General features: G+C 65.4%; 57 protein-coding genes and 1 tRNA gene (2 of these 58 running past the window's edge). 24 read left to right on the top strand and 34 right to left on the bottom strand.

From position 1 onward, the window contains the following. From fusA to OZN62_RS13635, 7 genes are all read right to left on the bottom strand, one after another. On the bottom strand, positions 1-1163 hold the 5' portion of the coding sequence (fusA, locus tag OZN62_RS13660) for an elongation factor G (protein WP_269100459.1). The gene continues 934 nt to the left of window position 1, outside the view; only the first 1163 of its 2097 coding nucleotides appear in the window; its start codon is at positions 1161-1163; the stop codon falls past the left edge of the window. A gap of 107 nt (positions 1164-1270) precedes the next feature. Further along, a complete protein-coding gene (rpsG, locus tag OZN62_RS13655) occupies positions 1271-1741 on the bottom strand; it encodes a 30S ribosomal protein S7 (RefSeq protein WP_269100458.1) in 471 nt (156 codons plus the stop codon). A 26-nt stretch (positions 1742-1767) separates the two neighbouring features. Then, positions 1768-2139 carry a 30S ribosomal protein S12 gene (rpsL, locus tag OZN62_RS13650; RefSeq protein WP_269100457.1) on the bottom strand — a complete coding sequence of 124 codons (372 nt, stop codon included), beginning with the start codon at positions 2137-2139 and terminating at the stop codon, positions 1768-1770. A 340-nt stretch (positions 2140-2479) separates the two neighbouring features. After that, positions 2480-2854 (bottom strand): hypothetical protein, encoded by a 375-nt coding sequence (locus OZN62_RS13645; RefSeq protein WP_269100456.1) that lies wholly within the window; start codon positions 2852-2854, stop codon positions 2480-2482. A 145-nt stretch (positions 2855-2999) separates the two neighbouring features. Continuing rightward, a complete protein-coding gene (locus OZN62_RS13990; protein WP_442864379.1) occupies positions 3000-3473 on the bottom strand; it encodes a toll/interleukin-1 receptor domain-containing protein in 474 nt (157 codons plus the stop codon). A gap of 41 nt (positions 3474-3514) precedes the next feature. Continuing rightward, positions 3515-4003, bottom strand: coding sequence for a TIR domain-containing protein (locus OZN62_RS13640; protein WP_269100455.1), 489 nt, complete (start codon positions 4001-4003; stop codon positions 3515-3517). 9 nt (positions 4004-4012) lie between these two features. Then, on the bottom strand, positions 4013-4414 hold the full coding sequence (locus OZN62_RS13635) for a hypothetical protein (RefSeq protein WP_269100454.1): 402 nt from the start codon (positions 4412-4414) through the stop codon (positions 4013-4015). Between the two features lie 140 nt (positions 4415-4554). Here OZN62_RS13635 and OZN62_RS13630 point away from each other — a divergent pair, with 140 nt between their 5' ends. The 8 genes from OZN62_RS13630 (at position 4555) to OZN62_RS13595 (ending at position 11885) form a co-directional block, all read left to right on the top strand. Then, the gene (locus tag OZN62_RS13630) at positions 4555-5298 is read left to right on the top strand and encodes a hypothetical protein (RefSeq protein ID WP_269100453.1); all 744 of its coding nucleotides are present in this window, start codon (positions 4555-4557) and stop codon (positions 5296-5298) included. Between the two features lie 176 nt (positions 5299-5474). Further along, entirely contained in the window at positions 5475-7985 is a 2511-nt protein-coding gene (locus OZN62_RS13625; protein ID WP_269100452.1) for a G8 domain-containing protein, read from the top strand. Positions 7986-8091: 106 nt separating this feature from the next. Further along, positions 8092-8628 (top strand): LuxR C-terminal-related transcriptional regulator, encoded by a 537-nt coding sequence (locus OZN62_RS13620; RefSeq protein WP_269100451.1) that lies wholly within the window; start codon positions 8092-8094, stop codon positions 8626-8628. A 77-nt stretch (positions 8629-8705) separates the two neighbouring features. After that, complete coding sequence (locus OZN62_RS13615) at positions 8706-9041, top strand: hypothetical protein (RefSeq protein ID WP_269100450.1); 336 nt, start codon at positions 8706-8708, stop codon at positions 9039-9041. A gap of 41 nt (positions 9042-9082) precedes the next feature. Next, on the top strand, positions 9083-9550 hold the full coding sequence (locus tag OZN62_RS13610; RefSeq protein WP_269100449.1) for a hypothetical protein: 468 nt from the start codon (positions 9083-9085) through the stop codon (positions 9548-9550). An 8-nt stretch (positions 9551-9558) separates the two neighbouring features. After that, positions 9559-10125 (top strand): JAB domain-containing protein, encoded by a 567-nt coding sequence (locus OZN62_RS13605; protein ID WP_269100448.1) that lies wholly within the window; start codon positions 9559-9561, stop codon positions 10123-10125. A 13-nt stretch (positions 10126-10138) separates the two neighbouring features. Next, on the top strand, positions 10139-10336 hold the full coding sequence (locus OZN62_RS13600; protein WP_269100447.1) for a hypothetical protein: 198 nt from the start codon (positions 10139-10141) through the stop codon (positions 10334-10336). Positions 10337-10637: 301 nt separating this feature from the next. Beyond that, positions 10638-11885, top strand: coding sequence for a hypothetical protein (locus OZN62_RS13595; protein WP_269100446.1), 1248 nt, complete (start codon positions 10638-10640; stop codon positions 11883-11885). A 55-nt stretch (positions 11886-11940) separates the two neighbouring features. Here the strand turns inward: OZN62_RS13595 and OZN62_RS13590 are convergent, their stop codons facing one another. The 3 genes from OZN62_RS13590 to OZN62_RS13580 all read right to left on the bottom strand — a co-directional run bounded on the left by OZN62_RS13590 (position 11941) and on the right by OZN62_RS13580 (position 14575). After that, positions 11941-13179, bottom strand: a complete 1239-nt coding sequence (locus OZN62_RS13590; RefSeq protein WP_269100444.1) for a hypothetical protein — start codon at positions 13177-13179, stop codon at positions 11941-11943. A gap of 84 nt (positions 13180-13263) precedes the next feature. Then, positions 13264-13788, bottom strand: a complete 525-nt coding sequence (locus OZN62_RS13585; RefSeq protein ID WP_269100443.1) for a GNAT family N-acetyltransferase — start codon at positions 13786-13788, stop codon at positions 13264-13266. Then, positions 13781-14575, bottom strand: coding sequence for a LysR substrate-binding domain-containing protein (locus OZN62_RS13580; RefSeq protein ID WP_269100442.1), 795 nt, complete (start codon positions 14573-14575; stop codon positions 13781-13783). Before OZN62_RS13580 ends, OZN62_RS13585 begins: the two co-directional genes overlap by 8 nt. A gap of 122 nt (positions 14576-14697) precedes the next feature. Here OZN62_RS13580 and OZN62_RS13575 point away from each other — a divergent pair, with 122 nt between their 5' ends. Continuing rightward, positions 14698-17301, top strand: coding sequence for a M14 family metallopeptidase (locus tag OZN62_RS13575; protein ID WP_269100441.1), 2604 nt, complete (start codon positions 14698-14700; stop codon positions 17299-17301). A 202-nt stretch (positions 17302-17503) separates the two neighbouring features. Here the strand turns inward: OZN62_RS13575 and apaG are convergent, their stop codons facing one another. Both apaG and OZN62_RS13565 read right to left on the bottom strand, forming a co-directional pair. Beyond that, positions 17504-17905 carry a Co2+/Mg2+ efflux protein ApaG gene (apaG, locus tag OZN62_RS13570; RefSeq protein WP_269102188.1) on the bottom strand — a complete coding sequence of 134 codons (402 nt, stop codon included), beginning with the start codon at positions 17903-17905 and terminating at the stop codon, positions 17504-17506. Between the two features lie 61 nt (positions 17906-17966). Beyond that, complete coding sequence (locus OZN62_RS13565; protein ID WP_269100440.1) at positions 17967-19175, bottom strand: trans-sulfuration enzyme family protein; 1209 nt, start codon at positions 19173-19175, stop codon at positions 17967-17969. Between the two features lie 77 nt (positions 19176-19252). Between OZN62_RS13565 and OZN62_RS13560 the strand changes: the two genes are divergently transcribed. Further along, on the top strand, positions 19253-20527 hold the full coding sequence (locus OZN62_RS13560) for a glycosyltransferase family 39 protein (RefSeq protein ID WP_269100439.1): 1275 nt from the start codon (positions 19253-19255) through the stop codon (positions 20525-20527). A gap of 38 nt (positions 20528-20565) precedes the next feature. On the opposite strand, the gene OZN62_RS13555 is transcribed toward OZN62_RS13560, so the two are convergent. The 4 genes from OZN62_RS13555 to recO form a co-directional block, all read right to left on the bottom strand. Further along, positions 20566-20970: a hypothetical protein gene (locus OZN62_RS13555; protein WP_269100438.1), complete on the bottom strand. Its 405-nt coding sequence runs from the start codon at positions 20968-20970 to the stop codon at positions 20566-20568. Positions 20971-21051: 81 nt separating this feature from the next. Next, positions 21052-22218 (bottom strand): glycosyltransferase family 2 protein, encoded by a 1167-nt coding sequence (locus OZN62_RS13550; RefSeq protein ID WP_442864378.1) that lies wholly within the window; start codon positions 22216-22218, stop codon positions 21052-21054. Positions 22219-22268: 50 nt separating this feature from the next. Beyond that, complete coding sequence (gene leuB / locus OZN62_RS13545) at positions 22269-23327, bottom strand: 3-isopropylmalate dehydrogenase (protein ID WP_269100436.1); 1059 nt, start codon at positions 23325-23327, stop codon at positions 22269-22271. Beyond that, positions 23327-23926: a DNA repair protein RecO gene (gene recO / locus OZN62_RS13540; RefSeq protein WP_269100435.1), complete on the bottom strand. Its 600-nt coding sequence runs from the start codon at positions 23924-23926 to the stop codon at positions 23327-23329. The genes leuB and recO overlap by 1 nt, the downstream gene beginning before the upstream one ends. Positions 23927-24063: 137 nt before the next feature. Here recO and OZN62_RS13535 point away from each other — a divergent pair, with 137 nt between their 5' ends. Continuing rightward, a complete protein-coding gene (locus tag OZN62_RS13535) occupies positions 24064-24441 on the top strand; it encodes a hypothetical protein (RefSeq protein WP_269100434.1) in 378 nt (125 codons plus the stop codon). A 9-nt stretch (positions 24442-24450) separates the two neighbouring features. Here OZN62_RS13535 and OZN62_RS13530 read toward each other — a convergent pair whose 3' ends face one another. The 4 genes from OZN62_RS13530 to OZN62_RS13515 all read right to left on the bottom strand — a co-directional run bounded on the left by OZN62_RS13530 (position 24451) and on the right by OZN62_RS13515 (position 28243). Beyond that, positions 24451-26421, bottom strand: a complete 1971-nt coding sequence (locus tag OZN62_RS13530) for a S9 family peptidase (RefSeq protein ID WP_269100433.1) — start codon at positions 26419-26421, stop codon at positions 24451-24453. Between the two features lie 66 nt (positions 26422-26487). Then, entirely contained in the window at positions 26488-26763 is a 276-nt protein-coding gene (locus OZN62_RS13525; RefSeq protein WP_269100432.1) for an accessory factor UbiK family protein, read from the bottom strand. Between the two features lie 65 nt (positions 26764-26828). After that, positions 26829-27380: a TspO/MBR family protein gene (locus OZN62_RS13520; RefSeq protein ID WP_269100431.1), complete on the bottom strand. Its 552-nt coding sequence runs from the start codon at positions 27378-27380 to the stop codon at positions 26829-26831. Between the two features lie 98 nt (positions 27381-27478). Next, complete coding sequence (locus OZN62_RS13515; RefSeq protein ID WP_269100430.1) at positions 27479-28243, bottom strand: TlyA family RNA methyltransferase; 765 nt, start codon at positions 28241-28243, stop codon at positions 27479-27481. A 52-nt stretch (positions 28244-28295) separates the two neighbouring features. Between OZN62_RS13515 and OZN62_RS13510 the strand changes: the two genes are divergently transcribed. The 8 genes from OZN62_RS13510 (at position 28296) to OZN62_RS13475 (ending at position 36748) form a co-directional block, all read left to right on the top strand. Further along, positions 28296-28823: a hypothetical protein gene (locus OZN62_RS13510; RefSeq protein WP_269100429.1), complete on the top strand. Its 528-nt coding sequence runs from the start codon at positions 28296-28298 to the stop codon at positions 28821-28823. Next, positions 28823-29434, top strand: a complete 612-nt coding sequence (locus OZN62_RS13505) for a hypothetical protein (RefSeq protein ID WP_269100428.1) — start codon at positions 28823-28825, stop codon at positions 29432-29434. Before OZN62_RS13510 ends, OZN62_RS13505 begins: the two co-directional genes overlap by 1 nt. Positions 29435-29908: 474 nt before the next feature. Further along, the gene (locus OZN62_RS13500) at positions 29909-31795 is read left to right on the top strand and encodes a DUF3604 domain-containing protein (protein ID WP_269100427.1); all 1887 of its coding nucleotides are present in this window, start codon (positions 29909-29911) and stop codon (positions 31793-31795) included. Beyond that, positions 31796-32698, top strand: a complete 903-nt coding sequence (locus tag OZN62_RS13495; protein WP_269100426.1) for a peptidylprolyl isomerase — start codon at positions 31796-31798, stop codon at positions 32696-32698. Then, positions 32698-33729: a HupE/UreJ family protein gene (locus tag OZN62_RS13490; protein WP_269100425.1), complete on the top strand. Its 1032-nt coding sequence runs from the start codon at positions 32698-32700 to the stop codon at positions 33727-33729. Before OZN62_RS13495 ends, OZN62_RS13490 begins: the two co-directional genes overlap by 1 nt. Before the next feature lie 274 nt (positions 33730-34003). Further along, complete coding sequence (locus tag OZN62_RS13485) at positions 34004-34420, top strand: hypothetical protein (protein WP_269100424.1); 417 nt, start codon at positions 34004-34006, stop codon at positions 34418-34420. Between the two features lie 205 nt (positions 34421-34625). After that, on the top strand, positions 34626-35702 hold the full coding sequence (locus tag OZN62_RS13480) for a branched-chain amino acid aminotransferase (RefSeq protein WP_269100423.1): 1077 nt from the start codon (positions 34626-34628) through the stop codon (positions 35700-35702). A gap of 11 nt (positions 35703-35713) precedes the next feature. Continuing rightward, on the top strand, positions 35714-36748 hold the full coding sequence (locus OZN62_RS13475; RefSeq protein ID WP_269100422.1) for a TIGR00341 family protein: 1035 nt from the start codon (positions 35714-35716) through the stop codon (positions 36746-36748). On the opposite strand, the gene OZN62_RS13470 is transcribed toward OZN62_RS13475, so the two are convergent. Together OZN62_RS13470 and trhO are read right to left on the bottom strand one after the other, a co-directional pair. Beyond that, positions 36745-37374 carry a glutathione S-transferase gene (locus tag OZN62_RS13470; protein ID WP_269100421.1) on the bottom strand — a complete coding sequence of 210 codons (630 nt, stop codon included), beginning with the start codon at positions 37372-37374 and terminating at the stop codon, positions 36745-36747. The two genes, OZN62_RS13475 and OZN62_RS13470, sit on opposite strands and share 4 nt — an antisense overlap. Continuing rightward, entirely contained in the window at positions 37367-38338 is a 972-nt protein-coding gene (gene trhO, locus OZN62_RS13465; RefSeq protein ID WP_269100419.1) for an oxygen-dependent tRNA uridine(34) hydroxylase TrhO, read from the bottom strand. Before trhO ends, OZN62_RS13470 begins: the two co-directional genes overlap by 8 nt. Positions 38339-38546: 208 nt before the next feature. Between trhO and OZN62_RS13460 the strand changes: the two genes are divergently transcribed. Next, a complete protein-coding gene (locus OZN62_RS13460; protein ID WP_269100417.1) occupies positions 38547-38996 on the top strand; it encodes an MEKHLA domain-containing protein in 450 nt (149 codons plus the stop codon). 9 nt (positions 38997-39005) lie between these two features. On the opposite strand, the gene OZN62_RS13455 is transcribed toward OZN62_RS13460, so the two are convergent. Together OZN62_RS13455 and OZN62_RS13450 are read right to left on the bottom strand one after the other, a co-directional pair. Next, positions 39006-39455: a carboxypeptidase-like regulatory domain-containing protein gene (locus OZN62_RS13455; protein ID WP_269100416.1), complete on the bottom strand. Its 450-nt coding sequence runs from the start codon at positions 39453-39455 to the stop codon at positions 39006-39008. Positions 39456-39645: 190 nt separating this feature from the next. Beyond that, positions 39646-40998 carry an MFS transporter gene (locus OZN62_RS13450; RefSeq protein WP_269100415.1) on the bottom strand — a complete coding sequence of 451 codons (1353 nt, stop codon included), beginning with the start codon at positions 40996-40998 and terminating at the stop codon, positions 39646-39648. Between the two features lie 193 nt (positions 40999-41191). On the opposite strand from OZN62_RS13450, the gene yghU reads away from it, so the two are divergent. Next, positions 41192-42061, top strand: coding sequence for a glutathione-dependent disulfide-bond oxidoreductase (gene yghU / locus OZN62_RS13445; protein WP_269100414.1), 870 nt, complete (start codon positions 41192-41194; stop codon positions 42059-42061). Between the two features lie 60 nt (positions 42062-42121). Beyond that, positions 42122-42196, top strand: a tRNA-Gln gene (locus OZN62_RS13440). 17 nt (positions 42197-42213) lie between these two features. Here OZN62_RS13440 and OZN62_RS13435 read toward each other — a convergent pair. Together OZN62_RS13435 and OZN62_RS13430 are read right to left on the bottom strand one after the other, a co-directional pair. Further along, positions 42214-43317, bottom strand: a complete 1104-nt coding sequence (locus OZN62_RS13435; protein ID WP_269100413.1) for a mechanosensitive ion channel family protein — start codon at positions 43315-43317, stop codon at positions 42214-42216. Positions 43318-43395: 78 nt separating this feature from the next. Next, complete coding sequence (locus OZN62_RS13430; protein WP_269100412.1) at positions 43396-44670, bottom strand: lipopolysaccharide biosynthesis protein; 1275 nt, start codon at positions 44668-44670, stop codon at positions 43396-43398. Positions 44671-44750: 80 nt separating this feature from the next. Between OZN62_RS13430 and OZN62_RS13425 the strand changes: the two genes are divergently transcribed. Continuing rightward, the gene (locus OZN62_RS13425; RefSeq protein ID WP_269100410.1) at positions 44751-45146 is read left to right on the top strand and encodes a VOC family protein; all 396 of its coding nucleotides are present in this window, start codon (positions 44751-44753) and stop codon (positions 45144-45146) included. Beyond that, the gene (locus OZN62_RS13420; RefSeq protein WP_269100408.1) at positions 45143-46468 is read left to right on the top strand and encodes a sulfatase-like hydrolase/transferase; all 1326 of its coding nucleotides are present in this window, start codon (positions 45143-45145) and stop codon (positions 46466-46468) included. Before OZN62_RS13425 ends, OZN62_RS13420 begins: the two co-directional genes overlap by 4 nt. On the opposite strand, the gene OZN62_RS13415 is transcribed toward OZN62_RS13420, so the two are convergent. The 8 genes from OZN62_RS13415 to OZN62_RS13380 form a co-directional block, all read right to left on the bottom strand. Continuing rightward, positions 46465-47832 (bottom strand): MFS transporter, encoded by a 1368-nt coding sequence (locus OZN62_RS13415; protein ID WP_269100407.1) that lies wholly within the window; start codon positions 47830-47832, stop codon positions 46465-46467. The two genes, OZN62_RS13420 and OZN62_RS13415, sit on opposite strands and share 4 nt — an antisense overlap. Positions 47833-47890: 58 nt before the next feature. Next, positions 47891-48565 carry a retropepsin-like aspartic protease family protein gene (locus OZN62_RS13410; RefSeq protein WP_269100404.1) on the bottom strand — a complete coding sequence of 225 codons (675 nt, stop codon included), beginning with the start codon at positions 48563-48565 and terminating at the stop codon, positions 47891-47893. Positions 48566-48602: 37 nt separating this feature from the next. Next, entirely contained in the window at positions 48603-49589 is a 987-nt protein-coding gene (gene egtD, locus OZN62_RS13405) for an L-histidine N(alpha)-methyltransferase (RefSeq protein WP_269100403.1), read from the bottom strand. Then, positions 49589-50800 carry an ergothioneine biosynthesis protein EgtB gene (gene egtB, locus OZN62_RS13400; protein WP_269100402.1) on the bottom strand — a complete coding sequence of 404 codons (1212 nt, stop codon included), beginning with the start codon at positions 50798-50800 and terminating at the stop codon, positions 49589-49591. The genes egtD and egtB overlap by 1 nt, the downstream gene beginning before the upstream one ends. A gap of 144 nt (positions 50801-50944) precedes the next feature. Next, the gene (locus OZN62_RS13395) at positions 50945-51913 is read right to left on the bottom strand and encodes a GGDEF domain-containing protein (RefSeq protein WP_269100401.1); all 969 of its coding nucleotides are present in this window, start codon (positions 51911-51913) and stop codon (positions 50945-50947) included. Continuing rightward, positions 51877-52743, bottom strand: a complete 867-nt coding sequence (locus tag OZN62_RS13390) for an MASE1 domain-containing protein (RefSeq protein WP_269100400.1) — start codon at positions 52741-52743, stop codon at positions 51877-51879. Before OZN62_RS13390 ends, OZN62_RS13395 begins: the two co-directional genes overlap by 37 nt. Positions 52744-52857: 114 nt before the next feature. Further along, the gene (locus OZN62_RS13385) at positions 52858-54237 is read right to left on the bottom strand and encodes a class II 3-deoxy-7-phosphoheptulonate synthase (protein ID WP_269100399.1); all 1380 of its coding nucleotides are present in this window, start codon (positions 54235-54237) and stop codon (positions 52858-52860) included. 118 nt (positions 54238-54355) lie between these two features. Continuing rightward, positions 54356-55093: the end of a M16 family metallopeptidase gene (locus tag OZN62_RS13380; RefSeq protein ID WP_269100397.1), read on the bottom strand. 2202 nt of this gene lie beyond the right edge of the window; only the last 738 of its 2940 coding nucleotides appear in the window; its start codon lies beyond the right edge, outside the window — the gene reads right to left on this strand; the stop codon is at positions 54356-54358.

Genomic DNA, 55093 nt, shown 5'->3' with positions numbered 1-55093 from the left:
TTGAGGCCCGCGATGGCGACGATGTCGCCGGCGAATGCTTCTTCGATGTCCTCACGGTTGTTGGAGTGCATCAGCAGCATGCGGCCGATCTTCTCGCGCTTGTCCTTCACCGAGTTGAGCACGGTGCCCTTGGACAGCTTGCCCGAGTAGATACGGGTGAAGGTCAGCGAGCCGACGAACGGGTCGTTCATGATCTTGAAGGCCAGCGCCGAGAACGGCTCGTCGTCGGACGACGGGCGCGTTTCTTCCTTGCCGTCTTCGCCGGGCAGCACGCCCTTGATGGCCGGAACGTCCAGCGGCGACGGCATGTAGTCGACCACGGCGTCGAGCAAAGGCTGGACGCCCTTGTTCTTGAACGCCGAGCCGCACAGCACGGGCACGAAAGCCTGTGCCATGGTGCCCTTGCGGATCAGCTGCTTCAGCGTGGCAGCGTCGGGCTCTTCGCCTTCCAGGTAGGCTTCCATCACGTCATCGTCCTGCTCAACGGCAGTCTCGACCAGCTTTTCGCGATATTCGGCAGCCTTGTCGGCGAGGTCGGCCGGGATGTCGACGTAGTTGAACTTCGCGCCCAGGCTTTCGTCTTCCCAGACGATGCCGCGCATGTTCACCAGGTCGACGACGCCCTTCAGGTCGCTTTCCGCGCCGATCGGCAGGTACAGCACCAGCGGGGTCGCGCCGAGACGATCGATGATCGACTGCACGCAGTAGTAGAAGTCGGCACCGGTACGGTCCAACTTGTTGATGAAGCACATCCGCGGAACCTTGTACTTGTCCGCCTGGCGCCACACGGTTTCGGACTGCGGCTCAACGCCGGCCACGCCGTCGAACACGGCGACCGCGCCGTCGAGCACGCGCAGCGAGCGTTCGACTTCGATGGTGAAGTCAACGTGGCCCGGGGTGTCGATGATGTTGATGCGGTGCTTCGGACCCTGGCCATCTTCGGCCGACCAGAAGGTGGTCGTCGCAGCCGAGGTGATGGTGATGCCGCGTTCCTGCTCCTGCTCCATCCAGTCCATCGTCGCGGCACCATCGTGCACTTCGCCGATCTTGTAGGACTTGCCGGTGTAGTAGAGAATACGCTCGGTCGTGGTGGTCTTGCCGGCATCGATGTGCGCCATGATGCCGATATTGCGATAGCGCTCCAGCGGATAGTCGCGGGCCATGTTCAATTCCTCAGGTTTCGGGGGACGATCGGGTCGCGCCCCATATAATATGCAATGTGACCGCTTGAAGACCGGGACCAAGGCCCCGGCCCTGCAAGCGGCACGCCTTACCAGCGGTAGTGGCTGAAGGCGCGGTTGGCGTCCGCCATGCGGTGCGTGTCTTCGCGCTTCTTGACGGCGTTGCCACGGTTGTTGGCGGCATCCATCAGCTCGGCCGAGAGGCGCGCGCTCATGGTGGTTTCCGCACGACCGCGCGCGGCACCGATCAGCCAGCGGATGGCCAGCGCCTGGGCACGCTCGGGGCGAACCTCGACCGGCACCTGGTAGGTGGCACCACCGACACGGCGGCTGCGCACTTCGACCTGCGGCTTCACATTGTTCAGCGCTTCGTGGAACAGCTGCACCGGATCGGTCTTGGCCTTGGCTTCGACAGTGTCCAGCGCGCTGTACACGATACCTTCCGCCACGGCCTTCTTGCCGTCCAGCATCAGGTTGTTCATGAACTTCGACAGCACCTGATCACCGAACTTCGGATCAGGCAGGATTTCCCGCTTCTCGGGACGACGACGACGACTCATCTCTTATACTCCTGGAGAGGGAAATCTTACTTCGGACGCTTCGCGCCGTACTTCGAACGGCTCTGCTTGCGGTCCTTCACACCCTGCGTGTCGAGCACGCCGCGCAGCACGTGGTAACGCACACCGGGAAGGTCGCGCACACGGCCGCCGCGGATCAGCACCACGGAGTGTTCCTGCAGGTTGTGGCCTTCGCCCGGGATATAGGCGATGACTTCGCGCTGGTTAGTCAGACGGATCTTGGCCACCTTGCGCAGCGCCGAGTTCGGCTTCTTCGGGGTCGTCGTGTAGACGCGGGTGCAGACGCCGCGCTTCTGCGGGGCGGATTCCATCGCCGCAGACTTGCTCTTCTTGACGATCGGCTTGCGCGGCTTGCGCACTAGCTGGTTAATAGTCGGCATTAGTTTTCACTTCACCTGTTTGGTGATGCTTCCGGCTTGCCGGGCGGAATGTATCGGGATCGTGCAAACGGGCCTCAGCCGCTCCGCCATCGGGAGGGCCTGGCGACCATTCGCGCGAGCCTGAAACGCTCCACCCGGAAACCTTGGCACCGGGTTACTTTGACGGCTGCCCCGAGCGTTTCCGCTCCAATAGAAAAGGGCTCACCGCGTGGGGAGCCCCGGGACATGACCGGCAATGTTCAGCTCTATCTGGCCGGGGACTCGCTACGGGAGCGGCCTCGGATGGGCGCGCACTTAGTGTGGAATCCTACACCGGTCAAGTGCGCGCCGCCGAGGGCGTTCAGTCCGATCCGCGCCCGCGGCCCCGGCGATCGTCGCCCGGCCCCGGATAGTTGGGCAGGCGCGTGCCCGGCGGAGGCTGCCGGACGCTGCCTTCGTAGAACCGGTACCGCTCGCGCTCGCGATTGGGCCGCTGGCGGAAGAAGTGTCCCGGCGGCGCCCGGCGGAAGGCGCTGTAGAAGTCGATCCGAAAATAGAAATAGCCGTCGGTGCCCCAGTAGCCGTCGTAGAGCGGGCCGTAATAGCCATCGTACCACACAGCATAGGGGTGGCTGTACCAGGTCATGCCCGCGCGATAGACCATGTGGTCCGCACAGGCGGTCAGTGTGAGAGGGGCGGCACAGGCCAGCCCGATCACCATCAGCGCACGCTTCATCTGCAATCTCCTTCGTGGCGTCCGACACCCGCTTCGGAGATTGCCTTTTGACGGAGTTTGAAGGGGATGGCTTTGCGCTGGGGCAAAGTTTGGTTGGGGGATGAATGGTTGAACTGGGTGCGGATCCAAGGACAAAAAAGGACTCTTACAAGTCTGACACTTTGATCCCACCGGTCGTAGTTCCGGGTCCCCAAACCCGCAATGTGCCTGCAGTGTCAAAACTCAACCTGCGGTACAGGCCCAAATACTCATTCCCATGATAGTTGCCAGCATCGTCTCGAGTCTCAGCAATCAAGATTGTATCAAGCGACCTTACGCCGTCAGCATAACCTATCTCCCAAGGGCACCATCTCGAAGCCATGGAATTGTGTGTCGCAAGGAATATGAAAAAATCTGTGGTCCGAATCTTCAACTGAATCTTCGAAGCAGTCGTACGATTTGGCTTGGAAGGCAGAGTTGTATCCATCCAATCAATGTAAATCCGCCATCCCTTATTCTGTACGTGCTTCACAAAACCCTCAACAAGAGTTTTGTCTCTATGGCTGTGACATAGAAAAGCAGTTTTTCGACCTAATATTTGCGCCTCATTGATCGATTTCGCCACGATCACTTCGCGCATTCCAGCGGCATTTCTGAGTGTTGAGTAATTAAATGCCACGTCTATCTACCCGCATTTCGAGCCGCTTGCTCTATCCACTGGGGCATATTTTGGTAGCCATTGTCCCGAACCCAGTCATAGTTAGCGTAAATTTCATTTAAGTAGGTTCTGCGTCCACCAGCCGTAATGTGCCAGTTTGAAAGGGGGTTAGGCCCAGCAACATCTGCTCCATGTTGTGGATCGCGAATGCTATGAATGTCGATGGCAAGCATGCCCTTCCCAAGTTCATGGCTGCGCTTGATTTCATAGCCAACCCACTCCCGTAAGTGAGTTTCAGCACCATAAAGCACGACCGTGACCGAGGTGCCCTTAAGCTGCTCTTCAATCCAAGCCTCGATACCACCAGCACGCCGCTTAGCTTGCTCAAATTCAGCCGCGTCATAAAAGGGCTGTGCCTCCCCACCCGGTCTAACGACCCAAGACTGGCGCACTTGTTGTATCCGCCGAACATCCCTTGCGTAGTGAAAACTGAAAAAGACTCGCCTCGCCACACTTACCCCCTATTGCACACCAATATACTTCACGATGATAATAGCTCCGGCAATTGCGCCATGAAACGGGATCAAAGTGATCGAGAAAACGGAACCGATCCAACTAGCTTTACCTTTGACTCTCTCTGTATTCATATCAAAATCCGTATCATTCTCATCCTTTATACGTATCTCATTAAATAGAGCGCGAAAGAGTCTTTCTTGCCATAGACAATAACCATCCAAACCCCAAAAGATGAGCGCAGGAATTAAAGCCAAATACAAGAATTCCGGCTTGGATTCGAAGGATGCCAACGCAAAAAGCGCCGAAGCCAGACCCACACTCCAGCCCTTAAGGAGGAAGGAATTCGTCGAGAGGCGATTGATCACACCTTGAACGAACTCCAAGTGCTTAAGCTTGTTCTCACGCATATCCTGCCCCCAGAATGTGACCATCGGATAACAGAGATATATCTGAAATTGAATAGTATTAACGGCTTTGTACACATATTGTTCTAGCACTGCGCTTCTAGCCTTCCCTACAACCTCCCACCTCTGCTCCACCCGCGACCATGTCGCACCAGAACCTCCCCTCCCGCCCCCGCGCCACGCCGCGGCTGTCTTCTGATGATGCGCCCGAGGACCCTCCCCCTGTAGACGAACCACCAGTTCCGACCCTCCCCGCTTGTGACGAGCTGCCAAAGTCGCGTGAGCGGGCGCGGGGCACCAGCTACGTCACCGCTCCGCCAGAGGCGCTGTCCGCTGACGATCCGCTGCTCGATTTCGCGCCGGTGCCGCATGTGGCTCCGCGCAGGAACTCCATCACGCCGGATCGGCAGCGCAGGTTCATCGCCCATCTCGCCGCCACCGGCATCGTCACCCACGCAGCGAAGCATATCGGGGCGAGCATGGAGGCGCTCTACAAGCTGCGGCAGAAGCCGGGGGCCGAGGAATTTCGCGCCGCCTGGGACATGGCGGTGGATCGCGGTATCGCCCGGCTGGAGGACTGCGCCCTCGCCCGCGCGATTGCAGGGGAGGAGCGCATGGTCGTCTCCGCCGGCAAGCTGGTCGGCACCGAGCGGCGGCATAACGAGGCGCTGGTGATGTTCTTCCTGCGCCACCGCCGCGCGGATCGCTATGGCTCCGACGTGCGGCCCGGCCACCCCCTCTACGAACGCATCCGCGCAGAGGTGCTGGCCGACATGCGCGCCGAGGCCGAGGCGGAGGAGGAGAGCGTGCTCGAAAGCCTCAACCTGAAGCTGGAAGCCATGCGCCTGCGCGAGGAGGAAACCCGCCGCATGCTGGAGGAAGAATGAGGCCCGGTTGGCGAACGCCGACCGCAAGGCCACGCGGCCACCCTGTGCCTTGCCTGTCCGCCGCAGTTACAAATCGCGACGCATAGCGTCTTGGCAAGTGGCCAAGTCGCTGCAAGGATATGCGCCAACGAGAGGGTGCGGGGATCGGGAGTCCCCGACGGAGGGGATTTACGAACATGCCTATTCACGCTCGCCTGCGGTCTGTCTGCCTGGCCTTGCCGGCCATGCTCCTGTTCGCCACCGGCGCGCAGGCCCAGGAGGGTCCGGCGCGCTGGTCCGATCCGGCGACCTGGCCATCGGGGGAAGTGCCGGGCGAAGGCGAGGCGGTGACCATCGCGCGCGGGACCGAGGTGGTGCTCGACGTCAGCCCGCCGGCCCTGCGCAGCCTCACCATCGACGGCAAGCTGACCTTCTCGAACGAGCACGACCTGGCGCTGGCGACCGAGTGGATCTACGTGCGCGGCGGCGCGCTGGAGATCGGCACGGCGGATGCTCCGCACACCTCCAATGCCACCATCACCCTCACCGACACCGTGCCGGGCGAGGACATCAACACCATGGGCGATCGCGGGATCATGCTGATGGGCGGCACGCTCAGCCTGCATGGCGACCGCGAGAACGCCTGGAGCAAGCTGGCGCGCACCGCCGAGGCGGGCGCCACGCAGATCGAGGTGCTCGATGCCTCGGGCTGGCGCCCGGGCGACGAGATCGTGCTCGCCTCGACCGACTTCGACCCGCGCCAGGCCGAGCGACGCCGCATCACCGCCATCGACGGCAACCTGGTCACGCTCGACGCGCCGCTGGAGTACATGCACTTCGGCGAGATCACCTTCGGCGTCGACGAGCGCGGCGAGGTCGGCCTGCTGACCCGCAACATCCTGATCCAGTCGTCGGAGGACTCACAAGAGAGCTATTTCGGCGGACACATCATGGCCATGGCCGGCTCGCGCATGTTCGTCTCGGGGGTCGAGCTCAACCGCATGGGCCAGCACCTGACGCTGGCTCGCTACCCGATCCACTGGCACCTGATCGGCGAGGGCCAGGGCCAGTACGTCCGCAACTCCGCCATCCACGACAGCTTCAACCGCTGCGTCACCGTGCACGGCACCAACAACGCGCGGATCGAGAACAACGTCACCTTCAACACGGTCGGCCACTGCTTCTTCCTCGAGGACGGGATCGAGACCGGCAACCAGTTCATCCGCAACCTCGGCATCCAGACCAAGTGCCATCCCACGCTGCCGTGCGAACCCACGAACCTGACACTGCCGCACCAGAACACGCTGGGCCAGCAGTCCGAGCATGTGCTGATCCCCTCGGACAACACCGTGTCCACCTTCTGGATCACCAACCCGGACAACATCTACCGCGACAACGTGGCGGCGGGTTCCGACCAGATCGGCTTCTGGATGGCCTTCCCGACCCATCCGACCGGGGCCTTCGAAGGAACCGAGATCAGCGCCAACACCTGGCCCGGCCGGATGACCCTGCGCGAATTCCGCGGCAATGTGGCGCATTCCAACTTCGACGGGCTGATGCTCGACCGCGGGCCCAATGCCGAGGGCACCTTCGGCATCGCCGGGCCGAACCTGACCAGCTACGCCGATCCCACGGACACCAGCAGCGAGCTGGTGATCGCCCATTTCGACGACTTCACCGGCTACAAGAACCGCAACGGCGCCATCTGGGGTCGCGGCGAGTACCATCTCTACACCAACCTGAAGCTGGCCGATAACGCCATCGGCTTCACCCATGCCTCGGGCATTCCCGGCATCGCGCCCTTCACCTCGCGCGTGGTCGATTCGCTGTTCGTCGGCGAGAGCGACAATGTCGGCAACCCGCGCACGCCGGAAGAGATCGCCTATGGCCGCAGCCTGCCGGCCGCCGCCGCCGATTTCCCGATCCGCGGTTACGAGTACTACGATTTCCACCATGAAGTGGTGAACACCACCTTCGTGAACTACCAGCCGAACGCGCAGCGCGACGCGGGGGCGCTGTCCTACCTGCTCTACACCAGCTTCGGGATGAGCACCGAGAACTCGGTCGAGGGCCTGACCTTCGTCAACGCCCAACCGGTCAGCTTCCCGCAGATCCAGCGCCGCTGGGCGTCCGACTACGGCCGCAGCGCCGCCTACAAGAGCGCCGCCTTCCGCGACCTCGACGGCTCGGTCAGCGGCATTCCCGGCGCCTATATCGTCATCGACAACGGCATTGCCTCCGACGAAGACGCCTGTGAAATCCGGGCAAGCTGGAACGCCGCCATCTGCGCCGGAGACATCGGGCGTTTCAGCATCGCCGGCGACTTCAACGGCTTCCAGACCGGCCCGATTGCCGAGCCGATCATCCTCCAGCGCAACGGCCGCCGGCTCGAATACATCGGCGAGACTACCATCGGCAGCGGGGCCGAGCTGCGGGTGGAAACCGGCCGCGAGACGCTGGCCCTGTCGCTGCGGGAGATGGACGAGGGATCGTTCGTGATCTTCGAGCTTCCCGGCTTCGCCGCCAGCGCCTCGGGTGCCGAGCAGGCCAGCCTCGACGCGCTGCGCGCCGCCGGAGAAACCGCCTTCTTCAAGGATGACGACAGCCTGTGGGTGAAACTGATGGTCGAAGATGCCGCCGGCGAGGGCACTGTCGTCGAACAGGTCGGCAACCTGCGCGCGCAGGCCACGATAGAAGTACGCCGGTAAGTCGTTCGAGGGCGCCGGCGGAGGCCCCGGCAGAATCTGCAAGCCAACGTTCGCAATTGTCTAGACTTTTGCTATATGCAGTACGCGAAAGAATCTGGAGGTCGCGATGGCCGAGACGCTCGATACCCCCCTGGGGGCGGTATTCGATAATCTCACGGAGAAGCAGCGCGAGACGCTGGAATTGCTGGCCGACGGTCGGACCAGCAAGGAAATCGCGCACCTGCTCGGCGTTTCCGAATCCGCCATTATCCAGCGCATCGAGTCGCTGCGCGCCAAGACCGGCGGCATGCTGCGCAAGGATCTCGCCCGCGAATATCGCCGCTTTCTGGACGAACGCCCGGAGGAAGCGGCAACCTATAACGAAATTACAGGTAACAATTTTCATCTCCATTTCGCTAACGCTGATGCAGATAAGCGCAGTCGGCATTTACCGGAATCGGAGATGCGGCTGTCCGACTCCCTGCAAATGAGCGGGGAGCATTTCTGGGCCGACGATCTCCAGCCCCGGGTGGTGCCAGAGGTGCTCGATGGCAAGCACGCCGGGCTCAACCGCTGGTTGGCGGCAGCCGGCCTGGCGGTAGCGATCAGCATAGCCATGCTAGTCCTGCTCTCCGTTGCAGGTGAACTCAGCCGGCTGTTCTGATCACCCCCTGACTTGCCATCCCTCTGATGTGAACTTCGCTTCCCGGTGCGAGCAACCGGGGCGCTGGAGAGCCATGGATGTTGACCGTCGAAGCCGCCGGTGCGCGTGTCGCCAGGGACCTGGAAGACGCTGAGCGCATGACCAATGAAACTCTTCGCGCTATGAGCCGTCTGCAAATGTCTATGCTGAATGTCCGGCTGGACACCGATCTGCCCCAATACCAGGGACAGATCGCCGTGATCCGCCTGCAGGAAGCGCAGAAGCAGATGGTCGACGCGATGACCAATCTCACCAAGGTCCACAAGGCCATGCGTGACGATTTCACCAAGATCACGGGACTGCCGGATGAACCCGGTCGTTGCCCGGTCACCGGTGAGCTGGAAATCGCCGGGAGAAACACAGCGCTGGGCTGAGCCATTGATTCAGCGGCGCGGGATTGAGGTGACATCACCGCATGGAAGCGCTGCTGATCGAGTATCGGGCCTATATCCAGTACCTGATAATCTTCTCCCTGACGGCATATGCCTTCTGGCGAGGGGACGGCCCCGAGAAGGAAGCGGGCGCCATATTATCAGGCATGGTCGCAATGGATGTGGGCTATCACCTGCTGCTTCCCGAGTCCGGCGTATACAGCGAGGTCGATCTCGGACATCTCGTGATCGACCTCCTGGTTCTCATCCTTCTGGGACGCCTCGCGGTTCGGGCCAATCGGATCTATCCGCTATGGATGCTTGCTGGTCAGATCATCTCGACCCTGATGCACTTCAACAGGGAGCTCAGCCCAACGCTGGACCCGATCGCCTACCTGGTCCTGACCCGGATGCCATCATACTTGCAGATTATGGCGCTGGGTGTGGGATTGGTGGCGCATCGGGTCCGAGTTCATCGCTACGGTACCTACCGGTCCTGGCGCAATTCCTGACGCCGCTGGTGGGCAACAAGGCCCACGAGACGTCGCAGTTGCTGTTCCGTCGGTTTGGAAACATTTCCAATATCCTCGACGCAACACCGCAGTCGCTCCGGGAAGCCCTGCCCGGGATGCCGCAGGTCGGCGATGCCATCACGGCCGCCAGCCAGCTTTCCCGGGCAGGCTTTTCCGAAGCGTTGTCAAACGGGCAGGTTTCGGTCGAGGACCAGAAGTTCCAGGACTTCCTGCTCGCCACCCTGCAGGCCGAAGTCAGCGAGAAGCTGCTGGCGATCTACCTGACCCAGGACGGTAACCAGCTGGCGCAGGACCTGGCTTCGGTGGGATCGCGGGATTCGCTGGCAATCCGGCTGCGCCCGCTGATGGAGCGGGTCTTCGAACTGAAGGCCGCGGGTTTCCTGCTGGTTCACAACCACCCTTCCGGCAATGCCACTCCCAGCGACGATGACTGGGACGCCACGCACAAGCTGCGGTCGATCGCCAAGGCGCTCGACTGCGTGCTGTTCGATCACCTGATCGTGGGCCGCGGAGCAATCTACAGCATGGCGAAACGACAATTTCTGCGAAGGTAAGGACATGCCAGACGTGAAAGAAAAGAAACCACCGAGGACGAAAAAGTCCTATCCGCCGAATAGTGGGAGTGCATTCAGCTGGAAATATTCCAGCCTTGACGGCGTGCTCGCCTCGTCTCTCTCCGACGACATCAAGGGCACCTGCCTTGATCTGGCCCATGAAGGAGAAGCTCGTCTCGAGCTTCGAAAAAGCACGAAGGGAAAGACCTAGGAACTGCCGGTCTGTCTGTTCCCTTGAATCCGGACGTTCCGTGGAAACGAGCCTGGCGCGGATCGTGAGGCCCCCCAAGGAAATGCCCGTGCGATGGCACTGGATTCCCCTGATCGGCCTGCCAAGCGTCCTCGTGGCCACAGGGGACAAACCACCATCCACTTCACAGGATTTGCATTTCCGTCACCGCGATGTCGATTCATGAGCAGCGCCTTGCCGCCGACCACCTCCCGGCTTGTCCATCGAAGAATTCCCGATTACAACGCCGGACAAAATCAATTTGGTCCGGGAGAACCACGTAATGATCCGCCGTCTCAGTCTTGCGCTTGCCACCACTGCCGCCCTGGCGCTTACCGCGCCCGCCGTCTCGCAGGAGCGTCCCGCCGACCTGACCGAGCTGCCGCCGGTTCCCACCGATTACGAGCCGGACCGGCTGCCCTGGGGCGATTACGACTTCACCGGCACCTGGCCGATCGAGCCGATCAACAACGGCCGCATCCTGTTCCAGCGCCCGGAGCAGTATGGCGATCGATTCTGGGTGACCGACGAGGAATTCGAGCGCCGGCTGCAGGCCGCGCGCGGCAACGACGGTAACTTTACCCAGGCCAACGAAAGCGGCATCGGCGCCGGCGGCACGGAAGGTCTGGAGGAATGGTTCCTCAGCACCGACTGGGCCAAGTCCACCGCCATGCTGGTCTCGCCCGCCGACGGCCAGCTGCCCGACCTGACGCCCGAGGGCATGGCGCTGTTCCAGGCCGGCCGTTCGGGCTGGGTGCCGGGACAGGCCTACGACTGGGTCGACGATTTCGATAGCTGGGATCGCTGCGTCTCGCGCGGCTTCCCCGCCTCGATGTACCCGTTCCGCTACAACAACGGCATCCGCGTGTTCCAGTCGCCGGGCTACATCACCATCATGCTGGAGATGCTCGGCACCCGCGTGGTGAAGATCTACGACAGCGAGGAAGCCGCCCACGCCGCCAAGTGGGACGAGCCGGTCGAGGCCTGGATGGGCAATTCGCGCGGCTGGTGGGAAGGCAAGACGCTGGTGATCGAGACGACCAACATCGTCTCCGGCGATAGCGCCACCGAGGATGTCTACGCGCGCTCGGCGGCCCCGCTGAACATGGCGACGCAGTTCACCGGTACGCTGGACGTGCCCGCCTTCAACACCGTGCCGATGAGCACCGAGGCGATGACGGTGGAGCGGCTGACCATGACCGGCCCCAACACCATCATCCACGAGCTGACCTATTCGGACCCGCAGGTCTACACCCAGCCGTGGTCGACGCGCCTCGCCTGGGTGCGCGACGACGACTACGAGTTCTACGAATACGCCTGCCACGAAGGCAACTACATGCCGCGCGACTACATCAGCGCCAGCCGCGCCCAGCAGGAACGGATCGCGCAGGGCCTGGAAGAGCCGGTGACCGCCGAGAACGACGATCGCAGCCGCTTCGCCCGCCCGTTCGACTGGGATCCCGGCGTCGGCCCGCGTCCCGGCTTCGGACCGCCCCCGCCGTCGGATGACGAGGAAGGCGAAGACGGCTGATACGAAAAGGGCGGGGCCAACACCCCGCCCTTTCTCTTTGTCGTGAAGCCAGCCGTCAGTCGCGCGGGCGCGGCGCGGGCGGCGGGATCATGATCGGCGGCGCGTCCATGTCGTATTCCGCGCGCGCTTCCATGCCCTCGGTAATCACCAGCGTATAGGCGCCGGCCGATCCGCCATAGCCCTGCGCGCGGATGCGCAGGGCATCCAGCATGGCCGGCTGGTCCGCCAGGCGACCGAGGTCGACCGGCAGCAGCGAATTGAGGCTGCCCGCCCCGTCGTCGTCGGAATCGACCACGGCGAAGCCCAGCGGGGTTTCGAAGCCCAGCTCGATATAGGGGTCGATGCTGCCGCCGAAGTCGAGATCGCCGCCATCGACCGCGTTCATGCGGATGGTAACGGCGCCATCGCCCGCGCGAATGGCGGCCTTGGCCTCTTCGCTCAGCTGGTAGTCGATATAGGTCAGCATCAGGCTCTCGCCGTCGGCCCAGCCCGAGGCCAGTTCGCCGCTGGCCTCGTCGTCGATGCCGATCACCTGCAGCGGCAACTGCACCATGCTGTCGCGCCGCTCGCGCACGCGCAGCAGGTATTCGCCGGTGCTTTCGCCGTAACCGCTGGCGACAATGGTATAGGTTCCGCTCTCCGCGAAGGTATGACGGAGCAGCGAGTTGAGACCGTTGCCGCCGTCGTCGTTGCTGGCCAGCGTTTCGCCATCGGCATCGCGCAGTTCGAGATAGGGATCGAGCACGTCATCCTGCGCCACCAGCGCGATTTCGACCAGTTCGCCGGCCACGCCCTCGATGGTGAAGAGATGCGGTTCGCCCACGATGGTGCCGCTCTCGCGGGCGCCATAGGTCACCGCGCGGGTTGCCACCTCGACATATTCGCTGGTGGAAAGGCGCAGGTCGAAAGTGCCGCCGTAGGTCTCGCCTTCCTCGACCCATTCGGCATCGTAGCTGTCGACCTCGATGGTGATGCGGCGGCCGTTCTCGCCGGCGATGCGCACGCGCGAGTTCAGGCCCTCGCCGCCATCGTCGTCCTCGGCCAGCAGTTCGCCGTTGGCATCCATCACCCGCACCACCGGGTCGAGCTCGCCCGTGGCGATCACGTCGATCAGCATGGAGCTGTCTGCAGGGACGGTGACTTCAAACACCGCCGGGGCACCATCGATGCGGCCCTGGTAAACGCGCACGTCGCTGCGTTCCCCGTCGAGGTCGCGCACCTGTGCCAGCACGGGCGGTGAAAGCACGGCGCTGACGCCTGCCAGCAGCGCGGTGTAACGAATGATCTTCAGCATCGAGAATTCCCCCTGCAATCCCGTTTCGGGCGTAACCGCCTATTGGCAGCACATCAGTTGTAGCGCGTCAAAGCTTAATCTGCCCTACCCGCGCCATTCATCCTCCAGCAGGCCCCACAACCACGTGTCGGCCCAGCCGATATGTGTCTTCATCGCGTGGCGCAGGTGCGCCTCGCGCGTGAAGCCGAGCCGTTCGAGCAGGCGGTTGGAGCGGTGATTGCGCGGATCGACATCGGCAAACACGCGGTGGAACCCCTCGACCCGGAACAGGTGGGTGATCAGCGCGGTCAGGCATTCGCGGGCAATGCCGCGGCCCTCGTTGCCGGGGACGAGGATATAACCGATCTCCGCCACCCCCTCGAGATCGCTGCTGGCGACCATGCGGAACACCGGCGCGCCGCCTTCGCGCGGTTCCGCCACCCAGGTCCGCCCGCGCCAGCCGCTGTCGAACAGGTAGTCGCGAAACTCGCCGCGATCGCCAAAGGGCGCGCGCGACCAGTAGCGCATGTGTTCGTCGTCGGAGAATGCGGGCCAGAGAGCGGTGTCGTCGCCGTTCTGCAGCGGGCGGCAGGTAAAGCGCGGAGTGCTGAGGACCGGGGTATCAGCCATCGGCGGTGAGGAATTCCACCAGCGCCCTGACCTTCTTCTGGCGCCATTGCGGGCGCGGGGCGACCAGCCAGTAGGCGCGGCGGCAGTCTTCCTGCTGCTCGACCGCTTCCAGCCGTCCGTCGGCCAGCGCTTCTGCCACCAGCGGCAGCGGCAGCCAGGCGCGGCCCAGCCCGGCGATGGCGGAGGACAGCACCTGCCCGGCATTGCCGACATGCAGCACGACCTCGGCACCTTCCGGCGGCTCATAGGTGGGCCAGCTGATCCAGGCCTCAGGCGCACCCGGCGCAGCCACGCAGACCTTGCAGCCGGGCACCAGCTGCACGCCTTCCAGCTCCTCGGGGCCGTCGACCAGCCGGATGGCGAGGTCGAGATTCGCCTCGGTGAAGTCGGCATTCTCGTCAGCGGTCAGCTGCACGGTGACTTCGGGATTGGCCTTGCGGAATTCCGCCAGCCGCGGGGCCAGCCACTGGGCATAGAATTCGCGCGGGCAGGCAATCGCATAGCTGGAAGAGCTTTGCCCCGCCTGCATCGCCTGCACGCTTTCCTCGAACTTGAGGAAGCCGTCGCGCAGCGAATCGAGACCGGCGGCGGCCTCGTCGGTCAGCTCCAGCCCCTTGGAAGTACGGCGAAAAAGCACCACGCCGAGCACGTCTTCCAGCGCGCGGATCTGCTGGCCCACGGCAGCGGGCGTCACCGCCAGCTCGTCCGCCGCACGGGTGAACGAGAGGTGCCGGGCAGCGGCATCGAATACGCGTAGGGCGTTCAAGGGCAGGTGCGTGCGTTTCATGGTCTTGTCGCCGCACCTAGGCTGGCTGGCGCGCGGCGGCAAGCCGGTAGACCCTTTGGGCGCTTGACCCCGGCTCCCCCCGCGCACATGCAGGGCGCCTCAGGGACTCACGGGAGACTTGCATGCTTCGCCTGCTTACCGGCCTTTTCGCCGCCATGCTGACCATTGCCACGCCCGCCACGGCGCAGAGCATGCTGGACGGCAATTTCGATCCGGCAATTCCGACGCTGGAAGAAGTGGCGGGACACCGCTCCGGCGAGCAGATCACCCGCCCCGACGTGGTGATCGACTACATGCAGGCGCTGGCTGCGGCCGCCCCCGCACGCATGCGACTGGTGGAATATGCACGCAGCTGGGAAGGCCGCCCGCTGGTCTACGCCATCCTGACCAGCGAAGCGAACATGGCGCGGATCGACGACATCCAGGCCGACATGCAACGCATCGCCGCCGGCGGCGCCCCTGCCGCCGACAGCCTGCCGGTGACCTGGCTCACCTATGGCGTGCACGGCAACGAGATCAGCAGTTCGGATGCCGCGCTGGTGCTGGCCTACCACCTGCTCGCCGCGCAGGGTGACGAGCTGGTCGACACCATCCTGTCCAACTCGGTGGTGATCATCGACCCGATGCAGAACCCCGATGGCCGCGCGCGCTTCACCAACGGCTATTACCAGCAGCTGGGGATCGCCCCCTTCGGCGACCGCTATACCGCCGGCCATGACGAGCCGTGGCCGGGCGGGCGCTTCAACCACTACCTGTTCGACATGAATCGCGACTGGTTCGCGCTGACCCAGCCGGAAACGCAGGGCAAGGTCGCCGCCGTGCGCGACTGGCAGCCGGTGGTGCTGGTCGACGCGCACGAGATGAGCGGCGACGACACCTATTTCTTCCCGCCCAGCGCCGATCCCTTCAACCCCTACATCACCGCCGACCAGCGGCAGAAGCAGGACCTGCTGGGACGCAACAACGCGGCCTGGCTGGATCGCCTTGGCGTGCCCTATTTCACCCGCGAGGTCTTCGACGCCTTCTATCCCGGCTATGGTGACACCTGGCCGACGCTGAACGGCGCCATCGCGATGACCTTCGAGCAGTCCTCCGCCCGCGGGCTGGTGTGGGATCGCCGCAATGGCGAGACGCTCACCTATGCCGAGGGCGTGCGCAACCACTTCGTCACCACGCTGGCAACGGCGGAAACGGTGGCGCGCAATGCCGACATGTTCCTGCGCGACTATGCCGAATATCGCCGCAGCGCCGCGCAAGGCGCGGTGGGCACCGGCTGGTTCGTGATCGACCTGGCCGACCGCCGCTGGAACGCCGAAGCGCTGGCCCGCCGGCTGGCGCACCAGGGCGTCGCCGTGGGCCGTGTGGAAGGCCCGGCCAGCGCCTGTGGCCGCTCCTACCCGCAGGGCTATCTCTCGATTTCCATGCGGCAGCCGACCGCGCGCCTGATCCGCAGCCTGCTGGATGACGACGTCGAGCTGCCGGCCGACTTCATCGACGGGCAGGAAGAACGCCGCGCCAGCGACCTGCCGCACGAAATCTACGACACCACCGCATGGTCTGTCGGGCAGATGAGCGGGCTGGATGTCGCCGAATGCAATTCCGCCGCAGCCGGAACGCTGGTGGAGGCCGGGTCCTCCATCCCCGACATGGCCCAGTCGCCGGGGGCCTTCGGCCTCGCCGTGCCGTGGACCGACAGCGGCCAGGTGCGGCTGGTGGCAGAGGCGTTGAAGGGCGGCCTGGTGGGCCGTTCCACCGACACCGCCTTCACCGTCAACGGCCGCGAGTTCCCGCGCGGCACGGTGGTCTTCTCGCGCGGCGACAACCCGGACATGGGCCAGCAGCTCACCGACCTCGCCCGCTCGATCGGGGCCGAGACGGTAGCGCTGGAAAGCGGCTGGGTGGATGACGGGCCGAACCTGGGCAGCGACAAGTTCGTGCGCCTCGCCATGCCGCGCGTGGCCATGCTGTGGGATGACGGCGTGTCGCCGCTCTCCGCCGGCGCCGCGCGCTATGTGATCGAACAGCGCTTCGGCCTGCCGGTCGCACCGATCCGCAGCGGCACGGTGGCCCGCGCCGAACTGGCCGACTGGGACGTGATTATCGTTCCCGACAGTTTCGACCTGCCCTCCGCCGCACAGGGTGCGCTGGCGCGCTACGTGCGCGGTGGCGGCGTGCTGGTAGCCTACGGCGACTCGCTGGCGAGCTTTGCCAGCGGGGACGATGCGCTGTTCTCGACCAAGCGCGAGACCGTGCTGGGCGGCGAGCCGGCCGATGACGACGAGGACGAAGGCGATACCGCGCCCGGCACCGCCATCACCGATGCGGCGACCTATCGCGAGGCCATCGTCGATCCCTCGCGCCGTCCGGACACCCTGCCCGGCGCAATGCTGAACACCGTGGTCGATGGCGAGAACTTCCTCGCCGCCGGTTACGACGGTTCCGCGCCGGTGGTCTTCGCCGATGGCTCGCTGATCCTCACCCCGCTCACCCTGTCGGACGGCGTCAACGTGGTGCGCTATGCCGCGGCGGACGAGCTGGTGGCATCGGGCTACGTGTGGGACGAGAACCGCCGCCAGATGGCCTGGAAGCCCTACATGATCGCCGAAGCCAACGGCCGCGGCCTCGCCATCGGCTTCGCCCACGACCCGACCGTGCGTGGCTACCTCGACGGGCTGGACCTGCTGCTGGCCAATGCGGTGATCGTGGCGCCTGCACGGGTAAGGTGATGGTTTGTTTAGCCTCAGGCGGCGGCGGACCTGTCCGGGCCCTTAGGCTTTCGCCCTGCCGGGCGGCGATGACATCGCCAGTTTGATACCAAGTGCGGGACACGGTCGCACCAGCGACCGCAAGGCCGAACGGCCGCCCGCAGCGGGCGCAGCTTTGCTGCGCGTCTAGCGAGGATGAACCCGCGGAGGCGGGTTCTTGGAATTAAACGGAACTATCAGCAGGCGCGGCGAGCGGGAACTGCGGGATCGCCACTTCGAACAGCGTGCCGTCCGCATGGGCGAAGGTGTAGTGGCCTTCCATCGAACCCATGTTGGTCGTCAGCTCGCAGCCGGAGACGTAGTCATGCGTCTCGCCCGGTGCCAGGATCGGGGTTTCCCCCACCACGCCCTCGCCATCGACGATGTTCACCATGCCGTTGGAGTCGCTGATCCGCCAATGGCGGGTCTTCAGCTGCACCGTCTCGTCCCGGCCGTTCTCAATCCGGATGTGGTAGACCCAGAACCAGCGCCCCGCCCCCACGCGCGACTGTTCGGGCATGAAATTGACCGATACGCGTACGGTAACCCCCGCGGTAATCGCGACATGCTGGAACAGCGAGGAGATGGCGGCCTGAGTCATCGCCACCAAGGTAGCGGGATTCAAATGCGCGGCAAGGGGCTTGCGATCAAAGCCCCACTTTCCCGAGTGCCTGGTCAAGGTCTTCGAGCAGGTCGAGCGGGTCTTCCAGGCCGACGTTGAGGCGGAGCATGCCGTCCTCGATGCCTGCCGCCGCGCGGCCTTCTGCGCCCATGTTGTAATGGGTGGTGCTGGCCGGGTGGCACATCAGCGATTTCGAATCGCCGATGTTGTTGGAGATGTCGATCAGCTCCAGCGCGTTGCACAGCGCCATCGCCTGCTGCTGCCCCTTCGGCGCGAAGAAGGCGAAGATCGGGCCGGCGGCCTTCATCTGCTTCTTCGCCAGGTCATGCTGCGGGTGGCTGGCGAGCCACGGGTGCAGCACGCGCAGGCCGCGATCCTCGAGGAATTTCGCCACCTGCACGCTGTTCTCGCTCTGGCGATGGGCGCGCAGGTCCAGCGTCTCCAGCCCCTTCAGCACGACCCAGGCGTTGAACGGCGCGCAGATCGGGCCGGTATTGCGCTGGAACGGCGAGAGATAGTCGTCGATCCATTGCTGCGAGCCACAGACCGCGCCGGCCATCACCCGGCCCTGCCCGTCCATCAGCTTGGTGGCGGAATAGGCGACCACGTCGGCGCCGAAATCCATCGGGCGCTGCAGCACCGGCGTGGCGAAGGCATTGTCCACGACGGTGACGATGCCCTTCGAGCGCGCGAGGCCGCAGACGAATTCGAGGTCCACCAGGTCCATCGTCGGATTGGCGGGGGTTTCGAAGAAGAACGCCTTGGTATTGGGCTGCACGGCGGCTTCCCAGGCGGCATTGTCGGTGCCGTCGACCACGGTATGCTCGATGCCGAAACGGTTGAGCACGTTGTCGAGGATCCAGCGGCAGCTGCCAAACGCAGCGCGGCCCGCCACCACATGATCGCCTGCCGAGAGCATGCACAGCAGCGCGCTGGTCATCGCGGCCATGCCGCTGGCCTGCGCCAGGCAAGCTTCCGCCCCCTCCATCGCGGCGATGCGCTGTTGCAGCATCTCCACCGTGGGGTTCTTGAAGCGGGAATACTGCATCCCCTCGGCCTCGCCGGCGAAGCGCGCGGCGACTTCCTCGGCGGAATCGTAGGTGAAGCCGCTGGTGAGGAACAATGCCTCGCTGGTTTCGCCATGCTGGCTGCGCAGCGTACCGGCGCGCACGGCCTGCGTTGCGGGGCGCCACCTGGCGGTGACGGCGGGATCGGATCCGGTGGTCTTCTTCATTGCGACGTCCGTTTAGGGGCGCTCTGCCGATTTGCCAATTGCCCTCCGTCCCTCGCGCAATTATCGCAAGCCCTTCTATGAGCGAACCTCCCGCACAAGCCCGCGACCCGTTCCTGTGGAATTGCGCCATCGCGCTGGCCTTCGTCGCGGCCTGCGCGGTGCGCCTGACCGTCCCAAGCACGCCCTATTTCGACGAGGTGCACTACCTGCCCGCCGCGCGGGCGGTGCTGGACCTGGGCTTTGCCACCAACCTCGAGCACCCGCCGCTGGCGAAGCAGATCATGGCGCTGGGCATCATGCTGTTCGGGGACGAGCCGCTCGGCTGGCGCCTGATGAGCGTGGTGTTCGGCGCGCTGGCGCTGTTCGCTTCCATGCGCGCCATGTGGTTCGCCAGCGGCACCCGTGCAGCCAGCCTGCTGACCGGCCTGTTCGTGTCGACCAACTTCCTGCTGTTCGTCCATGCCCGCATCGCCATGCTCGACGTGTTCATGGTCGGCTTCATCATGCTGGCGCTGTGGATGTGCGCGGGCGCGGTGCGCGAGAACGAGACCGCGCGCTGGCGGCTGGCCATTGCCGGGGTGGCGCTGGGCTGCGCCATGGCCAGCAAGTGGAACGCCATTCCGCTGGCCGTGCTGCCCGGCCTCACCTTCCTCGGCGCACGCCTCTACGCCGGCCGTCGCCGCCCGGTGCGATCGGTGCGCGGCTGGCCGATCGGCGGGATGAGCCTGTGGGAAGCCGCCATCTGGCTCGGCGCCCTGCCGCTGGCGGTCTATGCCCTCACCTTCTGGCCGTTCCTCTACTGGCAGGTGCCCTCGGGCAATCCGGAGGGGCTGGTCGACCTGCACCGGCGCATGCTCGCCTTGCAGACGCAGGTACCCGAACCGCACAATTACATGAGCCAGTGGTGGGACTGGGTAATCAACAGCCGGGCCATCTGGTATCTCTACGAGGACATCGACGGCGCGCAGCGCGGCGTGATGCTGATCGGCAACCCGGTGACCATGTGGTTCGGCCTGATCGCGCTGGGCTGGTGCGCCTGGGTCGCCTGGAAACAACAGCGCTGGGACGCGGCCGCGCTGGTGGTGCTCTACCTTGCCAGCATCGGCCTGTGGCTGATCGCGCCCAAGGCGGTGCAGTTCTACTTCCACTATTTCCTCGCCGCCATGGTGCTTTCTGCGGCGCTGGCGCTGGCTGTCGAACGGCTGTGGCAACGCGGCGAGCGGGTGGTGCCGTGGGTGCTGTGCCTCGGCTCGCTGGGGTTCTTCCTCTACTGGTTCCCGATCCTGACCGCCGCCCCGCTGGACGACCCGCAGGACTTCCTGAAATGGGCGTGGACTACCGGGTGGCGGTGACTCCGCAGACACCCGGTAGCCTCATCCCTTGGCGGTGATCAGCCAGCCGAAGGGCTGACAGTCACTTCGTCACCGGCATCGGAGGTAGCGGTGAAGGAGCCGTCTTCGCCCGGCTCGCCTTCGCTCCAGCAGAGCGCTTCCGCGCCTTCCGCATTGCTGGTGAAGCACGACTTCCCGTCGACCACTTCCCAAGTGCCTTCCTCGGTCACGTTGCCGTCGGCGTCGATATCCTGGTAGGTGCCATCGCCGTTGAGCACCGAGGTGCTGAGAGTGCCGTCAGCAGCGGTGACGCTGAACGTGCCCGCCGCGGTGCCGTTGGCGGTTACCATCGCCGCTTCCTCGACGACTTCCTCTTCGACGACCGGCTCTTCGACGGCTTCTTCCGCACAGGCGACGAGCAGGATCGGTGCGGCAAGTGCCGCGATTGCTGCAATCTTACGCATTGAACTTCCCCCTTCAACGCGACCCGTGGCGGCGAGATAGCACCGATTGCCGGGTCTGGGGAAGTGAAGCCGAATTCCGGCCTAGCGGAAGCGGCCCCAGACGAACTTGCTCGACAGGGCGTAGTTCCACACCGAAGCCAGTGCGATGCCGACCAGCGCGGCTGCCCACCAGGCGAAACCGTTGGCTTCCAGCATGGCTGCCGCCGCCACGTTGGCGAAGGCGCCCACGGCGCAGGTGGCGCAGAAGCCGACCCAGCCCCAGAACATCGCCTTGGCACCTTCCAGCTTCTTGTCGCGATAGGTGAGCAGGTTGTTCAGCCAGAAATTGAAGGTCATCGCCACCATGGTGGCAATCGCCTGCCCCAGCGCGAAGGTGCTGCCGAAGGCGAGGTAGACGAGGCTGAGCACGGCCATGTGCACGAAGACACCGAGGCCACCCACCGTGCCGAACAGCGCAAAGCGCGTCGGGATGATGCGGCCGAGGTAGCGTTCGTACAGGCCGGCAATGAAGTCCAGCGCGACCCCGTGGTCGAGCTTGCTCTCGCCGCTCAGGCGCTCTGCAAATTTCAAGGGGAATTCCTTTACCCGTAGCTGCGGCCGCGCGGTGGCGAGAATGTCGAGCATGATCTTGAAGCCGATGCCGGAAAGGCCCGGTGCCTGCTTGCGCAGCTGTTCGGTGCGCAGCAGGAAGAAACCGCTCATGGCGTCGGTCAGTTCGGTGCCGGTCAGCTTGCGCGCCAGGGCATTGGCAACGCGGCTGCCCTGCTCGCGGCCCTTGCTGGACAGGCCGTCGGCATTGCCGCCTTCGGCAAAGCGGCTGGCGTAGGCGAGATCGTATTCGCCCGATTTCACCGCCTGCAACATGTCATTGAGCAGCGCGGGATCGTGCTGGTGATCGGCATCCATCACCGCGACGAAGGGTGCGGCAGTGGCGCACATGCCCTCGATTGCGGCGCTGGCGAGGCCGCGGCGGCCGATGCGCTGGATTACGCGGATGCGCGGATCGGTCTGGCCGATGCGGCGGGCTTCCTCGGCAGTGCCGTCGTGCGAATTGTCGTCGACGAACACGGCTTCCCAGCCCGAGGGGCCAAGCGCCTTCTCGAGCCGTTCGACCATCGGCGCGATATTGCCGCGCTCGTTCAGCGTGGGCAGCACCACGGCCAGCTCAAGCGGGCGCGAAGCCTGCACCTTCGCCAGGGTGGCGGCGCTGTCGATATGCTGCTGGAACTGCTCGTGGCTCATCTTCATGCACCCGGATTACGGCGAATTGTTAACCATAAGGTTACCGCCACTGCGGGCTAGAGCCTTGCCAGCACCGCATCGCCGATTTCGCCCGTCCCGGCAGAGCCGCCGAGGTCCGCGCCGAGCACGCCGTCTTCCAGCGCCTTGGCAACGGCCGCCTCGATGCGCTTCGCCTCGTCCTCGCGGCCCAGCGAGTGACGCAGCAGCATGGCGAGCGAAAGGATCATGGCCATCGGGTTGGCCTTGCCCTGCCCGGCAATGTCCGGCGCGCTGCCGTGGATCGGCTCGTACATGCCGAAGGTGCCGAACTCGGTCTGCCGTTCGCCCAGCGCGGCGCTGGCGAGCAGGCCGATGGAGCCGACGCACATGCTGGCCTGGTCGGAAAGGATGTCGCCGAACAGGTTGCCGGTGACGATCACGTCGAACTGCCCCGGCGCCTTCACCAGCTGCATGGCGGCATTGTCGACATACATGTGCGACAGCTCGACGTCGGGATATTCCGCGTGAGTCTCGATCACAATATCGCGCCACAACTGGCTGGTTTCCAGCACATTTGCCTTGTCCACGCTGCACAGGCGGCCCTTGCGGCCCTGTGCCGCGCGGAAGGCGACATGGGCGATCCGGCGCACCTCGTCCTCGGCATAGGACATGAAGTCGTAGCCCTGCCGCCGACCGTCATCGAGCGTGCGCATGGCCTTCTCGCCGAAGTACACGTCGCCGTTCAGCTCGCGCACGATCAGGATGTCGATCTGGCGGGCCACTTCCGGGCGGAGGGCGGACATGTCCTCCAGCCCGGGGAACATGGTGGCGGGGCGCAGGTTGGCGAACAGGCCCAGCTGGCTGCGCAGGCCGAGGATCGCCTGTTCCGGGCGCAGGTGGCGCTCCAGGTTGTCGCACTCGGGATCGCCGACTGCGCCGAACAGCACGCCATCGGCGGCCCGGGCCATGTCCAGCGTCTCGTCCGGCAGCGGGTGGCCGTGGCGCTTGTAGGCTGCGCCGCCCACGTCGCCTTCGAACAGCGTCAGGCCGGGCAGCGACAGCGCGTCGAGCACGCGGCGCGCCTGGTCCATGATTTCGGGGCCGATCCCGTCACCGGGGAAGAGTGCGATTTTCATCAGGTCATCCGTCCAAGCAGTTCGCGCAAGCGTTGCCGCGCGGCCATAACGTCTCCTCGCTTGTCGGCAAGCAGGTAGTGGTCCAGCGAGGGCGCAAGCGCGTCCATCGCCTCCAGCACCTCGGCCATGTCGCCCTCGGGCCGGCGGTCGGCCCCGCCATAGCCGAGTTCGCGCAGCAGCAGGATTTCATAGCCGACCAGCGCGCTGGCCCAGCCGCGCGCGGAAGGAGCATGGCAGACGGCAGCAAGCGTCGCGCCCAGCGCATCGAACAACGAAGGGTAAGGCTGGCGTTCCGGCAAGGAGGTGGCGGTGAGCGCGGTGAGCCAGCCGATGGCGGCGGCGGGCAGCGGCTCTGCCAGCCACGGCCCACGGCTTTCGGTCAGCTCCACCTTGGCGAAGGGCAGCTGGCTTTCCGAACGGGCCGAGAGTTGCAGGTCGACAAGGTTGCCGGGGATGACCACCGGGCGCAGCTGCCGCCCGCGTCCTCCCGCCACGTATCCGGCGACGATGCCGTATTCCGCGGTAAGGAACCGCGCCACCACGGCCGTTTCGCCATGCTGACGGGCGGCGACAAGAATGGCAGGCGCGCGGACATGCATCGCACCCCTTTGCGCATTGCCTCCTCGCACCGCAAGGCCATGAGCCTTGGCGCGGCACCCCATTTGCTCTATCATGCTGGAAAAAAGGGATGAAGGGGCGAGGGATGAGAGGCGCTTCGACACTTTTTGCACTGGCCATGCTGTCCAGCCCGCCAGAGGCTGACGCGCAGCAGCAGACCACCACCGATGCGCTGCTGGAGCTCTATTCGGAGATGTGGGCCATGGCGGGCATCTGTTCGCAGTACCCGCAATTCCGCGTGAACAGCGAAGACCTCGCCACCCGGCTCAACACCGACATTTCCCGGCTCGCAGCCGACCAGCAACACGTGATCGTCAACCGCAAGAACGAGAAGCTGGAAGAGATCTCCGTCCGCGTGGACGAACTGGAAGCCATGCCCCGTGGCGGCGATCGCAACGAGGCGGTGGAAGACAATACCGCGGCGCTGCTTACGCGTTGCCAGCGGCTGGCCAACCACAGCCTCGCCCGCGATTACTTCTCGCGCCGCCCCGGCTAGGGTTGCGGGCTAGCCCGCTTCCCCCAGCTCCAGCACTTCTTCGAGGAATTCCGCCTGCTTGCGGAAGTAGTAGAGCCGGTTGGCCAGCTTGCGCCAGCCGTGGCCTTCGTCGGGAATGCGAATGAAATCGGCGCGCACGCCACTTTCGCGAAGGGCCCGCACCATCACTTCAGTCTCCGCAATATCGACGCGGGGATCGTTGACACCGTGCGAATAGAGCACCGGCACGCGGATGGCATCGGCGCGGAAGACGGGCGAGATCTCCCCGTAGAAATCGCGCCAGCGCTGTTCGGAAATGTCGCCATATTCGATGCGGTCGGCGGCCTTGAGGCTGGGTGATGCCACTTCCAGCGCGGTGATCCAGTTGCCCACGCCGAACAGCGAGACGCCGGCCGCGAAGGCATCGGGATAGTCCGCCAGCACGGCATTGACCATGTAGCCGCCATAGGAGCCGCCCATCACCGCCGCGCGGTCACCGTCGACCAGGCCATCGGCATCGAGCGCCGCCAGCAGGTCGACGAGGTCACGAACCGAATCCAGCCGGCGCTCGCGGTCATCCAGCGTGGAATAGGTGCGTCCCAGCCCGGTGGAGCCGCGCACGTTGGGTTCGAACACCGCCACGCCGCGCGCGACATGGTACTGCGTCACCGGGTCCCAGGTGGGGCCGGACTGGCCGCTGGGCCCGCCGTGCACGCTGAAGACGACCGGCGGTGCATCCTCACCCGTCCCGGCGCCTTCGGGCAGGTAGAGCATGCCCTGCAGTTCCACCCCGTCGCGCGCCATGTAGCGCACCACCTGCGGGCGCACGAGATTCTCCGGATCAAGACCCGCCATGTTGGAGGCATAGACGCGCGTCGCCTCGGTTTCGCCGGGGGTGAAGCTGTAGATGTCGCCCGGCACCTGCCAGCCGTTGACGCGCACGATCGCCTTGTCGCCTTCGCAGTCGAGCGCATAGCTGCCTTCGGGCAGTTCAGGAGCGGCGACGGATTCGCCGTTGGCAATGTGCCAGAGGTGCAGGGTGTCGAAGCCGTCCTGGCTTTCGGTCCAGGCCGAATACTCGTTGTTGGCACCGCAGAATTCGAGATTGCCGACATCGCGATCGACCGCGTGATAGACCTGCGTCTCCCCTGTCCCGATCGCATATTCCGACAGGGCGCCGAATTCGCGGCCGACACTGCTGGAGAACAGGAAGGCGGAGGAATCCGCTGTCCATTCGAACCCGCCGAGTGAATGGCTCGCGCGATCTTCCACCGGCGGGGCGCTGATCGTGGTCAGTTCGCGGGTTTCGAGATCGAGCAGGTGGAGATTGTCGGCGTCCTCGCCCACGCCTTCGGTGATGATGGCATAGCGGCCATCGGGCGACATCCCGCGCGTGTAATAACCGAAGGTGCCTTCGTAGATGAGCTCGGAATTGCCTTCCAGGTCGCCGCGCCAGATGTCGAAATCGCGGCCATTGCGCACGGGGCTAGAGTAGACGTAGCTGCCATCGTCGGCGAAGCCGCCGAAGATGCGGAAGTCACCGGCAGCGGCGGGCAGGATCGAACGTTCCTCCGTCCCGTCGCGGCTGATCCAGAAATAGCCGGGCTGTTCGTTGCCGTCGCGGTCTGCGGCGTAGATCAGGCCGGAGCCGTCGGGCGTCCAGGCGAAGAAGGTCGGCCCGGTGCGGAAGGTCAACTGCTGCGGCTGACCACCAGTGGCGGGCATGATCCAGACTTCCGGCTGCCCGGTAACACTGGAGGAAAAGGCAATCAGTTCGCCGTCGGGTGACAGGGCCGCCCCGCCCGCCCCGCTGGCCAGCAGGTAGCGGGCGATGTCAGCAGGCTCGTCACCCGCCAGGCCGATATCGGCGTCGGAGCCATCGGGCTCCATCGCCTCGATGCTCATGTCGGGGCCGCTCTGGCCTCCGAAAGCGGTGTCCTGCGCGAAGGCAGGCGCGGCGACGCAGGCGGTCGCGGCTAGCAGGCTGGCATGAAGGCGCATCGGTCAACTCCCTGTTGGTCAGGGGCAGACACAAGCACGTTTGGGGATGTTACGGAAGAGGAAGCCTCAGTCGTGCTTCGCGGGCGGGCCTTCGTGGCCGAACACCTTGGCCTCCAGCGCGTCGATACGCGCTTTCAGCGCGTCGTTTTCTTCGCGGGCCTTGGCCGCCATGTCCTTCACGGCGTCGAATTCCTCGCGACCGACGAAGTCGAGGCCGCCCAGCGCTTCCCGCATCTTCTCGCGCGCACCTTCGCGCGCCTCGCGACTCATGCCGGCCATGGTGCCAGCAGCCGAATTGGCGAGTTTGACGAAGTCGGCGATGATCCGGTTTTCGCTTTGCATAAACAATATGTGGGACTTCGGAGGGAGATTCTCAAGAAGAAACGTCGCGCGCACCAAGCGCGGGACTACAGCTCCATCCGCTGTACCGCCCCGCTATCCCGGATATATTCCGCATGGGGGTTCAGCTCGAGGAACTGCCAGTTGAGCACAGTCGCGAACAACACCCAGGCGAGGTAGGGCAGCAGCAGCACGCCGGCCCAGGCGCGCACCTTGAAGAACAGCAGCACGGTTACCAGCAGCGCGGCGTCGAGCAGGATCAGGATGACCAGCGCCAACCGGATATCGTGCATGCCGAAGAATATCGGCGACCACGCCAGGTTGAGCGCGAATTGCACCAGGAAGACGAGGATCGCCCATACCCGCACGCTCGAACCCCAGGCGGCGCAGACCAGCGCCAGCGCAAGGCCCATCATGAAGTAGAGGATCGACCAGACGATGCCGAAGGTTGCCGGCGGCGGGAAGATGGCGGGCTTTTCCAGCGCCTGGAACCACGGGCTATCGGCGCTGCCGCCCACCTGTCCCGAGAGGAAACCCAGCAACATCACGGCGGGCACGATGAACAACGACCAGCGGATCAGGCTGGCACGCAATTGTGCGGGTGACGCAAGGCGGTTCATCGGTTCAGGCAACTCCGTGATTCGAAATCCGGGGCAACTTGGCGAGACCCCGCCACACTGGCAAGTCGTCTCAAAGGCTCTGTCCGCATTCGGGATTTCTACTGGCCGCGAACCGCGTTGACGAGGAATTCGACATTCCCCTCGGTTCCCGTGATCGGGCTTTCGACCAGCCCCTCGATCGTCCAGCCGCTGTCGCGCAGCCAGTCGCACACCTCGTCGCACACGCGCTGGCGCAATTCGGGCTCGCGCACGATGCCGCCCTTGCCCACCTCGCCCTTGGCGACTTCGAACTGCGGCTTGATCAGCGCGACAAGGCGGCACTTCGGCGCGGCCAAGGCCAGCGGCACCTCCAGCACCTTGGCCAGGCCGATGAAGCTGGCATCGCAGACCACCCAGTCGCAGGGCCGGTCGATCAGCTCGGGCGTCAGCGCACGGGCATTGGTCTGTTCCAGCACGGTGATGCGCGGATCCTGCCGCAGTTTCCACGCCAGCTGGTTGGTGCCGACGTCCACGGCAAAGACGTGCTCTGCCCCGTGGTGCAGCAGCACTTCGGTAAAGCCGCCCGTCGAACTGCCGATATCCATCGCCACCGCGCCCTTCGGGTCGAGACCGAAATGCTCGATCGCGTGCGCCAGCTTTACCCCGCCGCGCCCGACCCAGGGATGGTCGCGCCCGCGCACCTCCACCTGCCAGTCAGGCTTCACCTGCTGCCCCGGCTTGTCGATCCGTTGCAGCTTGCCCGGCAGCCCGGCGAAGACGTGCCCGGCCATCACCAGCGCCTGTGCACGGGTGCGGCTTTCCGCTTCACCGCGCTCGACAAGCAGTTGGTCGATCCGTTGTTTAGATGGCTTGCGCTCGGTCATCGGCAACGCGATAGAGCCGGCAATGGTGAACCGTCCAGAAGGAACCGTACCCATGCAATTGCGTCACGTGATGTCGCTTGGTCTGGCCGCCCTCGCCCTCGCCGCCTGCAACAGCAGCGAGGAGGTTGAGGAGACCGAGGAGGTCGCCCAGCCGGAACCGGTACTGACCCCCGCCCCGCAGGCCACCACAGCACCCGATGGCACCGCGCTGGTGCCGGGCAGCTGGATCGTCAACGAGAACGCGCAGGGCGCCATGGCCATGTTCGGCGAGGCGAATACGGAGCCGAGCCTGACGATCGACTGCGAAGCGGCGACGGGCACCGTCACCATGACCTTGTCGATCGACGCGAGCGGACCCGAAGCCTGGCGGCTGGACGCCGGCGGCGAAGCGGCGCGCATCGACATGGCGCCGGTCGAAGGCCCGCTGCCGCTGCTCGGCGCGGAAATCGAACCGAGCCTCGCCATCTTCCACGCCTTCTCCAACCCCGACGAAGTCGTCACGCTGACCGCGCCAACGGGCGAACGGTGGCAATATCCGACACATCCGGGCATCTCGCGCGTTCTCTACGCATGCAGCTGATGAAACGCCCCGCCTTCGCCGCGGCCTGTGCGCTGGCCGGATCGCTCGCCCTGGTCGCTTGCGTGCCGCCGGCGCCGGAACCGACTCCGGTGCCCTCGCCCGCACCGTCGCCGTCGCCCTCGCCGACACCTGCGCCCACGCCAACGCCGATACCTCCGCCCGTCGCCGAGCCGGACGATGCGCCGCTGCAGGTGGTGACGCCCACCTACGACAACTGGATGGACGCGCCGCGCACCCCGGGCGACTGGAGCTATGTTGCCGAGCCGGCTGAGACCTTGGCGGTGTTCGGCACCTCGCGCACGCCCGAAGGGGTGGAACTGCTGATCGTCTGCAACCTGGACACGCGCCGGGTCGCCATCGGGCGCAAGGGCACGGCGATCGGCCAGGTCGAAATGCTGGTGCGCACCGAGACCGCCAACCGCACCCTCACCGCCAGTCCGGTGCAGAGCCGCGCGCCGCTGCTGGTGGCCGAGCTTGCCGCCAGCGATCCGCTGCTGGATGCCATCGCCTTTTCCAAAGGTCGTTTCGCCCTCGACGTAGCCGGCGTGGAACCGATCTACGTTCCGGCCTGGCCGGAAATCACCCGCGTGGTGGAAGATTGTCGGGGTTGAGCTGTCACCGAACAGTCAAAAAACCGGCTTCGGAACAGACGCGCGATTCTGACTGTGAAAAAGAATAAATCAAGGCTTGTCTTCATGGACACCGCGATTCACAAATGCAGACAGGACAGGCAGTGAATGCAAGTCCTGAACGCCGGTGATGCGGCGGTTCTGGCTCTACAGCGCGAAAGGAGGTGATCCGATGTCTCATGGTTCAGCAGGGAGGTCGGTGACGACCCGTGCGGAGCATATTCGGTAGTCTTCATATCGCCGAGTAAGGCTTCGTTGGCGGTTTAACGACCGCTGACCATGCGAAGGGCAGTTCCACGAAAGGGTGGAGCTGCCCTTCTCATTTTGGCGTGGCAAGCTGACAGACCCGACCTGCGCTGGCCGCAGCCTTGCACCGCCGGCCGGCCAACGCATTGACAAGCAATGGGGCCTTCCGCAATCGTCGAACCTGAGGTTGGGATTGCGAGGAGGATGAGCATGACAAGCGAGAGGCGGACGGCCTTTTCGAAATTGGGCAGGAAAGCGCTACTGGGCGGATGCGCAGCGGCCGGCCTGGCACTTTTCCCGGCATCCCAGCTTGTCGCCCAAGGCGAAGGCCCCGACCGTACCGAACTGTTCTGGGGCGATTTGCACCTGCACTCGAACCACTCTCTCGATGCCTACATCACCGATAACACCATGGTCACGCCGGACATGGCCTATCGCTATGCAAGGGGCATCCCGATCGAGCAGCCCGGACTCGACCGCAAGGTGCAGATCCGGCGACCGCTCGATTTCATGGCGGTGACCGACCATGCAGAGATGATGGGGCTGTTCACGCTGCTGAACCGCGCCGATGAAACCTTGCTGGCCACCCCGTGGGGGCGTCGCGCAATGGCGGCGCATGTGCGGGACCCGGGGCGCAACGGCGCGATGAGCGTCACCGGTGCCGGCATGTCCGGCCCGCCCGGACCCGATACCGCCGAGATGATGAGCCAGATCCAGTCCGACGCCGTGCGCAGCACCGCATGGGCGGTGGAGATCGAGGCCGCCGAGCGCAATTACATCCCCGGCACGTTCACCACGCTGTTCGGCTGGGAATGGTCGTCCGTGGTCGACGGAGGCAAGAACCTGCACCGGGTCGTGCTGGCCAACACCGATGGCGAAGGTGCCGCCAGTTTCATCCCCTTTGGCAGCCAGGACAGCCAGCGCCCGGAAGATCTGTGGTCGTGGATGTCCGCAACGCGCGACCGGACGGGGATCGATTTCATCGCCATCCCGCACAATTCGAATATTTCGGGCGGGCTGATGTTCCAGATGACGGACACCGACGGGCAGCCGATTTCGGCCGCCTATGCCCGCGCGCGCCAGTTGTGGGAACCGCTGGTGGAAATGACGCAGGCCAAGGGCACGTCGGAAGTCCACCCCGAGATCGCCCCGTATGACGAGTTTGCGGAATTCGAGATTCGGCGCAAACTGCTGATCGGCACGCCGACGCCGGCCGATGCCGGGGATTACGCCCGTTCGGCCCTGCTTCGCGGCTTGCAGATCCAACAGCGCGTCGGGGTCAATCCCTACAACTTCGGCATGATCGGCTCGACTGACAGCCACACCGGCCTGAGTTCGGTGCAGGAGAGCGATTTCTACGGCAAGCTGGTCTCCGACATTCCGCTCAGCGAGCATGTGCTGGGGCCACGCCCGGTGATCTTCCCAGCCTGGGAAATGGGCGCCTCGGGCCGCGTGGCGGCCTGGGCGGAAGAGAACACCCGCGAGAGCATCTTCGCGGCCCTGCGGCGCAAGGAAGTCTACGCGACCACCGGCCCCCGCATCGCCTTGCGCATGTTCGCCGGCTTCAATTTCGCGCCGACCGACGCCGATGCGCGGGATATCGCCGCAATCGGCTATTCGCGCGGCATTCCCATGGGAGGCGACCTGACCGCCGCCCCGGCGGGCCGCGCCCCGAGCCTGTTGATCCATGCCGCGAAGGACCCGCTCAGCGGCAATCTCGACCGCGTGCAGGTGGTGAAAGGCTGGGTGGACGAAAACGGCGAGGCGCATGAGCGCATCTACAACGTCGCCTGGTCGGATGGCCGCCAGATCGACAGCGATGGCAACCTGCCCTCGGTCGGCAACACGGTTGATCTCGAAACCGGCCTCTACACCAATTCGATTGGCGCGGTGCAGTTGGCAACGGTGTGGCGCGATCCGGATTTCAATCCGGACGAGGCAGCATTCTACTACGTGCGCGTGCTGGAAATTCCGACCCCGCGCCACTCGCTGCTCGATGCCATTGCACTGGGCATCGATGTCGAGGAAACGCGGCAGCCTGCCACTATCCAGGAACGCGCCTATTCCTCGCCCGTCTGGTATACGCCGGCCAGCTAGATGTCGCTCATACGCTCGCTCCTGAAGGAGCCGCTGACCCATTTCGTCCTGCTCGGCGGACTGCTGTTTGCGGCCTATGCCGTTCTCAATCCGCGCGACACGCTGGATGCGGATTCACGCGTGATCACGGTGGACCGCGAGGCGCTGCTCACCTTCCTGCAATACCGCAACGCGGCATTCGAACCGGAATATTTCGAAGCGCAATTCGATGCCATGACCGATGCGCAGCTGGCCGAGCTGGCGCGGAATTACGTGCGTGAGGAAGCCATGGAGCGCGAGGCCCGCGCGCTGGGGCTCGACCAAGAAGACTATGTGATCCGCCGGCGCCTCGTGCAGAAGATCGAATATCTCGTCGCCGGAGCGGACCTGGAACCCGAACCGCCGACCGAAGAAGAACTGCGCGCCTATTACGACGAGCATCGCGCGGATTTCCTGCAGGACGCCGAATATACCTTCACCCATGTCTTCATCGATGCGGAGAAGGACCATGCCGGCGGGATGGAGGCGGAAGCGCGGCGCCTGCTCGGCCAATTGCGAGCGCGCGATGCCGGTTTCAACGACGCGCCCGGCTATGGCGACCGCTTTCCCTACCAGCGCAATTTCGTGCGGCAGCACATGCGTCCGGTCGCCAACATCTTCGGACTGCAATTCGCCGCCAGCCTGGCCAACTTGCAGCCCGGCGAGACGTGGCAGGGACCGATTGCCTCGAACTTCGGCTTGCACCTGGTGCTGTTCACCGATCGCACGGCGGCGCGCACACCCGCTTTCGAGGAAGTCCGCCAGCAGGTGCGCGAAGCGGTGCTGGAAGAACGCCGGGTGCGGACGCGCGAGACCCTTCTCGACGATCTCGTGGACCAATATGATGTCCGGTATGTCGACATTCCGGCGGAACCCGTCGACTGATGCTGCCCGCGTCCGCCAGTCGCAGTTGGCTCGCCCTGCTCCTCGCGCTCGTCGCCAATGCGGTCCTCGCCAGCATCCCGGCCGCGGCCCATGATGCCAGGCCCGTTTCCGTGCAGATCAGGGAACTGCCGGGCGAACGCTATGCCCTGCATGTCCGCACACCCGGCAGTGTCGCGGCGGACAACCTGCCCCGGCTCCTGCCGCCGGCAAACTGCATGCCCGTCACCATCGGGACCGAGGATGGCCAGAGCGAGGCGAGTGCCATGGTCGTCTCCTGCCCGGGCGGTATCGAGGGACAGGAATTCCGCCTGACCTTCCCGATCTACAATCCCTCGCTTTCCACGCTCTACCGGTTTGAACGCCTTGATGCCGCGCCACTCTCGGCGCTCGTCGCGCCTAGCGAGGGTGGCTGGATCGTGCCACAGGCCCCTTCCGCGCTCGAAATTGCCGGAGACTACTTCCGCCTCGGGATGGAACACATCTTCGGCGGTATCGACCACCTGCTGTTCGTCGTCGGCCTGTTGGCGATTGCCGGCACCTGGCGCCGCTCGCTGCTGGCTCTGACCGGCTTCACCCTGGCGCATTCGGTCACGCTGGCGCTGTCCGCGCTTGACCTCGTGCGGTTGCCGGTCGCGCCGGTGGAGGCGGTCATCGCGCTGTCGATCCTGTTTCTCGCCGTCGAGATCGTGCGCGCAGATCGCAACAGCCTGACTTATCGCTATCCCACCCTGGTGGCATCGACATTCGGCCTCGTTCACGGCTTCGGCTTCGCCAGCGTCCTGCGCGAAATCGGCGTTCCCGGAGACGAGATCGTGGTCGCCTTGCTTTCCTTCAATCTCGGCGTCGAGGTCGGGCAGGTGATATTTGTCGGCGTCTGCCTCGCCCTCGTGGCGGCCGCGCGGAAACTATTGCGGCACACGGCAATTCCTGGCGCAGGAGAAAGGTTTGGGCTGGTCCGATCGTTTGCCGCCTACATGCTGGGGACGGTCTCGGTCTTCTGGCTAATGGACCGGGTCGCTGGCTTTGCCTGACGCATCATGATCGTGCTTGCGGGAGCAGCAACCTTGCGCGCCCACCCTTGGGTCGCCGGGCGCCGTCATCGCAGTTCACGACCCGAATGGCTGGAAGCGGGTGGAAAGCGGACCTTCATTGCCGGTGAAAAAGCCCTTTGGCGCTGGCGTCATGGGTTCCCTCTCTAGCAGTGGTGAATCCCTACAGCCTTGCACATTCTATGCTCGACAGTCATGCTGACCGAACTGGAACAATAGTCTCGAACTTTTGGGCCATTTAAGCAGGGGAAAATTTATGAAGAAGGTTGTAGTAGTAGCCGCCGGGTTTGCGCTGGTTGGATGTTCTGGGGCGGATGAAGCTGAAACAGTTCCAGAAGAAGAAGTGGCCGCAGTCGAAGAAGCCTCTCCAAGCGATCCTTCCGCTTGGATGACGGCTGACGAGGTCGCGGGTTCCTATTCGCTGGTTTACGACGATGGGACAGAGGGTGTTCTTAATCTCAGCGCAGATGGCACAAGCGATGGGGTTATCGGCGGTGAAGATTTCGCCGCTACCTTCACGGTTACGGCTCCCGGCACAGTTTGCTATGAGAATCTTGAAGGTGAAATTGGCCTTCCTCCACAATGCTGGGTTAACTCCGCCGCTGAAGCAGATGGCACGTGGACTGCGACTGGAGACGATGGAACAACCGTAGTGGTCACACCGATCGAATAGGCTCCGTCCAGGCGAATATCATGCGAGGGACCGGAGGATTGCTCTTCCGGTCCTCTCGTTTTGGCAGAAGAGAGCCGCCGGGACAAAACTGCAAAATGTCACAATTATGGGTCCTTGAGTGACCGGCTGGAATTGGGTCGAAAGCGCACGCTCCTTCTCACCGCCTCTTGCTTCGCCCTGCCCTGCCCACTAATCGCCCTTGCTCATGAAATTCGAGCATCTTCCCCATCCTGCCCCCGTGCCTGACGCCGACCGTGCCCAGGCGATTGCCGATCCCGGTTTCGGCAAGATCTTCACCGATCACATGGTCATGATCGACTATGACGAGGGCGAAGGGTGGCACGACGCGACGCTTGGCCCCTGCCAGCCGATCCCGCTGCACCCCGCTTCCAGCGTGCTGCACTATGCGCAGGAAATCTTCGAGGGGATGAAGGCCTACAGGCTGTCCGACGGCTCGATGGCACTGTTCCGGCCCGACGCCAACGCGAGGCGCTTCAACGAGAGCGCCAAGCGCCTCGCCATGCCGGAAATTCCGGAGGACGTGTTCATCGAGGCGGTGCGCCAGCTGGTGCTGAAGGATGCCGACTGGTTCCCGCAGGTGGACGGCGGCTCGCTCTATATCCGCCCCTTCATGTTCGCCAACGAGCACTTCCTCGGCGTGCGTCCGGCGACGAAGTACAAGTTCATCGTCATCCTCTCGCCCGCCGGAAACTACTTCAAGTCCGGCTCGCCCGCCGTTTCGGTGTGGGTGAGCGAATATACCCGCGCGGCCCCCGGCGGCACCGGTGCGGCCAAGTGCGGCGGCAACTACGCGGCCAGCCTGGTGCCCACCGGCGAAGCCTTTGCCAAGGGGCATGACCAGGTGGTCTTCCTCGACGCCGCCGAGCGCAAGTGGATCGAGGAACTGGGCGGCATGAACCTGTTCTTCGTGTTCGAGGACGGCTCGATGATCACCCCGCCGCTGACCGGCACGATCCTGCCCGGCATCACCCGCGACAGCCTGCTGACGCTGGCCAGGGAACAGGGCCTCGACGTGCGCGAGGAAATGTATTCGATCGACCAGTGGCGCGACGATGCCGCCAGCGGCAAGCTGGTGGAAACCTTCGCCTGCGGTACGGCTGCCGTGGTGACGGCGGTGGGCAAGGTCGCCAGCCGCGATGGCGAATTCACTATCGGCAGCGGCGGCGCCGGCCAGATGACCAGCAAGCTGCGCGAACAGCTCGTCGGCATCCAGCGTGGGTCGGTGGACGACCGCCACGGCTGGGTGATGCGGCTGGAATAGGCTGACAGGCGATGGCGGCACGCAAGGTCCAGGTCTACCTGCCCGAGGAACGGGTGGCGCAGCTGGAAACGATCCTTGCGAAGCACAGCCGCCGGTTCTGGCGCGAGACCGTCCCCGGCGGGCAGGAGAAATACACCTGCGTCGTGCAGCAACGCTATACCGAGCGGCTGCTGGACGAGCTGGAATCCGCCTTCGCCGACGAACCCGATTTCACCGCGCACGTCGAACTGTTGCAGGCCGTGCTGCCGCCGGTGGAGGAGAATTCCGAGACCGAACTGCTGCTGGCGGGCGACATCAAGCCGCCGACCGCGCTGGAACGTTTCTTCATCCGCGACCGGCTGAGCACCGACGAGATCTACGACGATATCGAGGAAAGCCTGCACATCAGCACGTCCTACCTGCTGACGGTGACGCTCTCGGCCATCATCGCCGGCCTCGGCATGCGCAGCGAACAGACCGCCGTGGTTATCGGCGCGATGGTCATCGCCCCGCTGCTGGGGCCGACCATGGGCATGGCCCTGGCCGCCACCGTGGGCAACAGGCAGCTGGGCTGGCAGGCGTTTCGCACCATGGTGGTGGGCTGCGTGCTGGCGATCCTTGCCGGGTGGGTGCTGGGCCTGATCGTGGATATCGACCCGCAGGTGCCCGAGCTGTTCAACCGCACGCTGGTGCAGCCTGACGACGTGGCACTGGCGCTGGCTTGCGGCGCGGCGGGCGTGCTCGCCTTCAGTCGCGGAGTCTCGTCGGCGCTGGTGGGCGTGATGATCGCCGTGGCGCTGGTGCCGCCGCTGGCGGCATCGGGGCTCTACCTCGGCGCCGGCTATCCGGCAGAGGGCGCGGACGCCTTGTTCCTCTTCGCGGTCAACCTCGTCTGCGTGAACATCGCCGGGATCGCCACCTTCCTGTTCCAGGGCCTGCCGCCCAAGAGCTGGCGCCTGACGGGCAGCGTGCTCGCCATGTGGGCGTTGCTGTTGTTGCTGCTGGTCTCGATGATGGCGGGCAGCCTGCTGCTCGACATTGGCGAGCTGAAGCTGGCGCTGCCCTAGAGCGCCATGGCGACCGGCGCATCGCCCGGCTGCCACGGCTTTTCGCGCTGCATCACCGTCTTGAACAAGGGCGAGTCCAGGTGCCCCGCCAGCCAGCGGTGGACATGCGCGAACGGCAGCGCGTCGAACCAGTCGCGATCATGGTTGGCGAACTGCCGCACGAAGGGGAAAATCGCCGCGTCGGCCAGCCCGCGACGGTCGCCGCATAGCTGGCCGCCCTTGGCCAGTCGTTCGTCGAGCAGGCGCAGGAATTCGGCCCCGCGCTCGCGGTGAGGCAGCGGGTCGCAGTCGTCGTAGCGGTTGGGATACTTGTAGCGGTCCAGCGCCTGCTTGAACGGGCCGTCGTTCTCCGCCACCAGCGCCGCATCGTCACGCTCCAGCCAGCCCTCCGGATCGGTCTGGGACAGCGCCCAGCGCATCACGTCGAGGCTCTCGTCCACCACCGCGCCGCCTTCCAGCACCAGCACCGGCACGGTGCCCTTGGGCGAAGCGTCGAGCATGGCCTGCGGCTTGTCCGACAACTTCACCTCGCGCAGTTCGCAGGCCGTACCGCTCACCACCAGCGCCAGCCGCGCCCGCATGGCATAGGGGCAGCGACGGAAGGAGTAGAGGACCGGTTCAGCCATCGTCCGCGTCGTGATCCAGCTTGGCGCCGATATGCGCGCGGCCCTGCTCGGCGGCGAGCATCTCCTGCCGGTGCCGCTCGCGATAGGAGGCGCGCTGTTCGTCCGTCCGCGTCGCATGGCAGGCGGGGCAGCTGACACCCTCCTCGTAGAGCGGAGAGGCCTTGTCCTCGTCGCTCACCGGCAGGCGGCAGGCGTGGCACAGGTCGTAGGAGCCTTCGACAAGGCCGTGGCCCACGCTGACGCGCTGGTCGAACACGAAGCACTCGCCCCGCCACATGCTCAGTTCCTCGGGCACTTCCTCCAGGTATTTCAGGATACCGCCGTTGAGGTGGTAGACCTGCTCCACGCCCTCGGCCTTGAGGAAGGCGGTCGACTTCTCGCAGCGGATGCCGCCGGTGCAGTACATCGCCACCTTGGGCTCCTTGCCCTCGCCCAGCAGCCGCGCGCGCTCGCTGCGGAACCATTCGGGAAAGTCGCGGAAGCTGGCGGTCTTGGGATCGATGGCGCCCTCGAACTGGCCGATGGCCACTTCGTAGTCGTTGCGCGTGTCGATCACGATGGTGTCGGGGTCGGCAATCAGGTCGTTCCAGTCCTGCGGATCGACATAGGTGCCCGCATTGTGCGCCGGATCGAGATCGCCCTGCCCCATAGTCACGATTTCGCGCTTCAGCCGCACCTTCATGCGATGGAACGGCATCTCGCTGGCACCCGAGTATTTCACCTCCAGCCCGGCGCAATCGGGCAGGCTGCGGATGTGCTCCACGACCATGCCTACCCCTTCGCGCGAGCCGGCAATGGTGCCGTTGATCCCCTCGCCCGCCAGCAGCAGCGTGCCCTTGATTCCCTCGGCCAGGCACAGGGCAAGCAGCGGCCCGCGCAGGGCGGCGGGATCGTCGAAGCGCGCAAAGCGATAGAGCGCCGCGACGCAGACGGGCGCATTGGTGGCGGGGTGCGGGATGGCCATGGGCTGGCCCTTTAGCGACAGTCGATCAGTCGATCCAGCCGCGCGGGTTTGCCGCAACGGAATCTCGCCATGCCGCCAGCTCTGTCGCCAGTGCCGCGGCGAGCGCGAGAGCAAGAATTATGCGCCGCGTGATTATTCCTTTGGCGGGTAACTTGTTAATTCGCCTAGCCGAGCGCCTCACTACTGTCTAACTGATAGCGGTATGAGCATGGCAGACCAGAAGCTGGCGATCGACCATGCCGGGGACAGACTGGGGGCAATGCTGGCAAGCTTCAAACGGCTGACCGGCAATTCGCTGGCGGATGACGCCAATGGCCTCTGGCACGCGCCCGGCGCCATCGTCGCCCATGACACCAGCGATGATCCGGAGTTCTTCTTCGCCAACGCCTGTGCCCTCACCCTGTTCAAGATGGATATCGAGGATTTCCTCGGCATGCCGTCGCAAAAGTCCGCCGAACCGGCCGAGCGCGAGGAACGCGCCGCCATGCTGGCCAAGCTGGAAGCGGACGACGTGGTGGAAGGTTATTGCGGCGTCCGCGTGGCCGCCGACGGCTCGCGCTTCAAGATCATCGACGCGGTGGTCTGGAACATCCGCGACGAAGACGGCCGGCTGCTGGGACAGGCCGCCTGGTTCGAGGACATGGATTTTCTCGACTAGCCGGGCCGTTCAGCCCTGGTCGTCGGCCCATTGCCAGCGCACGGCGTCGCCGGCGTCGGCGGTCATCTCGCGCGCTTCTTCCCAGGCCTGTGCCGCCAGCACGTCCAGCAGCATGGCTTCGACCGGGTTCACGCCGGCCCGGGCATGATCCAGCGCACTGGCGGAATAGAGGAAGATGTTGCGCGTTACCTCGCCAGTAGCGGGGACTTCGGCGGTGGCGTGCTGGCGCACGTCTGCGGCCACTTCCACGGCCAGGCGGTATTCGCCGGCCGCGAGGTTTTCAAAGCTGTAGCTGCCGTCAGCCGCCGTGGTCGTCGACAGGCCCACCTCGGGCAGCACGACTTCGGCCCCGGCCACCGGCTGCGCGGCAGAATCGCGCACCACGCCCGAAAGCTCACCCGCCAAGGCAGGGGTGGCGGTGGCGGCAATCACGGCAGCAAGGGCAAGGGCGAGGCGCAAGGGCGAGGTCCATCTGCTGGGCCGCGCAAGGGCTGCACGGCTTCACCCTCGCCTCAACACGGCCAGTGTTACGCCCGTAAGACTCGTATTTCAGTTCGGTGACAGGGATGTGTCACGCAGGCGTCCGTCCCTCTCCTGCGGGAGCGGTAATCCTGTGCCGAATGACCTGCGGTTCCGTAGCCTAGGCCATTCAGTTCACCCTTGGCGCTGGCCCCGGAGCCTCGGCCAGCACTTCGGCCATCTTCTCCTGAAACCCGGCGCGGCGCGGGAATTTGGCCAGCACCATCACCAGCAGGCCGACGAGATGCAGCGACATGACGATGGCGAACATCGTCGGCAGCCCGCCAATCCGGTCGAACAGGCCGAACACGCTCGCCCCGATGGTGATGCCGAGGTTGGAACAGGCCATGTAGATGGTGAACTGCGTTGCCGCGACGCGGGAATCGCACAGTCGCATGGAGATCGGCAGCGCCGCCACCGTCAGCAGGATATCCAGCGCGTACCAGCCGTAGACGAAGAAGATGAACAGGCCGCTGTCTGCCCACATGTCCTGCGTCGCCAGCATCGTGCCACTGAACAACATGTAGCCGATGAAGAAGGCAATGGTCGTGCGCTTGGCGCCGAAGCGGTCGCCCAGCCAGCCGCCCAGCGTCAGGCCAAGGATGCCCGCCAACAATTGCGCAGACCCGGCAGTGGCGGTGATCGCCGCCTCGTCCCAGCCGAGATTGTTGGCGCCCATGTAGGGCGTCACCGCGTTGAACATGCCGTAGTGGAAGCCGCGCACCAGCAGCACCGGCAGCCACAGCAGGCTGGCCGGCAGCAGCAGCGACTTGAAGGTGTTCTTCATGATCGGCCACCAGGCGCCGAGATGGATCTCGCGGTTGCGCTGGTGCGCCTCGCCCGCGCTCCACGGCAGCCGTCGTTCGCCGGGCCGTTCGCGCAGGAACAGCACGTAGCCGGTGATCAGCGTGATGAAGCCCGCTGCCAGCAGGTAGGCGGCGGAAGGCCCGAAGGCAGCGATGGCCGCACCGGTGATGCCGGTGGCGGCGGCGATGCCGATATACTGCCCGCCGAACATCATCCCGCTGGCCCGCGCGCGCTCGTCCTCCTCCATGATGTCGACCGCAAGGCCGTCCACGGCAACGTCCTGGAAGGTGGTGGCCATGTTCACGGCGAAGCCGGCAATGCCGAGCAGCAGCACGTCCTCCACGCCCGGCTGCACCACGGCGCAGACGATCAGCAGCGTGATCATCACGCATTGCGCCCCGGTGATCCACGCCCTTCGCCGCCCCATGGCGAGGAAGGTGTAGCGATCCATGATGAAGCCGTTCACCAGCTTCAGCGTCCACGGCAGCGCGGTCAGTCCCAGCACATAGGCAATGTCGACAGCAGGCGCGCCATTGGCGGCCATCCATGCCGGTATGGCTGTCCAGAACAGCCCGATCGGCACCCCTTGCGCGACGTAGAGAATGAAGAGTGTGAACAGCCGCAATCGACTGTTCTGCGACAGGATCCACCGCGATGCGGCAGCAGTTTCGGTCATGCGCTTTCCCCCCGGCCAAGCGCCATGCGAACCCTGGGGGCAGTATGCCTGACTTTTGTCGCGAGGCAATCCCACCCTCCGGACCGGTGTAAAAGCCAGGCTGGCCCGCTCCCAAGTATCGCTTGCTTGTGGCCATGCGCGGCTGGCCCATCTATCGCTGCATCCAAAGATCACTCTTCGCAGGAGAGCAGCCATGGCCGATGATACCTACACCCCGCCCGAAGTCTGGCAGCCGACCGAAAGCGGCGGAGCCTTCGCCGGCATCAACCGGCCCACCGCCGGGGCCCGGTTCGAGGCGGAACTGCCGGTGGGCGAGCATCCCTTCCAGCTCTATTCGCTGGGCACGCCCAACGGGGTGAAGGTGACGATCATGTTCGAAGAGCTGCTGGAGGCAGGCTTTACGGACGCGGAATACGACGCCTGGTTGATCAACATCGGTGAGGGTGACCAGTTCGGCAGCGGCTTCACCGCGCTCAACCCGAACGGCAAGATTCCCGCATTGCAGGATCGTTCGGGCGATACGCCGTTTCGCGTGTTCGAAGGCGGTGCGATCCTCATCCACCTGGCGGAGAAGTTCGACTACCTGCTGCCCAAGACCAACCCGGCGCGCGCGGAAACGCTTTCCTGGCTCAGCTGGCAAATCGGCACGGCCCCCTTCATCGGCGGCGGCTTCGGGCATTTCTACGAATATGCGCCGGAGAAGTACCGTTATGCCATCGACCGCTACTCGATGGAGACCAAGCGCATCTTCTCGGTCGCCGACAACCAGCTGGCGAAGACCCGCTTCCTGGCCGGTGACGAGCTGACCATTGCCGACCTCGCCGCCTATCCGTGGCTCGGCAACCTGATGCACGGCGCCTACAGCGGCTCGGACAAGTTCCTCTCGCTGCACGAGAACGAGAACGTCGAGCGCTGGGTCAAGGAAATCGACGCGCGCCCCGCCGCCATTCGCGGTCGGCTGGTGAACACCAAGGCCATGCCCGAACGCCACTCGGTGGCGGATTTCGACGCGGTTGAAGACCGCAGCCTGTTCGATCCTGTCAGGAAACGTGCTGACGTTTGATTTCGGTGGCGGGCGCGGGTTGCACCTGCCGCCCGCCCCGCTATATGAGCGCCCCACTGCTGGGGTGTAGCCAAGTGGTAAGGCATCGGTTTTTGGTACCGACATTCGCAGGTTCGATCCCTGCCACCCCAGCCACTTCCCTTACATGATCGCTATGGCTGCGCGAGCAGGCCCTCCGCCTTCGCATCGCCAGGCATTTCCGCCAGCACGCGGGTGCGCGCCCATGCTTCGGGGCAGTTGTCGGTAATCCAGTCGGTGATGCCTTCGCGGATATCGCAGCGCAGGTCGAACAGCGTGGGCGAATCCTTGGCGCTCATCAGCAGGCGCACTTCCTTGGCATCGCGCGTGGTCTCGGTCACCTGCACCACCTGCACGCGTCCGTCCCAGCGCCTGTTCGCCTTCACCTGCCGTTCGAACTCCTCGCGGATCGGGCCGACCTTGGCGGTGGGGTCGAGGTAGAGGAACACGGTGCCCAGCAGCTGGGCGGTCGTCTTGGTCCAGTTCTGGAACGGCTCTTCCAGGAACTTGGTGGTGGGCACGATCAGCCGTCGCTCATCCCAGATCTTCACCACCACATGGGTGGTGCGGATTTCCTCGATCCAGCCCCATTCGCCCTCCACGATCACCACGTCGTCGATGTTGATCGGCTCGGTCGCGGCGACCTGCACCCCCGCGATCAGGCTGCGCAGCGCGGGTTGCGCGGCGGCGCCAACGGCAAGTCCGGCAAGACCGGCGGAGGCGACCAGCGTCAGCCCCACGTCGCGCACCCCGGGGATGGAGAGCAGCATCAGGCCGACGGTGACGAAGACCACCACGAAGGTGGCAATGCGGCGGAACATCGACAGCTTGGTGCGCTTGCGCCGGGCGTGGAGATTGTCCTCCACCGTGATGTCGGCCTTCAGCGCCATAGTCTCGACGAAGGCGTGCAGCACGGCGATCACCACCCAGCCGACCAGCGCGGGCATGACGAAGCCCGCCACCTTCTCCCATACGGCTGCCAGCACGGGTAGTTCGCGCGCGACCAGCACGATGGCGAGCGCCATCAGCGCATAGCGGGTGGGCCGCGCCAACTTGCGCAGCACGATATCGTCGGAGGCGCTGTCGCTGCTCCGCGCCAGCCGATGCAGGCCGCGGAACACCAGCCAGTGCAGCAGCCAGGCGAGCAGCATGGCGGCTCCGGCCAGCGCCAGGATTTCGAGAATTTGCGGTATCAGCTCGTCATTCCGGTCAAGGAATTGGCTCAATCTGTCCGGCATCGGCGCTCCTTTAGGTGCTTGTCCGTGTGCCTGTGTCAGGTCCGCTCCCGGCGTTCCCTTGCTGAGTCAATCACGAGCCTAGGCGGAAGTTCCGCTTGCCTCAAGCGGCGCATCGGACAGGCGGCGGCGCACCATCAGCGCAAAGCCGGTGACGCTCACCATGCTGGTGCCCAGCACCACCAGCGCGGCCCCCATCGCGCCGAACAGGCCGATCAGCCACGGCAGGGCAGCCAGTCCGACGGCCAGCGGCACGGCGCGGATCAGGAAATTGGTGATGGCCTGGCCGCGCGCCACCAGCAGCGCTTCCAGGCTGGCCCCGGCCAGTTCCAGCGAGGCGGCAGCGGCCAGCACCAGCATCGGCCAGAAGGCGGCAAGGTAATCCTCGCCCGCGATGGCGGTGATGATCCACTCGCCCGCCAGCAGGCCGAAGGCGATGACCAGCACCCCGGTAAAGGCGGCGATGCGGGTGATCTTGCCGACCAGCAGCTTGGCTCCCTGCGGGTTGCGCACCAGTTCCGGATAGACCGCGCGCAGCAGCGCCTGCGCCAGCTTCAGCAGTCCTTCGCCCAGTTGCGAGGCGACGCGATAGATACCGGCCAGCGCGGGGCCGCCGAGCACGCCCGTCAGCAGCACCAGCAGCTGGCGGCTGGCGATGGAGAGCATGCCCGTCAGGCTGGTGCCGGCGACGAAGCTCCATGCCTTTTCGCCGGCAGCGCGGCGTTCGCGCGGCAGGCGGGTCAGGCTGATGCGGCGCCAGTGGATCGGTTCAGTCGAGGCGGCCAGCCACCAGTACATGGCCGCCGTCGCCACCTCTGCCGCGCCCCAGACAATCAGGAAGCTCTGGATGCTGGGGTGGACGAAGATCACCACCACGGCGCCAACCACGCGCACGATACTGGTGGTGGCATCGGCCAGCGCCGCGCGGGCATAGCGATCATGCAGGCGGAGCAGCCCCGTCGGCGTGGAACGGATCGCCAGCAGCGAGGCGACGGTGAACAGGAAGGTGGGGAAGCGCATCTTCTCGGGCAGCAGCAGCCAGTCCCCGGCAAAGCCCAGCACCAGCGCGGCCACCGTGGTGCCGACAAGGATCGTCACCCCGTCCAGCGCGAGGGCAAAGCCGGTCGCGGTCTTGCGGTCGTCCTCGTCCTGCCCCCAGCGGATGATCGATTGCCAGGTCTGAAAGCTGGACAGCCCCACCACCAGCTGCGCGAAGGTGAAGGCGATCACGAACAGGCCGAACCGCTCCGGCCCCAGTTCGCGCGTGGCCAGCGCGAGGTAGACAAGGCTGAGCACCGCGTTCACGGCGCGCGCGCTCATCAGCCACCCGGTATTCTGGAGCGCGCGTCGAAGCATGATTGCGCCCTGCCCCAGCCAGCGAGGAATTGCAAAAGCCCTTTGTCGAAGCCAAGGTCTGCGCCGGGGAGAAACAGTTCATGTCCGCACCGACCGCGCGTCTTGCCTTCATCAAGCTCAACACCGGCGACCTCGAAGCGGCCACCGCCTTCTGGCAGGAGGCCTTCGGCTTTGCCGTCACCGGTTCCTATGACGTGGAGGCCTTCCGCGAAAACATCATGGCCCTGCCCGGCCAGAGCGAAAGCGGCCCGCAGCTGATGCTGGTGGAGCCCAAGCCGCGTGGGCCGCAGCCGGTGGGTCCGGGACACGGCCCGGTGGGGCTAGTGGTGGTCGACATCGCCGCCAGCCAGGCCCACGCCATGGCCAGCGGGGCGGAGGAAGTGATGCCCCCCACCGATGTCGGCGGGGTAATCGTCTCGCTGCTGAAAGCGCCCGACGGACACGAGATCGAACTGGTGCAGCCGCTCGCCGGATGACGCAGGTGCAGCCCAACATCGTCTTCATCATGGCCGACGACCTCGGCTATGCGGACCTGTCCTGTTACGGGCGGCTGGAATACGAAACCCCGGCGCTGGACCGGCTCGCGGCGCAGGGGCTGCGGCTGACCAATGCCTATGCCAATTCCGCCGTCTGCACGGCGACGCGCGTGGCGCTGATGACAGGGCGGTACCAGTATCGCCTGCCCATCGGGCTGGAGGAGCCGTTGCAGAGCAACCGCACCGGCCTGCCGCCGGAGCACCCCACCCTGCCCTCGCTGCTGCGCGACAATGGCTATCACACCGCGCTGGTGGGCAAGTGGCACCTTGGCGAACTGCCCGAATACTGCCCACTGAAGAGCGGTTTCGACGAATTCTGGGGCATTCGCGGCGGCGGAGTCGACTACTTCACGCACGAGCTGGACGGCGTGCCCGACCTGTGGGACGGCACCGAGAATATCGAGCGCACCGGCTACCTGACCGACCTGCTCGGCGACCGCGCCGTGGCCGTGCTGGAACAGCGCGCCGAGGCCGGCGGCCCCTTCTTCCTCAACCTCAACTTCACCGCGCCGCACTGGCCGTGGGAAGGTCCGGAGGACGAGGCCGAATCCGCGCGATTGCAGGCCAAGGTGGAGGCAGGCGAACCAATGCCGATCCTGCACTACGACGGCGGCGACATGGCCACCTATGCGGCGATGATGCGCAACCTCGACGCCAATTGCGGCAAGGTGCTGGAAGCGCTCGACCGGCTGGGGCTGGCGGAGAACACCGTGGTCGTCTTCACCAGCGACAACGGCGGAGAGCGGTTCAGCTTCAACTGGCCGTTCACCGGCAAGAAGACCGAGCTGCTGGAAGGCGGCCTGCGCATCCCGGCCTTGGTCCGCTGGCCGGGCGTGACTCAGGCAGGCACCACCAGCGACGCGATGACGATCACGATGGACTGGCTCCCCACCTTCGTGGCGGCGGCCGGCGGCGCGCCCGATCCGGACCACCCGAGCGATGGCGTGGACATTGCCACCGCCCTGTCAGGCGGAGCGCTGCCCGAACGCACGCTGTTCTGGCGCTTCGCCTACCGCGCGCAGAAGGCTGCGCGGCGCGGCGATCACAAGTTCCTGGAAATCTCCGGCAAGCGCTTCCTGTTCGACGTGACCGAAGACCCGCTCGAGCGCGGCAACCTGAAGGACCGCGAGCCGGAGCTGTTCGAGGGCCTGCAAGCCGCCTGGCACGACTGGAACGCCGACATGCTGCCGCCCGACCCGGAGGCCGGTCGGCACTACTTCACTGCCGCGAAACTGGCGGAATACTTCGGGGTCGACAGCTAGGCCTTGGCCGCCTGCCGCCCGCCGATCACCCCGCCGTTCACCACGCCCAGCGCGAACACCAGCGCGGCGATGATCAGCGCCGGGATGGCGGTGAGGCCGAGGATCATTTCCAGCGGCATGGTCGCCGCCAGCGCCATCCCGCCCAGCACCGGGAAGACGATGCCGCCCAACCGGCCAAAGCCACCGGCCCAGCCGATGCCGCTGGAGCGCATTTCCGGCGGGTAGCTGAGCGTCGCGAGGTTGTTGATGCCGGTCTGTCCGCCGACCTGGCAGAAGTTCCACACCACCAGCGCGGTGACGAAGGCCACGGCCATCTGCGGCGGGATGAAGCCGATTGAGAAGATCGCCACGGCATCGACCACGAAGTAGGCCGCGATCAGCCAATAAGGGTTCATCCGGTCCATCAGCCAGCCCATCACCAGCGTGCCCGAGGCGCCGCCGAAGTAACCGATGATCATGTAGAAGGCGAAGGTCTCCAGCGGCAGGCTGGCGAATTCGTACATGAAGGTCGCCAGCCAGTTGGCCAGCAGGGCGATGTTGCCGAGGCTGAAGAAGCACAGCGAGAACAGCAGGATCGTCTGGATGCGATAGCGCGAACCGAACATGGCGAGCGGGCCGTATTTCGACACCTCTGCCTGGTCGCCCATGTAGAACACCGTGCCCACCGGCACCTGCGCCAGCGGGTCCAGCCGACGGATCTGATCGGCAATGCGCGGGTCGCTGCCGTTGCGGTTGACGCGGAAGGCCAGGCTTTCCGGAATGAACAGCAGCAGGAAGAGTGCCGCCAGCGGCACCACGCCGCCGAAGATGAAGAAGCCCTGCCAGCCCAGCTCGTCGAGATAGCTGGCGGTCATGATTCCGCTGCCGAGGTTGCCGCCGGAAAAGCACACCAGCGCAATCGCCATGAACAGCGCGCGGCGACGCTTGGGCGTGCTTTCGGACAGCAGCGCCAGGCCGATGGGCAGCATGGCGGAGAAGAAGATTCCCGACACGCCGCGCAGCCAGGCCAGCATCTGGAAGCTGGTGGACCAGGCCGCCCACAGGGTCAGTCCGCCGAACACCAGCAGGCACAGGCCCAGCACCGGCTTGCGCCCGATCCGGTCCGCCAGCGGCGGCATCAGGAAGGCGCCGATGGCCATGCCGATCTGCTGGTAGGTCACCACCGGGCGCATATCGACCGACTCGCCACCCAGCCCTTCGGCGATGGCGGGCAGGATCTTGCCGAGGAAATACATGTCGAACCCGTCGAGGAACAGGACGACGGAGACGATCACCAGCGTCGCAATCTCGCGCGTCCCGATGGGGCGATCGTCGATGAACTTGGCGACGTCGAAACGCTCGCCTTCCGCTGTTGTGCTGGCCATGTCCTCTCCCTTGGCGGGGAGATTGACCATGTCCGCCGCTCAGGTCAATTGGCCAAAATCAGTCGGCTGCTGGCAGAGGGGGTTGCGGATTGTTGGGGACGAGGATCAGCTCGCCCTGCTCGATCCGCACGCTGGCCAGCCGCGAGAGCAGGTTCATGCCGATGACATTGGTATCGCCCAGTCCCGGCGCGATCACCGCATCCAGCCCGCGCGCCGCGACATTGCCGAAGCGCAGGGTATCGATGTTGGTCATCTGCGCGGCGACTGCACCGTTGGCCGTCTGCAGCCGGATCGGCAGCCCGCCGTCGCGTGCCTCCAGCCCGGCGGCCTCTGCCGTCGCGTCGGAAACGGCGGTCAGCGTCGCCCCGGTATCGACCAGGAACAGCGCGCGGTGGCCGTTGATCTCCGCTTCCAGCCAGTAATGCCCGTCGCGCGCCATGGGGATGCGCGTCTCGCCGCCCTCCACCACCTGTTCCGGCATGCCCAGTTCGGGAACGGCGAGCGAGAAGCGCGGGTCGAGCCGCGAGAGTTGCAGCACCACCAGCGCGAGAATGGCGATCAGCGAGAAGGTGCTGAACAGTCGCAAGGCCCGTCCGGCCCAGGGCACTCGGCCCAGCAGGAACGAACCGACCACGCCCGCGACCATTGCCACGATGGCCGCCATCAGCAGCCCCGACTGCGGAATCTCGCGGATCGAGTGAGCCAGCTGGTCGAAGACGGGCGCGAAGTCCATGGCAGCTATATAGGCTGCCTTGGCCGCGATTGCGATATCACGGCGCGGCGCGCGGCACCGTGGCGTGGGCAAGGATCAGCGAAAAGCGTTCCTGCGCGTCGGTCCAGCGTGCCACCGGGGTCCAGTGACCCGCCAGCAGCAGCGTATTGGAGCTGCGCATGTCGAACTTGTGGCTGTTCTCGGTGTGAATGCTCTCGCCCGCCTGCATGGCGAAACTCTCGCCTGCCACCTCGAAGGTGACGTCGGCCTGTGCGACCGCATGCATCTCGATCCGCGCATAGGTATCCACCCAGCGCGCCTCGTGGCGGAACTGGTCGACCGGAATCGTGCCTTCCAGCTCACGGTTGATGCGGTGGAGCAGGTTGAGGTTGAACTCTGCCGTGACGCCCGCCGCATCGTCGTAGGCCGCCTCCAGCACCTCGGTGTCCTTGATCAGGTCCATGCCGATCAGCAGCAGCGCTTCCGACCCGAGCGTGGCGCGCATCTCGCGCAGCAGGTCCACCGCCGTGCGCGGCACCATGTTGCCGATGGTGGAGCCGGGGAAGAAGCCCAGCTTGGGCATGTCCGCCACCTCGGCCGGCAGCTCGACGCGCTTGGTGAAGTCCGCCTCCACCGGATGCACCGGCAGGCCGGGAATCTTGGCGGAGAGTTCGGCGGCGGAGGCGCGCAGGAAGTCGCCCGAGATATCCAGCGGCACGTAGGCGCCGGGATCGATGGCCTTCAGCAGCAGCGGGGTCTTCACCGAGGAGCCGCTGCCGAATTCCACCACCGCGCGGCCCGGACCGATCAGCCGGGCGAAATCCGCGCCGCGGCTTTCGAGGATCTCGGTCTCGGCCCGCGTCGGGTAATATTCGGGGAGCTGGGTGATGTCCTCGAACAGTTGTGAACCGGCGTCGTCGTAGAGCCAACGGGCGGGAATCGCCTTCTGCCGCTGCGACAGGCCCGCCAGCACGTCCTGGCGAAAGGCGATATCGACCCCTTCCTCGTCACGTTCGACGAGCTGGATGCCTTCTTGTTCGGCCATTACAGGTCCTTTGCCAGCCGTAGGCCGGTGAACTGCCAGCGCTGCTGGGGATAGAAGAAATTGCGATAGGACGGGCGCGAATGGCCGCGTACCGTGGCGCAGCTGGCGCCTTTCAGCACCCACTGCCCGGCCATGAACTTGCCGTTGTATTCGCCCACCGCGCCCTCGGCCGGCTGGAAGCGCGGATAGGGCAGGTAGGCCGAACGGGTGAATTGCCAGACATCGCCAAACAGCTCGCCGGTGCCGACCGGCCGCGGCGGCTTCGCACCGTCCAACTGGTTGCCCGCAGAGGCATCGAAACCCGGTCCATCCTGTCCACGCGCGACAGCCTCCCATTCGAACTCGCTCGGCAGGCGACAGCCCGCCCAGGTGGCGAAGGCATCGGCCTCGTAATAGGAGATATGCGCAACAGGCGCGTCCGGATCGCGCTCCTGCCAGCCGGTGTGGGTGAAGTGTTCGCCATCCCGCCAGTAGAGCGGCGCGGTGATCTTGCGGCGGTCGAGCCAGGCCCAGGCATCGGACAGCCACAGGCGGTGGTCCGAGTAGCCGCCATCGGCGATGAACTCGTCCCACTCGCGATTGGTCACCAGCCGGCGGGAAATGGCGAACGGCTCCAGCAGCACGCGATGCACGGGGCCTTCGTTGTCGAAGGCGAATCCATCGGACTGGTGACCGACCCTGGCGACGCCGCCGGGATGCTCGATCCAGCCGTCCTCCTGCGCCGCTGACCTGGCGGGCACATCCGCCCACATCGCCGGGCCCAGCGGGTTCTTGGAGAAGGCGTGCTTGATGTCGGTCAGCAGCAGTTCGATGTGCTGCTGCTCGTGCGCGATGCCCAGTTCGATCAGGTCGACGTGGCGCGGATCGTCCAGCAGTACCTGCATCGCCGCGTCGACATGGGCGCGCCAGTCGAGCACTTCGGTCAGCGTCGGACGCGTCATCAGGCCGCGATTGCGCCGCAGGATGCGCTCGCCCTCGGCCTCGTAATAGGAATTGAACAAGAACGGCCAGCGCTCGTCGTGCAGGCGATAGCCGGGCGCGTGGTCGCGCAGCAGGAAGGTTTCCCAGAACCAGGTGGTGTGCGCCGCGTGCCACTTGGCGGGCGATGCATCCTCCATCGACTGGATCGTGGCGTCGGCCTCGCTCAGCGGTTCGAGCAGGCTCTCGGTCAGACGGCGTGTCGCTACATAGCGCTCCGCGAGGCCGGGCATGCTGTCTGCGGCATGCGGGCGGGTACTGGCGTGGGGCAATGCCCTCTCCCGTAGTCGGTGTCCGTTCCGTCCAACGCCTGAATGGGGCATCGGGTTTCCGATTGGAACCCCGGAAGTCGCCAAATGTCGGGGATTTTCCTGCGGTCAGGCCGCGCGCTGGACCTGGTTACGGCCGCCTTCCTTGGCTCCGTAGAGCGCCTCGTCGGCGCGGGCGAGCAAGCTGCTCTCGCTATCGCCGGGGCGGAAATGCGCGATCCCCACGCTGATGGTCACTTCCGGTAGCGCCGAGCCCTCGATCCCGGCTTCCACCGAACGCCGCAACCGCTCGGCCAGCTTGCGCGAGGAGGCGTCGGGCAGGCCGGGCAGCAGCCAGACGAATTCCTCGCCGCCGATCCGGCCCACCGCGTCACCCGCGCGCGCCTGCCGCCGGGCGATCTCGGCCACCTGCACCAGCACCTCGTCGCCGGTCTGGTGGCCGAAGGTATCGTTGACCTGCTTGAAGTGGTCGACATCGAACATGATCGCGGTCAGCGTCCCGCCGCGCTTGCTGGCGACATCAATCATCGCCTCCAGCCGGCCGAAGGTGCAGCGGCGATTGGGCAAGCCGGTCAGCGGATCGGTATTGGCCAGCTTCTGCGCCTCGGCCGCCAGCCGCACCGCCCGTCCGCGGGCCAGGTCGAGCGCCTCCTCGCGGCGGATCTGCTCGGTGACGTCCATGGCCACGCCGAACACGCCGATGCGCTTGCCGAGCATGTCGAATTCGTTCTGCACGGCAATCCGCAGGATACGTTCCGTTTCTCCCGGCGGCTTGATCCGATAGTCGAAGGCAAAGGGTTCGCGGTCCTCCCGGTGCTGTGCGATCTGGCTGAACAGTTCTTCGCCGCCATCGGGCAGCAGCGGGCGCACGTTGCCGGGATCCGGGGCAAGCGCGCGATCCAGCCCGTTGAGCTCCAGCATCTTCGGCGACCAGTCCTGTTCGCCCGTCACCAGGTCCAGCCGCCAGCGACCGATCCCCGCCGTTTCCTCCGCCAGGTCGAACAGCATCAGGCTCTCGTGCATCTTGGAATTGCGCTCGATCAGTTGCAATTGCAGTTCCTCGCGCTTGAGCAGCATGGCGGCGATCGGCAGCGCATGGTGAGCATCCAGCTTTGCAGCACCAGCGTTGCCTGCCCGGCGGGCATGTCGAGGAACGGCATGGGTGAGCCAGCGAAGATGCTGAGCACGGTGGCAACCAAGACATAGGTGAGGATGGTAAGCGCGCTGGCAGTCTGCCCGTAGCGAACCGTGGCGAACACCATGGCGGCGACCAGCAAGGGCATCAGCGCCACCTCGCTCACCTGCAGGGCGACCACGGCCAGCCCCGCGCAACCCAGCAGGGTGAGGAGGATACTGCGATCCATCATCGCATTCTGGACCCGCGCCCCGATCCCGAGCATCTGGCGAGCGAGCAACAGCACCGGCGTCAGGGTGAGGATCGCCAGCACGTTGGCAAGGAACCACCAGGCGAATTCCGCAAGGGTCTGCTCCGCGCGGAAGGGTATGGCGATCAGCGCGCCGACCAGGCAGCCGATGAGCGCGGCGCCGAACAGCCCGGCAACCTGGCGGAACCGGCGCGGCACCTCGCGCCGGCCGCCGAGCGCGGCAATGCCGAGGGAAGCGGCAACCACGGTCTGCACCAGGCTGGCGGTGGAATAGATGAAGGCTTGCGGCAGGGGCGTGCCCCACAGCCAAACCGTGGCCGCCTGCATCGGCAACAGCACCACGGTGAGCAAGGCCCAGCGGCTGCGGCGCGTGGCATGGAAGGCGGCCACGGCGACCCCGCTGGGAGCCCACAGCAGCAGCTGTCCGCCCCACACGTCGCGCACCAGCAGGCAAAGGGAAGCCAGGGCTCCCCACAGCAGGCCGGCAGCGACCGGTTCACGAAGATGACGCCAGATGCGCAAAGTCTCCCCCAGGCTTTCGCCAGGGGAGATAGGGCGCAGAGGTAAGGTTAAGCCGATGGCCGCCCTAGGGAATTAACCCTATGCGTTATTCACCGACTGCCCGAGGCTGCGTGGTCAGGCGGCGTCCTGCCGCGCTTCGCCAAGTTCGAGGTTGAGCATTTCCGCCAGCAGGAAGGCCAGTTCCAGCGACTGCGCCGCGTTGAGGCGCGGATCGCAATGCGTGTGGTAGCGGTCCTTCAGCCCCTCGTCGGTGATGGCGACGGCACCGCCGGTGCACTCGGTCACGTCCTGGCCGGTCATCTCGACATGGATGCCGCCGGCATGGGTGCCTTCCGCGCGGTGCACGGCGAAGAAGCCGCGCACTTCGGACAGGATGCGGTCGAACGGACGGGTCTTGTAGCCGCTGTCGGACTTGATGACGTTGCCGTGCATCGGGTCGCAGCTCCACACCACCGGATGGCCCTCGCGCTTGATGGCACGCACCAGCGGCGGCAGGCCTTCCTCGACCTTGCCCGCGCCGAAACGGCTGATCAGCGTGATCCGCCCGGCTTCGCGCGCCGGGTTGAGGATGTCGAGCATCTCCAGCAGCGCGTCCGGCTCCAGCGAGGGGCCGCACTTCACGCCGATGGGGTTGTTCACCCCGCGCAGGAATTCCACGTGGGCGCTGTCGACGAAGCGGGTGCGATCGCCGATCCACAGGAAGTGGGCCGAGGTGTCGTACCAGTCGCCGGTCAGCGAATCCTGCCGGGTCATCGCCTGCTCGTAAGGCAGCAGCAGCGCCTCGTGGCTGGTGTAGAAGGTGGCGGTCTTCAGCTGCGGCTGGTCTTCGATGTCGACCCCGCAGGCTTCCATGAAGTCCAGCGCCTCGCCGATGCGGTCGGCGATGGTCTTGTACTGTTCGGCCCAGGGGCTGCGGCCCATGAAATCCAGCGTCCACTGGTGCACCTGGCGCAGGTTGGCATAGCCGCCGCCGGCAAAGGCCCGCAGCAGGTTCAGCGTCGCTGCCGCCTGCGAATAGGCGCGCAGCATGCGCTGCGGATCGTTGGTGCGCGACTCGGGCGAGAACTCGATGGAGTTGACGTTGTCGCCGAAGTAGCTCGGCAGGGTCACGTCGCCCTGCGTTTCCGTGGCGCTGGAGCGCGGCTTGGCGAACTGCCCGGCCATGCGGCCCACCTTCACCACCGGCAGCTTGCTGGCGAAGGTCAGCACCGCCGCCATCTGCAGGATCACGCGGAAGGTATCGCGGATGTTGTTGGGGCTGAATTCGGCAAAGCTTTCAGCGCAGTCGCCGCCCTGCACGAGGAAGGCCTCGCCCGCGACGACGTCGGCCAGCGCGGACTTCAGGTTGCGCGCCTCTCCGGCAAAGACCAGCGGCGGAAACCCGGCGAGAGTGCGCTCGGCTTCTGCCAGCGCAGCTGCGTCCTCATATTCGGGCAGGTGCTTTGCGATAAAGCGGTCCTGCTTCCAGCTGTCGGGTGTCCAATTCTGTGCCACGGTATTTACCAATCCAAACGCGCCCGATCCCCGTCGGGCCAAATCCACATATAATGTCGGGGAAGCCCGATTCCTACAGCGCCGCGGCACGGCGCGCAAAGGTTACTTTAGAAACGGATCAACGCCCGGCGACGGTGGACGTACTGCGGGCCGCCGCGACGCTTTCCGGCAGGATCGACAGTTTCCACCCCGGCCGGTCCACCAGGTAACGCTGCGCCAGTTCCTGCACCTCTGCCGGAGTGGCATTGGAATAGTCGGAATAGAGCGTGCGCAGGTAGAGCGCCCGGTAGGGATCGAAGGCGGAACCCTCCAGGTTGTTGAGCCAGAAGGTGTGGCCGGTGCTGGCACGTTCGATGCGCTGGCGGATCGGTTCGATCACGCGCGCCAGTTCGTCGGGCGTCGGGCCGTTGGCCGCGAGGTCGCGGGCGATGGCCTCGGCTTCCACGAAGAACACCGGCACCAGCGCCGGATCGAGCTGCACCAGCGCGAAGATGACGCCGCCGGTCTCGGTATCGAGCGGCCAGTTGGAGATGACGAAGGGCGAATAGGCGGCACCCGCGCGCTCGCGCAGGCCGTCCAGCAGGCGGTTGGAGAAGACCCGTGCCATCAGGTCCAGCTTGCGGCTCTGCACCAGCCCGGCGGAACCGCCGGCGGTGGGCCAGGCGATGACGGCGGCGGCCTGGTCGGCATCGCCGGCATGGGTCAGCACGAGCGGTTCGCCGTTCGCCTCGGGGAAACTGAGCGGGCGATTGGCGACTTCGGCCGGCAGCGGGCGGCGCGGCGCGATCGCCCCGAAAGTGCGCGACAGCGCCTCTATCGTCGCCTGCCGGTCGATATCGCCGAACACGGCCACTTC

This window comes from Aurantiacibacter sp. MUD11 (assembly GCF_026967575.1).
GTDB lineage: Bacteria > Pseudomonadota > Alphaproteobacteria > Sphingomonadales > Sphingomonadaceae > Alteraurantiacibacter.
Note: the sequence above shows the minus strand (reverse complement) of the source record. Positions and strands in the feature narration are given on the sequence as shown.

What these genes read in the sequence shown, in the direction of transcription:
- rpsG (WP_269100458.1), bottom strand. Translation starts at nt 1,741, where the DNA reads ATGAGTCGTCGTCGTCGTCCCGAGAAGCGGGAAATCCTGCCTGATCCG.
- rpsL (WP_269100457.1), bottom strand. Translation starts at nt 2,139, where the DNA reads ATGCCGACTATTAACCAGCTAGTGCGCAAGCCGCGCAAGCCGATCGTC.
- OZN62_RS13645 (WP_269100456.1), bottom strand. Translation starts at nt 2,854, where the DNA reads ATGAAGCGTGCGCTGATGGTGATCGGGCTGGCCTGTGCCGCCCCTCTC.
- OZN62_RS13990 (WP_442864379.1), bottom strand. Translation starts at nt 3,473, where the DNA reads ATGCGCGAAGTGATCGTGGCGAAATCGATCAATGAGGCGCAAATATTA.
- OZN62_RS13635 (WP_269100454.1), bottom strand. Translation starts at nt 4,414, where the DNA reads ATGCGTGAGAACAAGCTTAAGCACTTGGAGTTCGTTCAAGGTGTGATC.
- OZN62_RS13630 (WP_269100453.1), top strand. Translation starts at nt 4,555, where the DNA reads ATGTCGCACCAGAACCTCCCCTCCCGCCCCCGCGCCACGCCGCGGCTG.
- OZN62_RS13625 (WP_269100452.1), top strand. Translation starts at nt 5,475, where the DNA reads ATGCCTATTCACGCTCGCCTGCGGTCTGTCTGCCTGGCCTTGCCGGCC.
- OZN62_RS13620 (WP_269100451.1), top strand. Translation starts at nt 8,092, where the DNA reads ATGGCCGAGACGCTCGATACCCCCCTGGGGGCGGTATTCGATAATCTC.
- OZN62_RS13615 (WP_269100450.1), top strand. Translation starts at nt 8,706, where the DNA reads ATGTTGACCGTCGAAGCCGCCGGTGCGCGTGTCGCCAGGGACCTGGAA.
- OZN62_RS13610 (WP_269100449.1), top strand. Translation starts at nt 9,083, where the DNA reads ATGGAAGCGCTGCTGATCGAGTATCGGGCCTATATCCAGTACCTGATA.
- OZN62_RS13595 (WP_269100446.1), top strand. Translation starts at nt 10,638, where the DNA reads ATGATCCGCCGTCTCAGTCTTGCGCTTGCCACCACTGCCGCCCTGGCG.
- OZN62_RS13590 (WP_269100444.1), bottom strand. Translation starts at nt 13,179, where the DNA reads ATGCTGAAGATCATTCGTTACACCGCGCTGCTGGCAGGCGTCAGCGCC.
- OZN62_RS13585 (WP_269100443.1), bottom strand. Translation starts at nt 13,788, where the DNA reads ATGGCTGATACCCCGGTCCTCAGCACTCCGCGCTTTACCTGCCGCCCG.
- OZN62_RS13580 (WP_269100442.1), bottom strand. Translation starts at nt 14,575, where the DNA reads ATGAAACGCACGCACCTGCCCTTGAACGCCCTACGCGTATTCGATGCC.
- OZN62_RS13575 (WP_269100441.1), top strand. Translation starts at nt 14,698, where the DNA reads ATGCTTCGCCTGCTTACCGGCCTTTTCGCCGCCATGCTGACCATTGCC.
- OZN62_RS13565 (WP_269100440.1), bottom strand. Translation starts at nt 19,175, where the DNA reads ATGAAGAAGACCACCGGATCCGATCCCGCCGTCACCGCCAGGTGGCGC.
- OZN62_RS13560 (WP_269100439.1), top strand. Translation starts at nt 19,253, where the DNA reads ATGAGCGAACCTCCCGCACAAGCCCGCGACCCGTTCCTGTGGAATTGC.
- OZN62_RS13555 (WP_269100438.1), bottom strand. Translation starts at nt 20,970, where the DNA reads ATGCGTAAGATTGCAGCAATCGCGGCACTTGCCGCACCGATCCTGCTC.
- OZN62_RS13550 (WP_442864378.1), bottom strand. Translation starts at nt 22,218, where the DNA reads ATGAAGATGAGCCACGAGCAGTTCCAGCAGCATATCGACAGCGCCGCC.
- leuB (WP_269100436.1), bottom strand. Translation starts at nt 23,327, where the DNA reads ATGAAAATCGCACTCTTCCCCGGTGACGGGATCGGCCCCGAAATCATG.
- recO (WP_269100435.1), bottom strand. Translation starts at nt 23,926, where the DNA reads ATGCATGTCCGCGCGCCTGCCATTCTTGTCGCCGCCCGTCAGCATGGC.
- OZN62_RS13535 (WP_269100434.1), top strand. Translation starts at nt 24,064, where the DNA reads ATGCTGTCCAGCCCGCCAGAGGCTGACGCGCAGCAGCAGACCACCACC.
- OZN62_RS13530 (WP_269100433.1), bottom strand. Translation starts at nt 26,421, where the DNA reads ATGCGCCTTCATGCCAGCCTGCTAGCCGCGACCGCCTGCGTCGCCGCG.
- OZN62_RS13525 (WP_269100432.1), bottom strand. Translation starts at nt 26,763, where the DNA reads ATGCAAAGCGAAAACCGGATCATCGCCGACTTCGTCAAACTCGCCAAT.
- OZN62_RS13520 (WP_269100431.1), bottom strand. Translation starts at nt 27,380, where the DNA reads ATGAACCGCCTTGCGTCACCCGCACAATTGCGTGCCAGCCTGATCCGC.
- OZN62_RS13515 (WP_269100430.1), bottom strand. Translation starts at nt 28,243, where the DNA reads ATGACCGAGCGCAAGCCATCTAAACAACGGATCGACCAACTGCTTGTC.
- OZN62_RS13510 (WP_269100429.1), top strand. Translation starts at nt 28,296, where the DNA reads ATGCAATTGCGTCACGTGATGTCGCTTGGTCTGGCCGCCCTCGCCCTC.
- OZN62_RS13505 (WP_269100428.1), top strand. Translation starts at nt 28,823, where the DNA reads ATGAAACGCCCCGCCTTCGCCGCGGCCTGTGCGCTGGCCGGATCGCTC.
- OZN62_RS13500 (WP_269100427.1), top strand. Translation starts at nt 29,909, where the DNA reads ATGACAAGCGAGAGGCGGACGGCCTTTTCGAAATTGGGCAGGAAAGCG.
- OZN62_RS13495 (WP_269100426.1), top strand. Translation starts at nt 31,796, where the DNA reads ATGTCGCTCATACGCTCGCTCCTGAAGGAGCCGCTGACCCATTTCGTC.
- OZN62_RS13490 (WP_269100425.1), top strand. Translation starts at nt 32,698, where the DNA reads ATGCTGCCCGCGTCCGCCAGTCGCAGTTGGCTCGCCCTGCTCCTCGCG.
- OZN62_RS13485 (WP_269100424.1), top strand. Translation starts at nt 34,004, where the DNA reads ATGAAGAAGGTTGTAGTAGTAGCCGCCGGGTTTGCGCTGGTTGGATGT.
- OZN62_RS13480 (WP_269100423.1), top strand. Translation starts at nt 34,626, where the DNA reads ATGAAATTCGAGCATCTTCCCCATCCTGCCCCCGTGCCTGACGCCGAC.
- OZN62_RS13475 (WP_269100422.1), top strand. Translation starts at nt 35,714, where the DNA reads ATGGCGGCACGCAAGGTCCAGGTCTACCTGCCCGAGGAACGGGTGGCG.
- OZN62_RS13470 (WP_269100421.1), bottom strand. Translation starts at nt 37,374, where the DNA reads ATGGCTGAACCGGTCCTCTACTCCTTCCGTCGCTGCCCCTATGCCATG.
- trhO (WP_269100419.1), bottom strand. Translation starts at nt 38,338, where the DNA reads ATGGCCATCCCGCACCCCGCCACCAATGCGCCCGTCTGCGTCGCGGCG.
- OZN62_RS13460 (WP_269100417.1), top strand. Translation starts at nt 38,547, where the DNA reads ATGGCAGACCAGAAGCTGGCGATCGACCATGCCGGGGACAGACTGGGG.
- OZN62_RS13450 (WP_269100415.1), bottom strand. Translation starts at nt 40,998, where the DNA reads ATGACCGAAACTGCTGCCGCATCGCGGTGGATCCTGTCGCAGAACAGT.
- yghU (WP_269100414.1), top strand. Translation starts at nt 41,192, where the DNA reads ATGGCCGATGATACCTACACCCCGCCCGAAGTCTGGCAGCCGACCGAA.
- OZN62_RS13435 (WP_269100413.1), bottom strand. Translation starts at nt 43,317, where the DNA reads ATGCCGGACAGATTGAGCCAATTCCTTGACCGGAATGACGAGCTGATA.
- OZN62_RS13430 (WP_269100412.1), bottom strand. Translation starts at nt 44,670, where the DNA reads ATGCTTCGACGCGCGCTCCAGAATACCGGGTGGCTGATGAGCGCGCGC.
- OZN62_RS13425 (WP_269100410.1), top strand. Translation starts at nt 44,751, where the DNA reads ATGTCCGCACCGACCGCGCGTCTTGCCTTCATCAAGCTCAACACCGGC.
- OZN62_RS13420 (WP_269100408.1), top strand. Translation starts at nt 45,143, where the DNA reads ATGACGCAGGTGCAGCCCAACATCGTCTTCATCATGGCCGACGACCTC.
- OZN62_RS13415 (WP_269100407.1), bottom strand. Translation starts at nt 47,832, where the DNA reads ATGGCCAGCACAACAGCGGAAGGCGAGCGTTTCGACGTCGCCAAGTTC.
- OZN62_RS13410 (WP_269100404.1), bottom strand. Translation starts at nt 48,565, where the DNA reads ATGGACTTCGCGCCCGTCTTCGACCAGCTGGCTCACTCGATCCGCGAG.
- egtD (WP_269100403.1), bottom strand. Translation starts at nt 49,589, where the DNA reads ATGGCCGAACAAGAAGGCATCCAGCTCGTCGAACGTGACGAGGAAGGG.
- egtB (WP_269100402.1), bottom strand. Translation starts at nt 50,800, where the DNA reads ATGCCCGGCCTCGCGGAGCGCTATGTAGCGACACGCCGTCTGACCGAG.
- OZN62_RS13395 (WP_269100401.1), bottom strand. Translation starts at nt 51,913, where the DNA reads ATGCTGCTCAAGCGCGAGGAACTGCAATTGCAACTGATCGAGCGCAAT.